Source organism: Mucilaginibacter sp. PAMB04168, from assembly GCF_039634365.2.
Classification (GTDB): domain Bacteria; phylum Bacteroidota; class Bacteroidia; order Sphingobacteriales; family Sphingobacteriaceae; genus Mucilaginibacter.
In genome coordinates this window covers 5,190,434-5,248,104 of sequence record NZ_CP155079.2, presented here as the reverse complement: position 1 = coordinate 5,248,104, position 57,671 = coordinate 5,190,434, and the positions used below count along the sequence as shown (strand labels likewise).

Genomic DNA, 57,671 nt, shown 5'->3' with positions numbered 1-57,671 from the left:
TTAGCTTTGTTGGCGCTATTAGCACCGATATTGCTGAAATAGGTGCTTACCTTGTTGCTATGTTCTACTTTTCGAAGTGATTCTGAAAGTGCAAAGCACCAAACGCCTTGCCGTGCGGCAAAGTCTTTTGCAACGGCCAAACCCTGTTCCGTTTTGGGCATAAATTGTTTAACCTGGCGCACCAGCGTCCTGCTGTCGTTCACAATAGCACCCCACACTACCCGGGCCTCCCACCAGCGTTCGTATGATTGTGAAGTTCGGAATGCCAGTAATAGCGATAAAACAGTACCACTGAACGCAGTAACCGCCAACGGTATAGAAACCTGGCTTAGGATGCCGTAGTGGTCAAACGTACCAGCCAGCATAGCATACGCCGCAATGGCCAGTACATCCCATTTGATGGTGCGGATAAAATAAAAAATCGAAATTCTTTTCTTGATAAGCATATTATTCATCCATAACACCAAAATGTTTTTAGTGTTCGGTTAAGAGCATAAATAACCCGTCCGAAAATAATGGACTTTGCATTAAGCAGTAGAAAATGTATATTACTTCTGCTTTCTTCGCCATTTTAACGACTGCTGATTATCGCTTAAAAGCAACTCAGGCTGTTTTAGCCATTGCTCCATCCGCTCAACCATTTTTTGCAAGTGCGTTTGGCTTAACTGACTAATAGCCGTTTTTGATTTATCCAGATGATTGTACCATACATCCTGAAACAGCCAGTCTAACACAATCCGGTTGAAGCAATGGTTATACTGTACCGGCTCAGTAAACGTTGCCGGCAGAGTTTCATTTAACAGTTGCTTATACCGGCCAATAGCCGAAACCCGATCTTTCATGGTTGGATAACAGGTAAGCTGAATTTTCGATTTAAAGATCGAATTTATTTGGCTAAGGTAAATATGTGAAGAATCTTCAGCGCATAAACATACGTGGGCTCGCATAAAGCAAGGAGTAGGCTAAAAGCGTCTGTAAGCAAAGTATAAGTATAGCCATAAGAAAAAGTGTACCTTCGCAAATTATTTTCTTGGAAAGACACCTCATCGTTTCAACGACAATAAAGTTATAATTAAGATATGAAAAAGATTGTCGATTACAGGAAGCTGTTGGGTGTTACTAAGGATGCCGATTTACAGGAATTAAAAACGGTTTACCGGGGCTTAATGAAAGCCTGGCACCCCGATAAGTTTCAGGATAGTAACGAAAGTAAGCTGGCTGCCGAAGATAAAAGCAAGAGCATTATTGAAGCTTATCACTTTTTAGTGAGCATAGCGCCCGAAACACGTGCCCAATCATTTGCCGATTATACGCTTACCACCACTACCGCTGCAATGGCCGATTTTGAGTACAAATCACAAATACTTACCGTAAGCTTTACCGATGGCAATACGTATGAGTACTTTGATGTACCCAAGGCGGTATATATTAAGCTCATCAATGCCGATTCGCCTGGGAGATTTGCCCGCAGGCATATTTTCGGCACTTATTTGTACAGAAGCACCAGCAAGCTGGTAGCCTCGGCCTAAGTTGCCATTGCGTATAGCTCTACAACTGTAAAGCATTAAGCCGTATAGTAGCTAACGCATGCGCCCAATAATTTAAATCCGTTCAGTACTGCTGAGTGATTTTTGCTGCCTGTAGCGGCCGCCGGAAAGTGCTTTTGATGATGAGTGTAATAAAAATGCTTTTGCCTTTCTTACAACGAAACTGTATTCATTAGCTTGTTTTACCGTTATATGCAAAGTTGCTCTGGTTGCATAGCTACTTTATAAAGTCTGTATGAAAATCCTGCGCTCTAAATACCTGTTCCATTCGCTTACAGTGCTTTTGCTGCTGCTGGTGGCAGCGGGTTGCGGCCTGGTAAAATCGTTAGGCAAAAATCCGCAGGGCGACGATTTGGCACGTATACAGGCGTTGCCTAACTATAAGAACGGGACGTTCCAAAATTTAGACAGTGTCGATAACGGTCAGCATAAGGTAAAGCCTGGCCGGGCTTTAAAAGCCATATTTAACCGGCCCCGAAGCGTTACGCCGCAAAGGCCGGTGCCCTGGGTTAAAACCGATTTAAAGAATCTGACGGCGGCTAAGCCCACTGTGGTTTGGTTTGGGCATTCGTCGGTACTCATTAAAACGCAAAGCGGTAATATTTTGATCGATCCGGTTTTTAACGATCATGCCGGTCCCATTCCGGGCATGGTTAAAGCTTTTGACGGTACTACCCATTACAGCGCCGATGATATGCCCGATATAGATGTGCTCATCATCTCGCACGACCATTACGATCACCTGGATTACCGCACAATTAAAAAGCTCAAAAGCCGCATAAAAAAAGCGGTAGTGCCTATGGGTGTAGGTTCGCATTTGGTATACTGGGGATTTGATCGTAAAAACATTGTGGAGTTGAATTGGAATCAGTCGTACACCCTGGCAAGCGGCCTGAAAATTACGGCTACACCCGCGCGCCACCGTAGTAACCGCACCTTTGCCGAAAAGAAAACCCTTTGGGCATCATATGTTATACAGGCCAATGGCTACCGCCTGTTTTACAGCGGCGATGGCGGTTACGGCACTCATTTTAAACAAATAGGACAACAGTATGGTCCTTTTAATTTGGCTCTGATGGAATGCGGGCAGTATAACCAGGCCTGGCTTCATCACCACATGCTGCCTGCACAAACCGCCCAGGCCGCTGCCGATTTGCAGGCCCGCATGATACAGCCTGTACATTGGGCCAAATTTGCCGAAAGCGCCCACCCCTGGAACGAACCTGCAAACTTGCTGCTGCCTGCTGCCGTAACCTTAAGTATTCCCGTATCTATTCCGCTTATAGGTGAGCCATTTGTTGTAGGCAATGCACCAAGGCGTACAGTTTGGTGGGCGTTTGAGTAAATAAGTACTTACCGTTATTTCGCAATTTTGTTAAAGTATGTGAAGTGACACTTAAAATGCAGCGTGGGTAATTCACACTTTGCTACACAAACCGCCAAGTGTCAAAACAAACAAAAAATTCCTTTTTATCTTAAGGGCATGAATACGCCCCTAAGCAAATCAGCCCAGCTCAAGCAGGCTTTAAATACTCTATTGATCAGATACCGACAGGCTCCAAAAGGATCTATGGAAAAAGCGATGCTGCTTCAGTCTATAAACTTATTAAAACAAGTTATTGCTGAAAGGAAATTACACATGCGCAGTCAGGCACAAACTGATGTTAATCCGCATGAGGCGCAGCTCATCCACTTTTTTCCAATTTCAAACCAGGTGGTTGCCTAAACATTCTATAACAACGAGTGCCGCTGGTTAAAGTGCCGCTGTTGGTTATTTACTGCCCTGTGTATAGCCTCAGCACGCCTGCCGGCGGCTACTCTTGCTTCAGATGCTCTGTTTCTCCTCCATGCTTATATTAACTTTTGTAGTCACAACTTAGGCGAAACCAAAAACTCGGCCGAATCCTGTTCCAACATTTTCCTCCTTCTTCATCCTTTCAGCTTAAAAGCCTATTTTTGAGCACCCATGTCTATACGCAATAAAATCTATTTTGCTTCTGATATTCATTTAGGTGCATCTGGCTACCAAAGCAGCCGCGAGCGGGAGGCCCGTTTTGTGCGCTGGCTGGACAGCATTATGCATGATGCCGATGAATTGTTTTTGGTAGGCGATGTGTTTGATTTTTGGTTTGAGTACAAAACAGTGGTTCCGCGCGGCTACATCCGTTTTTTGGGCAAACTGGCTGAGCTGGCAGATGCCGGCGTAAAACTTTATCTTTTTAAAGGCAACCACGATATGTGGATGTTCGATTACTTTGTGAAGGAACTAAATGCAACCATCGTTAGCAATGAGCTGATCTTGGAGCGGCAGGGTAAAAAGCTGTACCTGCACCACGGGGATGGCCTGGGGCCGGGCGATGGCAAGTATAAGCTGCTCAAAAAGGTTTTCCGGAGCCGATTGTGCCAGTGGCTTTTTGAGCGTTTGCACCCTAACCTGGGGGTGGGTTTGGCCAACTATTGGTCTGGGCATAGCCGTTTGGCCAATTCCGCCGGGCAGGAACGTAAGCTGTTTGAGAACGAATGGCTGGTAAGCTTTGCCCGCGAGGTGCTCAAAGTTACGCATTATGATTATTTTATTTTCGGCCATCGGCATATACCCATGGTGACAGAGCTAAGTGCCGCCAGCAAATACGTAAACCTGGGCGAGTGGATGCACCATAACTCTTATGCTGTGATGTACGATGGTGTAGTGGTCCTGGAATATTTTGAGAATATTGAAGCAGCTAGCCAAGGGGTTGGAGCGCAGGCTTGAGGTAAGTGAAGATAAAGTAGATGTGCGGTGGGCCAAATGCAGGCCGAGCATGCGATTGTGGTTATTGCAATGCACAACTGCGCCTGCACCTTCACCGCAGCGTTCTAATCTCCGTACCTGTACAACCCGCATCCTCTCTCGATTTTTACTTTTTACTTACCTGGTATACTGTACATCAGCTAACTAATGTGCCTGATTTTGCGTAGCTTTGTAAGCTTTTTTGCACTGCCCTGTGTATAATAAACCCGATTGCAGCGTAAAGCTTTTGCCGGGACCGGGACATAGCAGCGGCGCAAAACTTGCAGCGTAAAGCGGGACTACCGGAACCGACGAGGCACTGCAACTGATTTTCAAGAAAAATACCATGTTAGAGAAATTAGAGGCGATCAGAGACCGCTGGCAAACCGTTGAAAATGAATTGAGCAGCCCCGATGCCATGGCTGACATGAAACGCTTTGCTCAACTGAATAAGGAATACAAAGATTTAACAGCTGTGGTGGATCAGTACAAGATCTATAAAAACATCATGAGCAATATTGACACCAACAAGGAAATTTTGGCCACCGAGAAAGACGAGGAGTTTAGGGAGATGGCCAAAATGGAGCTTGATGAACTGATTGCGCAACGCGATGAGAAGGAAGAGGAGATCAGGCTCATGCTGATCCCGAAAGACCCTGAGGATGCGCGTCCGGCCATTGTAGAGATACGGGGCGGTACAGGTGGCGATGAGGCCGCTTTATTTGCAGGCGACCTTTACCGCATGTATATGCGCTATTGCGAACGCATGGGCTGGAAGACTGAGCTGGTAGATTTTACTGAAGGCACATCTGGTGGTTACAAGGAGATTGTCTTCAATGTAAACGCTGAGGATGCTTATGGTACGCTGAAGTACGAATCGGGCGTGCACCGGGTACAACGTGTACCTGATACCGAAACTCAAGGCCGTGTACATACATCGGCCGCTTCGGTGGTGGTGCTACCAGAGGCTGATGAGTTTGATATTGATTTAAAGGTAAGTGATATCCGTAAGGATTTGTTCTGTGCTTCAGGGCCGGGCGGTCAGTCGGTGAATACTACTTATTCGGCCGTACGTTTAACTCACGTGCCCACCGGTATTGTGGCTCAGTGCCAGGACCAGAAATCGCAATTGAAGAACTACGATAAGGCATTACAAGTATTACGCTCACGTATTTACGAGATGGAATTGCAGAAACATTTAGAGGTAACGTCTAAAAAACGTAAGACTATGGTGTCAACCGGCGACCGTTCGGCCAAAGTACGCACCTATAACTATCCGCAAGGCCGTGTTACCGAACATCGCATTGGTTTAACCATTTATAATTTACCAAACGTTATGAACGGTGATTTACAGGAGATTATGGAGTCATTGCAGTTTGCCGAAAACGCAGAAAAGCTGAAAGAAGGCACTGTGGCCTAATTTTTTTTCAAAAATATTTTGGGATTGTAAATTTGATATCTATATTTGCATTCCCAAACGGGAGGAGTGGTAGTTCAGCTGGTTAGAATACATGCCTGTCACGCATGGGGTCGCGGGTTCGAGTCCCGTCCATTCCGCAAAAAGGGTAATAAAACCCACCGGAAGCGCTTAAATCAATGATTTAGGCGCTTTTTTTATGCCATAAGCGCCCGTTTCATACCAAAGAAAATGGATTCCACGGTTACCTGTTCGGTTACCTGTTTCGAATCCTTATTTTAGGTAACCGAATAAGATTATAATCTATTGATTTTGAATGAGTTGCAAAGCAAATTAAAACAGTTCAAAACATATTAATTCGGTTACTTAAAAAGAATGAAATCATGAGAAATTCCAGCAGTTTTTCAGTCCTTTTCTGGACAAACAAATCAAAAGCAGATGCAAAAGGCCTTATACCATTATACGCCAGGGTTACTGTTGAGGGAAGAAGAGCAGAGATCTCGTTAAAGAAAAAGCTCAATGCCAAAAAGTGGGATGCTAAGAGTGGCTTCATGATCGGCAACGGGGAGGAAGTCCGTAGGATCAACAAGTACATAAATGATGTGAATAACGAGCTTTTCGATATTTATCAGCACTTTAAAAGTTTGGCCAAAGTATTTTCTGCAGAGGACATCAAAGATAAATATAATAGGAAAGAAGTGCTTGAACTAACCCACACGCTACTTGGCGTATTCGATCAACATAATAGTGAAGTGGAAAGTCTGATTGGCAAAGATTATGTGAAAGGTACCCTGACGAAATACAAGACCATCAGAGGCAAAGTTTCCGACTTTATATATACAAAATATAGCAAGAAAGATATCGCCTTAGATGAACTGGATTATTCATTTATAGCAGGCTTCGAAAAGTTCTTAAAAGTCAAGGAAGGCATCGACCATAATACAGCTATGAGCTATATTAAAAGGCTTAAAAGGATCGCGACAATTGCTGTTAACCATCGTTTAATCAACCATAGTCCTTTTGCAGGTTTCAAATGCACGACGAAAAAAGTCATACGTACTCACTTAACTGAGAATGAATTGAAAGCCCTTGCTTTAAAAGATTTTAAGTTCAAGCGCTTGGAAGAAGTACGTGATTGTTTTCTCTTTAGCTGCTACACCGGATATGCTTTTATTGATGCTCAAAAGTTATCGCTGGAAAACGTAGTTATCAGAGCTGATGGAGAAGCCTGGATAGAAACCAGAAGAACTAAAACATCTATCATTGCTAATGTGCCACTGCTTCCACAAGCCATAGCGATCATCAATAAATATAAAGGTCATGAGTTGTGCTTAATAAATAATAGGATATTACCTATAAAAAGCAACCAAAAAATGAATGCGTACCTCAAAGAGATAGCGGACCTTTGTGGAATAGACAAGAACCTGACAACTCACATTGCTAGGCACACATTTGCGACTACCGTAACGCTCGGAAATGATATACCTATCGAAACTGTCAGTAAAATGCTCGGGCACACGAAAATTACGACTACGCAGATCTATGCACGTGTTCAGGAAAAGAAGATAGGAAGAGATATGCTGAAACTGAGGGATAAATTTGATTGGCAGGAAGCATCCGCTTGATCCTTATAGTACAATGGATATCTACGAGCTAGATTGTGTTAGTCATAGGTATTCATTCTCTTACCAGAGACTCTAAAGCTTATTTGTGGGATATTAAAAATTATTAAACGAAGGAGTCGCGCCGGCAAAGAACATAATTAACTAGTGACAGCCGAATGCAACAGTTAACGAGATATAAAAATACTTAACATTTAATCATTGATTTACTACAACATAAACGGAATTCCGACAGAGCTACAGCCCGTAAATAAGTTTTGGATGGCTGAAGGACCGCTTGATTTTATAATGAGCGAAGGTGATCTAACGCATCACATTGAGGCCATGGCACATACTTTACGATTTGGCGTTCAAGCCAAATTATTCGGTAGCGTTCAAAAATATTACGATCAGTTAGCCTTTGTTCCGCCTTGGGTTACGCAAGTAGGTATTGATTCAGATCTTTCTGTTTCTAAGGCTGAGATTGAACCTTATATACGCCAGGCTGACGAGGCGACTTTAAAAGCGATGTATTATAATGATGTCAGCGCATTAATCGGGTCATTACAGAATGCCAATGTTGAGGTGAAATCATTGCTTGGTCAATTCTATAAGGAACTGAATAACAATTCCTTTATATTAGCGAAGGATCCGTTGGAACCCAATATGGAAATGCATGCTTCAGGGCTCATCGTGACCCGTATATTCAGTTATGTGAACTATTTATTCATATCACTTTACAGTCAGATGGACTATGTGGCAAAAATATGTTATGAATTGGAACACTTGAAGGTGGTTTACAAAAAATATGATAGGTTGCAGTCGTCGGGTATTTTGGTAGGTGATGCCAATCGTCTTTCATTCAAAAAAGCACAGGGTACTATATTCGAAGAATGTCCTAATATGAGGCTAATCCAAACACTTCGCAATGAAATCATACATGATGGTTCGTTTGAGAATACCCCTAAAGTGTTTCAATTATTTAAGGACAACAAGATGGTCGAAAAGTATATTTTCCTGCCAGACCATACCAATGGTTTTATCGATTCAATAAAAAGTCGCAAACGCTTTTTTAGCAAGGGTATTAAATTAAATGAGTGTCTTCCCGAATTAATCACAGATTTTTGGAAACGGATGCTGACTACATTTGTGCTGCTTCAAAAGTCGACAGGAATCTCTTCACATTAGTTAAGGCCCTTCGATATCCACAGTATAAATGGCGATTATTTCTTTCAACTGATTTAATCGCTTTTGATTGCTTAGACACGCAAAAATTATTATCTGATGAATCTCCTGATAGATGCACGTTGTCCATCTGGTACGGTAGAGATAGAATCCCGGAATATAATCTGTTCTGCATCTATTGATACAATGTGCTGGTCAAGAACTTCTATATCCTCAAAGGACATTCCATACCGGAGCATCCATATATCTCTGTCACTTTCCGTTCCGTATCTCACATATAAAGCTAATTTCCTCGCACGGTCATCCTGATATTTTTCCGAATATCTCCAAAAAGCAGCGTAGAAAATATCGCTCAATTTAAATCCGATCAGTTTATCTATATAATCATAGGTGTCGTACATGATAAGATCGTAAGAAACATCTATAGCTTTTGTCCCTAATGGAAACAGACTGAACATTCTCAATTCCTTATCAGGAATCTCTTTGTATCCAGTAATGAATGCTGCAGGCAACTGATCAAGTAACTGAGGGGAGGTTTCCAGCTGGGCCCTATCGTGGGCTCTACTTGCATGGGAATACCTGTACCAGCAGATATTTTTAAAGTTACGGCCATACACTCGCCATAGCATAATTTTAACTGCAGTATCTAAAACGCGGGCTTCGCCATCACTAAGGGATCTGCTGAGATAAAGCATGTATAAGTTCCTAAAATATGCATACAACAACAACTTCGCATCAAGGTCGTCGGTGATTTTCTTAAAGGAGATTAGTTGGCCATCTTCAAACACTGAATTTAAAATTTGTTCAATGATGCCATCAATACTGTCGGTACTGAGCTTTTCGAGGTCCTTCTCGGTAAGATTAAATTCATCCGAATAAGTCCCATTAAGAATAGCTTCCCTAAAGTCATTGTAATCATCATCCTGCAAATCTGTTTTTTCGAGTGATGACACGTTGTCGAGTATCTCATCACTGGTCATAATTTTTCTGAACGTAGGAATACGTTGCGGACTATTGACAATTACATATCCATAATCAAATTTCAATTCTCTCGTTGACCGGCCGGCCCTTCCAATAAGGTTTTTAACCGCTAATGGCTTACTACCTTCTAAACGATCAAGATAAACAACATCAAATGGCATATTTATGCCTTGCTCAAGTGTAGATGTTGCGAAACAGATGCGACAATGGCCAGCTTTGGTAAATTGTTCAATGATCAGCCTTGTATGCAGAGGGAGTGACCCATGATGGATGACAATACCTTTGCGAAGTAAGTCTAATAGCAATGAATAATGGGCAGCGTTGCGTTCGATGTCACCGCCTGTATATTCTTTGAGTTGGCTTAGGTATGGGGCAATCGTTTCAAAAGGTAAGTAATCGCATAGCGCCACGTATTTGGCAAATTTATCTAGAAATTTTCCGTCATAGATTTTTTGCTTAGATGTATAGATCAACACTGTGCCGCCTTTTTGAATAGTTGCTGATAGCGGGTCAAATCCGGAAGGTATTTTCTTATGGCCCATTATCCTTGGGTCAATGCCGAAGTGCGAAAATTGCCCGTCCGGGTTTTGACATAAAAAAAGCTGTCCAACATTTTTCTGAATGTACTGCTTTGCTTTAGCAGTCTGTTGTTCAAAATGATTCTTCTGTATCTGAGATTCGGGATTTTGTACAAAAGGGTGTGCAAAAATGAATTTGGCCTTTGGGTAGGCTTTCTGACATCGGCGGACAATACTGTCAAAATACAACCCCCTTTTAGAATCTTCATCGCTTAATTGAGCCTCGTCAAATAAAAACAAATCAACTTCAAACAGCTCACGTTGTTTAAATAATTCTCGGCAGCGTTCTGGCGTGACGATAAAAATGCTTCGCTTAGCATATCTGGTGTTTATTTTGTCGACAAATGTTAAGATGTTGACCGATTGATCTTTAATTTGGTCAGATAGCTCCAAGTAATATTCATTAATCAAGGCTCTTGAAGGCACAACAACTACAACGTCGTTTTGACTCTCCTGAATTTGCTTTCTGAATACAAAAGACTTGCCTGTGCTAGTAGGGGCGGAAAAGCTAAAACAAGTATTACCATTAATACCCTTGATAATATCGGCCTGCACAGGGGTTAGTGTATAACTATATGTTTCCCGGATGTATTGGCGATATTGGGTAAAAACGACTTCGGCGAGCGTATCTCGCGTTGTAGGTTTATAGAAAACCGCCATATAATTTAAGACCGGGATTTTGTGCTGCTCAAATTCTTCGGCTCGATAAAGTGCCAAGTAGGATAGTATTTCCAGATCTGTAGTTGAAGTTGGACCTTTCATGTACAGATTCGCCATGACATATTTGAATATATTTGCCGTGTTTTGGCCTTCGGTAATATTTTTGATAACGTTCTTCATAAGTTAACTGCTACACAAATCAATTCTTTGTACTTACTCGCATCAACAAAATGCTTGTTGCGCTGAATGCTCTTAATGAGTTGATTAGTTGGCGTCGCCTTTGCCGAAAATGCAGCAATATACCCTTTGTGCCCTTTTACACAGTTGTTCATGGAATTTTTGCAAAAGAAATCTTTAATGTCGTTTAAATCCGCGATATCCTGTTGTTGATTTGAGAACCGGATGATTTGTTCTAGCGACTTCCCAAAGGCGCTTTGTCTTGCAACATACTTCGCTTCGCCAAATAGTAAAATCTCATTTAGATTTCGGGTATAAAAATCGAACCCTGGATTTAAGAGAATATTCCTCTTAAATAATTCAGCAAGCGGAATATCTAAATAATTTAGCTTTTCAACAATAGTTTGCCTAGCCAATTCAGATACTACATATTCAGCCGAACTACTGGTAATCTTATCGGCGTTCGCTTTAATAATGAAATTAGCGATATGGTCCGCCGTTTTTTGTGCTCTAACTTGGTAAGAAGCCCGCTGGTATTCGTCATCAAATTGACTTATCCAAGAGAGGTCATTAAAAGAAACCAGAATATTTTTAAGAGTCAGGCTTATATCGATGGGGTCAATTCTGAAAAAGCTAATATGATTTTCAATTTGTATGTGGTCAACAATGGTGTAACCGCTCATAAATATAGATAAGGAATAGAGAATTAATTATAATTATCTAATGTAAGCAAAACCAGCTATCAATACAATGGCCTGAACAATAGTAGATGACAAATAGAACTAAATGCCATTTGGAAAGTTAGTTGACAGCTTATGAAAATAACGTTTATTATTGCCAAGGTCTCCACACTCTTTATACAAGATAGAATTGGAAATGCCTAAAATTTAAGTCAGAAATATTTGTCTCGAGTAATTAAATACCTGTTGGACTACCATTAAGATACGTCAGCGCTAAAAAATAAATTTGCAAATATTACATTAGTGGATTAACGTTGATCACAATGAAGGATGTCTTAAAAATAGTAGATCAGTTAGATTATACAAATATAACGGCAGGCTATTTCGCCGAAAAAATTCTTGATAAAGCAGTAGGAACAGTAAAATACCTGTTTTCAAAAACGCTGGAAAGAGTTGACGAGAAAGCAAAAAAGGAATTAAAAAAACAGGAATATGAAACCTTTCTGAGCAATATCGACCTGTCTATATCAGCAGACGTGATACTGAAACAGATCGCACTAAACTTAAAGATCAATGAAACTTGGAGCAAAGACATTAGTTTCAACCTCGCTACAAAGTCTAAAGAGCTTGCTAAACTTTTCGTCGATATCGATTTGTACCTCAGTCCACTGAAGACCCGATACTACAGTGATGAGAAGGTGGCAGTTATGAAAAGCTCCAAGTTACTCGAAGAACTTGAAGAAAATGTGCTGATCTACGGCGGTCCCGGAGCCGGTAAAACGACGCTAATGAAGAACATATGTCGGACCATGTTCTCAGAGAAACTAAAGCTTGCGTTTACCTGCCCGTTCGTAATCCGTTTTCGAGACCTTGATCTTTACACTGCCTTCGATAATAACTTTAGTCAATGCAATCTCTATGCGCTATTGTTGAACGCATTCGGAATTGTAGTAAGCTTCCCTGAAAAACATGTGCAAGGTAAATTCTACAATGAGTACAATCAATTGGTCAAACTAACGATTCTCGAGTTTTTACAACAGGCGAATATGCTGTTAATCTTCGACGGTTTTGACGAGATACCTTATCCAGAACTCAAACATACAATAGAACGTGACTTTGAGTCACTGGCATTATCACTTAATGGGTCAAAATTCATTCTTACCACAAGGAGCGGTGATTTCAAAATTAAATTAACGAACACCAAAACGCTCGAGATTTGTCCACTAAACGATTCACAGATTAAAAAATTAATTAGTAATTGGCTGAACAAAAGGAAAGAAGCAGAAGACCTTTTCACCAAAATTAAAACGTCCCCATATTATGATACGACATTACGCCCGTTGACTCTCTCGCACCTGTGCGCGATTTATGAGCGTCGTAAAAGTATCCCTGCAAAACCACGGTATGTATACGACCTAGTCATTCAGTTACTACTGGAACTTTGGGATGAAGAACGAGGAATCGTAAGGTATTCGAATTACGCCGAGTTTTACATTGAAAAAAAGAAAGAATTTTTGGCCCACCTAGCTTATTGCCTTACGGTTGAGTTCCGAGCAAACGATTTTTCAAGCGATGAGCTACGACGATGTTATAATAAGATTCACCGCCGTCACAGCCTTCCAGCGTCACAAGCAAAAAAGGTGGTTAACGAAATAGAAAGCCATAGCGGCATCATTGTACAAAGTGGTTACGATCTATTTCAATTCTCCCACAAATCACTTCAGGAGTATTTGACTGGAAAATACATCTTTTCTTTGCCAGTTATACCCGATCCAAATACAATTCACGGTGTTCCTAACGAACTGGCAATAGCAACATCTCTATGTAGCTCGCCTAATTCATATTTTGGTTATTTTCTCAGAAAAAAAGGTGAATTTAAAAGCGAGTTTTGGGATATATTTTTAGCAAGGCTAATTGAAGAAAGACCTGACTTTGACGAAGACCCAATTATATTGGTATTCTTTATACTCATGATGAACGAAAGCGGTTCTGCCGTATTTAAAGAAACATTTTTGATGCTAATGGAAACCACAAATGTCAGAATTGCCATTCCAGCATTTTTCAATTTTTATAAAAAGATCAGGGAATTCACGTCTCAGGTAACGTTCGAACATAAGCATCTGAGCACCCCTTTAGATGTTCGAAATAACCTTCCTGGAAGACTAATCATCGACCTTGATATCTACCAGCTGATTAAACCGCATGGTTAAGATTGTTTCATCAGGTCGATGGTAAATCAAAACAATCAAGGAGATCGAATCCTTAAATTTTACTATAGTTTAGGGTCACTTCCAAAAGGCGTTACAATTTCATATTGAAAAAAAGCAATAATTATCATAGTAACGTTATTCATCATTAAGTTATCTTAATTAGATTACAGCTGTGAATGAGTTAATTTTATTCTTCTGATATAATGCTGTTATCTCTTATTATTCTGCATTGTTAGTATCTTTAAACATTGCAGCGAATTGACTACGTTTTATTATAAAAGATCACGATTTATCTATGGCAAAGACCGTTACTCCCGTAGCATTCGAGTACGAAAAAGCAATCACGACAAATAAGAAAGTTTTCTACTTTAAAGACGATGAATTTAAAATCGATCGAATATCAAAGGAAATCTATTTGCAAGAGGATAAAGAGGTTCATTACCCGACGCCATTTCGTGGAGAAGATAAATACAAGACCATCAAGAAATTTGTATATATAGGCTTTAAAAAAAAGTTGCCTTCGGGTGTATACAAGGTTTCCACTTTTGGGTATGGGTTTACAAAGGTATTAGCCCCAGTAATCAGCTATCTAAACGCTAATTGTAATTTTTCAGAAGTTATAATAGCGAAGGGTGGTTCAGATAATATGGATATAAAAGACAAAAAGCTCTTTATTTCCGATACAACTCTTCAAAAGTTATTTAATGCATTTTCAGCAATCAACGGACGCCACAAAGAGGAGAAGGAACGTGCTGCACTACACGAGTTAAATCAGTTGTTTCCTGCTATCGTTCCTGCACCCAAAAAAAGATATGTACCAGGAACACTGACTGCTGCCTTGTCTGAGTGGCAAAATGCGCTTACAGAATTTAACGATTCCGACAAAAGTGCTATTAAAGATCTTTTTGATAAATTAACTCTGCTTCCAAATTTCTTTTTGGAAACCAATCTGATTAAAACGAAGGAGATAATTGATAATAAGTTTATTCAGGCATCACTAATAGAGTTTGATGCATTGATGAAAGCGAGTAGTGATACACCAACTCTAGAGAAGAAATGGCAGGCGTTTCTCAAGAAGAATAGCTGGGTTTTTTCGACCCTTTTTGCACAACCGGTAATCCTACATCAGGACGAAGCTTATGTCGGCGGTAAAGATTATAAGAACAAAAACGGAAAATACAGTGATTTTCTAATTAAAAACGGGCTAAGTGATAACGTATCGTTTGTAGAAATCAAGACCCACTTAACTGAGCTAGTTGAGAAGAAACCATACCGGGGCGATGATGTGTTTGCACTTTCAAAAGAATTAACGGGATGTATTTCCCAAGTTCTTAATCAGCGAGACCATTTTCAAAAAGAATTTTATAGCCATGCCTATAAAACAAAGGATGTACAGACACTTAACTCAAAAGCATTAATCATCATTGGAAAACATTCTACGCTTTCTGAAAAGCAGTTGCATGCATTTGAAATGTTTCGAAACAACTGCAAAGATGTTGAGATCATTACTTTCGATGAGCTTCATCGTAAAATTGAAAGCCTTCTTAAAATCATGACAGGTAAGATATAAGGTATATTCAGTTGCCTGAATCGCGTTTAAGCGGTGATCTCCCGCAATGGGTAGAAACTTCGATCAAAGCTTTTTACAGCATAAGTATGGCCCGGAAAAGTCGCAGGAACTGAATACTGGTAAACCACAGCTAAACCCAAGCCAAGAAACCGGCCTAAGCTCTAATCTTGCTTTACTCGTCAGCATCCAAACTACCGTTCAAATCTTCTCTTTCTCTCAGATCCGCTTGGCCGAACTCGGCACAAATTCCTTCAATAAAGCTCCACTTAAATAAGGAGCTGTTTAACGCCAAATGATTCCGGCGGATCTCGTCCATATTTGCCCGGATGATTGTTTGCTGCGCTACATTCTTGAAAAAGCTTTCCCACAGCTCTGGTGTAGGGAGATAATCATACAGGTACCGACATTGATCAAAGATAAAGACGTTTGAAAACATGGTTGTCTCCTTAGCCTTATACTTTAAAGACAGTGACCGGCCTGCATGTGCAATGTATGGGTAACCATAGATGCCAAACAGAATTTCCACCAGCAAGTTCTTCATGGGTATATCACAAGTCAAATGTAGATCCCGGTCAAAGAAGTCGATGTTTTGCAAGACCCGACTTAACCGTTCGTTGCAAATCTCCAGGATAAAAGTCTTAAAGCCGCCGTTCGTTTCCTCAAAGCGCTTGAGCAAAGAGCCGACATATAAAGCATCTTCTATACTGACCTTCCTGTTTTGTTCGTTCAAAAATCGGTTCAGCAGATGATCACTGGGAAACTTTTCCCGTATCAGACTTGCCCAGTTGAGCAAAGGATAAGCATCAACAGCCAAAGCGAAGTGCGGCACATCAAATATCCAGTCGTCATTCTCTATATCAACTTTGACCTCGTGGTTCCGGATAGCATTCAGCTTTTTAAACAGTTCCTGCTCATTAAGTAAATACCGATTAGATAGCGATCCCAGAGAAAGCGTTTGCCACATCGGAATCAGCTCTGCCGCGAAAGCCGGAATGAAGTGGTTTAAGAAAGCGTCATAGTATTCATGCAGATGTTCACCAATATACTTGCTGTAATAATCAAAGTGCTCGATCTTTCTGAAAACCTCCATGCCTAACTCATTGTCCGTTTCCGGCACCTCATAGGTATCTTTGGTAGCAAACCAGCAGCCCAGCACATCGCCCCAGTTGTATTGGTCTCCAGGTTCGGCAAAGTTGGTGATCAGGGCTGACAGTCCAGTCATTCGCTTTTTGGCAAAGATCTGTTTTAATACTTCCAGCGGTGATCCGTTAGACGAAATGACTGGCGAACACGCATCATAATAGATAATGTCGAACTCATGATTAACCAGTTCAAAGAACTCATCCAATTTACCCCGGTGCAACTTGATGTGAACGCCTGCTTGAATTAGGGAAGCCAGAGCTTGGTCATACGTTTTGTTATCTGCCTCGATCGCCCAAATATTCTCCAGGCGGATGCCATATTTCACCAATACTTCAATATCGTTCAAGGGCTCCGGCCCGGATAAGTAAAGGACCTTCAATTCTGCCGCATTCTTTGGCTTGCACGTGGCGTCATAGAAGTTTAGCCAATCCGCCTTTTCATTATGAAATAACCAATGATATTGCTGCAAGGTCGCATAGTGTTTTGCACCAAGCGCCTGGCTGAACATCGTATTGAAATGATCAGTTATCTTTTCAAAGTGATGTTTAGATACTAAAAAGCTTTTCTCCCGTCCAGTAGTCAGAGACAAGATAGCATGCCCAATCAGCTTTTCACGAGATTGGTTTTTGAGTCTTGTTTGTAAGAAATATTCATTAAGCTGTAATTCAGGTTTGAGGTTAAGTAAATTTTACTTCCTAATATAATTATAAACAACTGCATCCTCATCAAAAAATAGCGGGGTTCGTTTCTTTGTTCCAGCGCTCTTATTTTTGATAAGCAGAGGCGTTAACCGTAGCGGTTACCTGCCCTGCAAGTAAGTATTAGCAGTTACCAATCAATGGAAGGAGAACGGAAAAGTGAACGTGGAATTGATTACCAGACAAGACCTGGAACAGTTTAAAAAAGAGCTGTTCGAAGAACTCAAACAAGGCAGCAGAATGCCAGCCCCAGACCAGCCCAAATGGCTCAAAAGCTACCAGGTCAGAAACTTACTGAAGATCTCACCGGGCACCCTACAAAACCTGCGGGTAAACGGCACGTTAAGGTTTACCAAGATCGGCGGTATCCTGTACTACAAGCAGGAAGACATCTTAAAAGTGTTGGAGGGCCAGCCGTTGGAAGAGCGCACTACTAAGCGTAAAAGCAGTAAGTAAGCAAGTCATCTTTAGAATGCAGCAGCTTTGAAGATACCGGCTCTTTATGCTTTCCGCGTTAAGGAGCAAGCAATGTTTTCGCTACGCTTAAACGTGCTTGCTCCTGCGGAGCGCCTTTGATGAGCTTGGCTTATTTAAGCTTTTGCACTTCGTTTAAAACCTATCCGATCATGGCAAGACCCGCATTACAGGAAGAGCAGCGCAGACAGGTACAGGTCAACATCCGTTTGACCTTAGAGGAGAACCTGAAGGTAATTACTTACGCCGAAGCGTCAGGGCTAACACCCGCCAACTGGATTCGGCAGAAGGTATTTACCGGCAGGTTCCCGCCCCTCAAACAGTCACCCATTGAAGCTGCTTTGTACCGCGAGCTGCACCGTATCGGCGTGAACCTGAACCAGGCGGTCAGACAAGTTAACAGTCATCAGTTGGCAGCTATTCCGGAGCCGGTTTTAACGGAGCTTTTAACGATTCAACGGGAGATCATTAAACGCTTACTATCATGACTGCAGACCTGGTGAAAGGCAAAGGTTTTAAGGGTGCCTTGCGCTACAATTTGCAGAAGGTAGAAAAACAACAGGCGACCGTTTTGGACAGCACGTTTGTGAGCTTAAAGGAGCAGCAGATCATGCAAGAAGTGGCGATGGTAAAAGCGTTGCGGCCAAACCTGCAGAAATACTTTTACCATACCTCGCTGAACTTTCCGCCAGAGGAAAACCTGGCGGATGAAAAGCTTAAAGCGATTGCCATGGAATATCTCGAAGCCATGGGTTTTGACCAGCATCAATACCTCCTGTTCCGCCACTTTGATGCCGGTCATCCGCACGTGCATCTGCTGGTGAACCGCATCGGTTATGATGGTAGTGTAGTATCTGACAGCAGGGACTATCAGCGCACCGAGCAGGTGCTGAGAAAGCTGGAAAAGAAGCACGGTTTGATCCAGGTGCAGAGCAGCAAGCAGGCGCAGGAACGGGCCATGACCAAGGACGAACTGGAGATGATGAAAAGAAAAAATGAACCGTCTGCCAAGCTCAAATTGCAGGTCATCATCAAAGACGTTTTAAATAAGAAGCCGACGACGGAGCATTTCATTCAACTATTGGAAAGCAAAGGCATCGACGTGCTGTTCAACCAGGCATCTACCGGCTTTGTCAGTGGTATCTCTTACGGGTACGAGGGGCTGCAATTTAAAGGTGCACATCTGGGCCAGGCCTACAAGTGGCAGGCCGTTAGACAAGCAATCAGTTATGAACCAGAACGAGATCGCCAAACAATTCGCCAGAGCAACGACCGGGTTAGAGCACCCGCTGAGCGAAGAGCAGAAGAACAGTCCGCAGGTACCACAACCGGAGCACCAGGAACCGCCTCAGCCCTCAGCGGAGGACGAGATCAAAAAGCTGTTCCGACAGCTGCAGACGATGCAGTACAAGGCGCAGGAAACTTACGGGAACGAATTGCGCTTGCACGTACGGGGACTGAGCCTGGCCATGGACGAGCTGGAGATGAAAACGGCAAGGCTAAGCAGGGAACTGGCGGAGCTGGAACAGCGGGCGAAGGCGATCAGCGAGCAGAACAAGGCAGGCAGCAGGTGGCTCATCCGGCTTTACCTCATTTCGATCCTGGTCGGGTGCTGCTCGGCGCTGATCACGATGCTGGTGCTGTGGATCAGGGCGCATTGAAAGCGTTTGAAAAGAAACCTAAAAAGAAAAAGCGGCTGCGACCATCACCGTCCTGATGCGAACGGGAACTACAGGCGCTTACGGGGACGCTTTGGCCGCTCTGTTGTGGACGAGTCGCGTGGCTGTGCAGGCGTGTATCGGCGCTCAAGCAAGCGTGCGCGGCTAACAGGTACCGGGTCTTTCTTCTCATCGGCAAAGTTAATGGTCAGGGTACGCTCGCCCAGGGGCTCGCCGTGCAGTGCGGCAACGGCATTGCGCGCGTCTTCTTCAGTCGCCATCTCAACGAAGGCGTAGCCTTTGCAGATACGTGTTTTGCGGTCGCGGACTATCTTAATAGTGCTGATGGTGCCATGCGGGCCGATCAGTTGCGCCAGCTCCATTTCCGTCATCTCTAGTGGAAAGCCGCCAACAAAAAGTTTAACCATAGGTGATCAAGTAAAGTCAAAGGTAAAAAGAGGAAAGCAGAACAGCCAGCTGCGCCTATGGATACTTTATCCTACCTTCGTAAACAATCAACCCGAATATAAAATGAACCAGGCAGCGCAAAACCAGCGATTAGTCGAGCTAACACAAAGATGGATGATGGGAATGATGTCGAAAGAGGAATATCAGGAGCTGAACCTATGGTTTCGCTCGCTGGAAGACCGGGAACTCGGCGGTCCTGATTTCGTCACTGTAGAGCTTGTCGAGCTGCGGTTACATCAGCGGTTAATGAAAGAATACAAGCCGAACCCTGATGCGGAAAATATTCGTCCGCCATGGGACAGCCTGAACAGATAATTACTTGCCTTTAAGCAGTTCGTTCTTTTCTTTTTCCGCCTGCAAAAGGCGCTCAAGCATCTCTAACTTTTCAATATAGAGCTTTTTGTTTTCTTCAAACAACTCAACTATTTTGTCGATAGGGTTAAAATTACAGCTAAAGTTATTTGAACCAACCGCGCCTTGGTTAATACTATTGTCGTTAAATGTATTAAAATAATTTACAGCGGCCTGCTCATCAAAGTTTTGGATAGCTGCTTCTGGTACTTTCAAGGCTTTGGCTACCTGACTAAGTAAGTCTGCTTCTATTTCTTCTTTAGCTTCGAGCATAGACACCCTTTTCTGGTTCCAGTCCTCACCCAACTCAGCTGCTAACGCTTCCTGCTTTAAGCCCAGCATTTCCCGGAAACGTTTTACGTTACGGCCCTGGTGTACTTTAGTTGGTCTGTCGGTTGTCATACTACAAATATAACAAATTGCCGGGATGAAATATCCTGCCAGTATTCTAAGTTATCCCTCTTGCAGGATTTTATATCCCGATGTGCTTTTGCTCCTTTGGGTCTAGGAGAGCAAGCTAGATGAACAAAATTCTATATATCGCCCGAAAGTCTAAAGGGTTTACTGAAGCACAGCTGGCCCAGGTGCTCGGTATGTCTGAAACAGAATATAACGAACTCGAATGCGAGCTTCGGCAGATGCCGCTCGACATAGCGCTAAAAGCTGCCAAGCTTTTCAATCTCACGCCCGATTACTTTCTCGTTAGCGAAAAACAGAGTGCAAAGTTAAGGGCATATGCAGCGAAAGAGGCGTTAGAATTATTGTCAAGCCCTGATCTGGAAAATGTCCCGGCGCAGTTGGGTGCCCGGTTCATCGCCCTGGGTACAAGGGCACTGGTGTTACAGGAGGAACTGAACGCAGCCCTTCACGAAAACCATGTGTTGCGCAGAGAGAACGAAGTGTTGCGGCAGCTTAACGCAGACCTCCGCCCGCAGCAAGAAGATAACTCTAACTCTTGATGACTTAAAAACGAAACTTATGGAAACACCTGCAGAACATCTACACCCTATTTTCCTGAACTATCAGGAGCTGGACAAGATTACCGCTGTGTTAGTGAAACGCTACCAGCCGGAAAAGATCATCTGCTTTGGCAGCTTGCAGCAAAGCGCCTCGTCGGCAGGTTGCTTTATGGATAGCAAGTCCCAGCACACCAACCATTACTTCTTACTCATGGTTACCGCGAACCCTACACGCATCGAACATGAAGTGCAGGCCATGATGACCTCCTGCTTCAAGGACATCGCGATCACCATTGTGGTGCATGGCAGAGAGATCGTTAGCGATGCCATTACTAAAGGCAACCGTTTCTTTATCACAGTATACCGCACAGGCACGTTACTACATAACGCCGAGGGATTGCTTTTATCCTTGGCAGGTCTGCACTTGCCGCAGATCGATACAATGCAAACCTACATAAAGGCGGAACATCATTACAAGCACCGGTATGAAATGGCTTTAGGTTTTATGGAAGGCGTCAACGCCTGCATGATGAAAGGCTATTATAACAACGCCGTCTTTATGATGCACCAGGCCATTGAGCAGGCCTGCATCGGCCTGATCAGGATATTCATTGGCTACCGTTCCGACATGCATAATCTGGACCGCTTGTTTAAGCTGACGCTATGCTTTTCACCAGAGCCGTCAGCCATCTTTCCCAGAGAGACAGAGGAAGACTGGCGATTGTTCAATCTGTTCCACAAGTGCTATTCCGAGGCCCGCTACAAAACAGAATTGCAGGTGACGAAAGAAGATGCAGAGCTACTGCATAAGCGGTGCATAGATATCGTGCTGCTGGTGGAAGCGCTATGCCTGCAACGAATCACGTTGTATAAAGTCAAAGCAGAAGAAGCAGCGCCAAATATTATTAACTACAATCCTGCCTTGCCGGCCAGTTTGTCCGCTTAAGCTGCAAAGCAATTGCTAAACATTATGCCCATGACAGCGAATCAAACAACAAACACGTCGCAACCCGATAAACAGGCCGACCTTATAGCGGACGGCTTCTACCGGTTGCCGCTCGATAGCGGCAGGCTGCAAATGACCATGCAGTTGCTGCAGGAACACTGCACGCTGAGCGATCAGGAACTGGTGCTGAGCAAGCAGCTCAAGGTTAAGTATTACAGCTACGAGCAAGGCATCGTAACAGTGCTGGTAAAAATGCCCGACCGGAGTAAGTACAGGGTTCAGCTTAAGGTAAGCTTAGACAACCTGAAGTTGGCCTGCCGTTGCGGCGAGACACATTACCGGCTATGCGTGCATGCTTACACCGTCCTGTACCGAACCGTATGGCTGCATGGGCATTTGGATCTGGGCATGTACTACTGGCCGCAGCTGGATGAAGACGAGAAGTTGCAGGCAAAGTTCCTTGAAGTAACGACCCGTAACGACCGGATATACGTAGAGCCACGGCTCCGCTTTGGCAATTTATACCGGCCGGGACTGGGTTTCAAGGACGCGGATCGGATAATGCTGGATGAGCCGGTTGATGGAAAGCCGAAGCTATATTCGGGCGGAGAAACGGTTATAGGCTATTGCCTGGCCTATAGCTACCGTGGCTATTCCACTTCTCACCAGCCCGTGCTGATACCGTTTATGGGATTAACAGGTAAGTCCGGTGAAGAGATTACTCGCTTTAACCGGTTTGTAAAGGCAGACAGCGATACGAGAGAAATAGAGCTCACCGAGGCACAGCAAACGCTTGGCCATATCAGCCGGGAGCAAAATGCCTTAGTCAGCGATTTAAGAATACTCACAATAGACCAGCAAAGGGCAAAGCTGCCAAAGATCAGGAAGGAACTATTTTCCCTATGGCAGGAGGCGGTGCCGCTGTTAGTTAAAGAGCAATTCGTCTACAGCTACAATACGCACCAGAACGATCAATTGGGGCACTTACCACAAAAGACGGGTATGAAGTGGTGCGGCTTTTCGCCTGTGGCACCGGTACTCAGCTTTGTACTTAAAACTTATCCTGATCATTATGCGCTCACCCAACGGGTAACGGCTAACGGCAGGACATTAAGCCTGCAGCACAACCCGGATTTCTTCATGTATGACGAAGAGCAGAAGCTTTATTATCTTTTAGCCTCGTTGCAGGATGATGAGGTGCTTGCCTGGATGAGTGAAGCGGGAAATAAGCTAACAATATTTTCGGAGCACTTTGATGACTTCAAAGACTCTTTCCTGGGTCAGCTCAAAAGATGCTACCCGGTAGTGTCCTACTCTGCTGATTGACAGGATGGTACCACTTTGATGAACGAATTAAAACACCTAATAACAACTTGTGAATCCTAGCGAATTATTAACGAAAAAAGACCTGCAAGACTTTAAAACTGAATTGTTCGAAATGTTGAAGCCCTTACTGGAGAACAGGAACTTGTACCAGAAGAAGTGGCTCAAAACCAAGGATGTCCGGGAAATCTTGGATATCTCCCATAACACGCTTCAAAACCTGCGCGTCGAAGGCAAATTAAGATTTACCAAGATTGGCGGCATCCTATACTATAAGCCCGAGGATATCGATAAAATGCTTGCTTCGGCTGAAAAAAAAAGCCCGAAGAGATCATAGAGCCGTTTAAAACGCACTCGTTTGCTGTTCTGTTCTATCTTAAGAAACGCGCACGGGACCAGAATCCGCAGATCCCTATATACATCCGCATTACGGTGGATGGAAAGCGCACGGAATGGTCAACCGGCAGGCATTGCCTCGAAAGTGAATGGGACAGTTACACCAGACGCTCGAAGGGCAACAAAGAACATGCACGCTCGGTCAACAGTTGGTTGGATCTCTTGTACTCCAAAGCGCATGCCTGCCGGCAGGAGCTATACGCTGCCGGTAAAGCCTTTTCCCCATTACACATTCGGAAGATGATGCAGGGCGAAGAACTGGAACCACCCAAAATGCTATCCGATGTATGGGACTACCACACCGGGCAAATTGCGGGCCTGTTGGGTAAAGGCTATACTCCGGCTACCTTGCAGAAATACAAATCGGTATACCGGGTGCTGAAAAAGTTCTTGCTGCTCAAGACGAAGAACGATGACATTAAACTGGATGATATCGACTACCAGCTGGTCAGGGACTTTGATTATTACCTGAAAGTAGATTATGGTGTCAAGATTAATACCGCTATTCAAATGGTCAAAAAGCTGCGTACGATGATGAAAATAGCTAATGAGATCGGTTGGGCCAAACGAAACCCTTTTGTGGCTTACCGGGCCAAAAAAGAGGAGATTTTCCGCGAATATCTGACCAGCGATGAGCTCCATGAACTGGCTGTCAAAAAGCTTCCTAAAAAGAGATTACTTCTGACCAGGGATTTGTTCCTGTTCAGCTGTTACACCGGGCTTTCTTATGCGGATGTGGTTAAGCTTACAAGAGCTGACATCGTTAAAGGTGAGGATGGCGGTATATGGCTTCAAACGCACCGGGTAAAGAACAATAACCGCGTACGTGTGCCGCTGCTATCCCCTGCGCTCAAGCTGATTGAGCACTACAAAGATTTTCCACGCTATCTGGATGAAGACTTTCTTTTGCCCAAGATCAGTAATCAGCGGACCAATTATTACCTAAAGGAGATTATGAAAGCAATGGGCTGGACAAAGTGGCTGACCTTTCATTGCGCCAGGCACACGTTCGCCACCACGGTGACGCTGACCAACGGCGTTCCGATAGAAACGGTAGGACAAATGCTCGGCCATAAGAATATCCGCTCTACGCAGATCTACGCCCGTGTAACGGATACCAAGGTGAGCCGGGATATGAAAAAGCTTAAGAAGCTCTATCAGGGTCAGCCGCTTGTTTTGGTTAACGAACCCCATTGAAAATTTAAAACTAAATGAAATAACTGTTATATGAAGCATCTTATTATTGGAGACCTGCATGGGAAAGACGTCTGGCAGGAGATCAACATCAATCTATATGACAAAATTGTATTTGTAGGAGACTACGTTGATCACTGGACCTTACCGGACAGCACCATACGTTTAAACTTGGAAAATATCATCAAACTAAAGCGTAAGTACATGGACAAGGTGGAATTGCTGCTGGGTAACCATGATGTGCAATACCTGCATTATCCGCTGTACTTGTGTTCAGGTTTTCGTCCAACTATGCAGCGGTCATTAAGCTTTTTGTTCAGAAAAAATAGTGAACTGTTTAAGGTGGCTTATCAGCAGGGAAATACAATTATCTCTCATGCAGGCATTACTAACAAATGGTTCAGCGAGTTTAAGAGTTTTCGGTTAGTCCAGCAATTGCAGGATGAGCAGAATCCGGTGGCTGATCTACTAAATAAAATTGAAAGAACGGCGCACCGGTGGATATTGCATCAGGCGGGAAGCAGCCGTGGCGGTGAAGGGCCGGGTGGTGTTACCTGGGCGGACCGGAAAGAACTGATGGCTGACATGCTGGATGGTTATCATCAGATCGTTGGTCATACCTTGGTTCCCGAACCCGAGATTGTAAATGAGGTGGGAAAGTCGGCCACCTTTATTGATGTATTGGATAAGATAACCTATTTTCATGAGGTCGATCTCTAAAGAGCTTACGCTGCGGCAGGTCGCTTCATGACCATGCACTAGCGTGCTGGGTCTTTTCGCCACCAGCCTCGCTTTGCCTGCAAAACTGAAACTCGCCATCGCTCGTATCAGATTTGCATAAATTAAGTTTGTCGAAAGTTTTAAGCACTTCCGCAATCAGATATTTATCAAGCGTAAGCTTTTATTACATTGTGTAATTCATGATTCGCGAATCATGATTTGCATGATTTCACGTTAATATAACAATTCTTTCAAAACGATAAATATTACTGGTATCATCTCAAACGTGTTGTATTAGTCGAAAATCTCACAATGCGTTTGTGTTCATACTTCGCATTCTTAGCTGCTGATGCATTATGACATAGGCAATGCACCTAAAATCACACCTTTAATCAACCACTTAGTTGTCTATTTTTAATAATTGAAAACTCAATAACTAAGCATTTGATCATGTTAAAGTTAAATCACCATGAATGCCCCAGACATTTTCTCCTGTTCAGCTCTGGATAAACCAATTTCTTTCGCATGTTCTTTCCAAGTACTTACAACTGTCATAACTTCCTCTATAATCTCATTCATATCTTCCTTTTTCAATTGAAAGTATTCGCCGACTGATCTGGCGAGGTCCAAATCTAATGCGTTATTGTGTGTATCTATGTTAAGTTCCAAGCCATCCTTATCTATGGACGGATTAAGGTCATAGGCAGGTGCTAAACGCCAGCCATTCTTCACTAAAATATATCCATGGTTCCGTAGATGGTCATCAGTATTGGATATGGCAATATTAAATATTAAACGACGCCAGAGCTGTGCCAGATCAGCTGTAATAGACGCTCCATAGTATTGAAGAAATTCAGCGAGGTCCAGATAGCTGGGTGTGTCTTCCCTATTGATTTCTTCATTTCTTCCTGTCATGGTCATGGCGGAAGCAAAATGGATGCGTTCGCCATTTATGCGGTCGAATCGCTTAGTAAAAAACGTGTGGTGAGGGCCGTATACCTTTTCGATCCGGCACTCTGACATCTGAATGCCCGCTTTAGTAGCCAGCAAATAAGCTAAGTATTCCCAGGCGGCTTTATCAAACTGATCAGCGCCAGATGGAAACTTAGCGATCCAGGGATGACCATCATCGTCCAAAATATTAGCTTTCGGACGGGCTCCACCGAGTGATGAGCCCGGTGCCAGCAGCAATGCCAGAGATTGATTTATAGCTTTATCATCCTGATCGGCTTCCAAAATTTCGGCACTGTGCTGTAATTCCCGAATGCTGGCCCAAGGCGGTGTAGGATTTTTAGGGTTATCGTCTAAGAACGGACCGTCCTGCTCGACCTTGAATCGTAGTGCACCCATACGGCTTTGGTCATGTACGCCTAAAAGATAATCGATTTCGTAAAGTGTTGGCGTAGGCATCTTTGATTCCCGAGCCAATTGCCCAACTCTTCGTTGCATGAGTTTACGACCCCAGGTATCTGGCATCGAATCCATAAAAACCCCAAAATTATCTTTACCTTTTGGATACTGTGCGCCAGGATACCAGGCGATATCCGGGTCTAATAGAACCTGTTCGGCCGAGTTAATCCAAGATTTATCATAGGAAAATGTAAAGACTTTCCTTCCTTTTGCTTGTTGGGCGGACAGAATGCCGATGCACTTAGGCTGTTCCATTCCCATCCAGTGTGCATACACCCATATATCTGTTTTCGTTCCAGCCATGATTAACCAAGTAAATCCAAATCCTGCAGCTTCCTTCCAAATTCATCGTCAGCTGCTAATTTTAATATATCATCTTGAAGGTTAAGTGTCCGTAATACATTAAAGTAAGCACCGAATGAGACACTTGGGCTGCCTTTTTCAATTTCTATCAATGTCCCGCGGTCAATGCCGGCACGTTCAGCCACCTGCACTGCCGTCAGTTTGCGGCGCTTACGGGCCAGCTTCAAATTTTCACCAAAAATTGACAGTATTCGCTGATATTTAGGAAAAACCACATGCCGTTTAGATCTCATAATGTTGGATACTTTCTACAATATTAAGCAAAATGTAGATAATATACAACACTTAATTAGTTGCTATACGATATGTGAGCCTAATCACACCTAATAAGAAGAGATTTTTCAGCTAAGAGATTTATAACAACTACAAATGAAACAAAGTCGATTAACTATCATCAGAAATTTAGACATTCATTAATTGAAGAATCTATATCCTAACTCGTTCTGGCTAATTCGGGACTATTACTCAGACTTTTTACTATACTTTAGAAGAATAGAACGAGTAACTCGCCTCAATTTCCTATCCGGATATTCAGGGTGAAACCCATCTGCTGTAAAAAATTCCATATTCCCATTAATATAGCTATACCAGGTTTTCCCTAGGGAATTTTCTGTGAGGGTATCGGGCTCCGTAATACGCATCAAGTGATTTAGTCTTTCCTGATCCAGCGCGATGACCAAGGTATCCCCGCGCCTCTGCTTACAGGAGGTCTGCTGATATCGGTCTCCTGTCCAATACATGCAGCTTTCTTGTCCCGACAGTAGCAATGGCCTAATCTGCCCTGGTGATTTTCTGTGCAGTGCCAGATAAATTCCTACACTGATAAGCCCGGTTACCAATGCCAGCAGGACGCGATTGCGTATTCGGGAATTTGATGGTATTCTACTGGCATCTGCGTGATCGAAGGGCCGGTTTGCCGGCGCTAGCAGATGATGAGGTGCAGTAACTTTTTCATCTGCCTGTTCGGCCGGACCGGACTTTAAATCACCATCCCCTGCACCCTGAAGGGTTGCAGTTTGCTCCTCCTCTTTATTCTCCGATGAAAGAGGAACCCGAGTATCGGTCTGCATCGGTTCAGGCTTATCTATCGTAAACCGGTAGGGCCTGGGTTCAAAGCCAATGAGCCAGGCCAAAAGTTCAATATTCTTATGATCCGTGTCACTGGTGATCCCTTTAAGAAAATTATCCAGCGGCTTAAACTTGTCAGCTTCAAAATGCCTTATCGTTTGCATATAGGCATTGGGGTCTTCCTTTTGACCAAAAAACAACCTTAACGTAGGTTCGTCTTTTCTTTCATACCTGGCGTTCAATACTGCCATACATTCTGCCCGAAGTCTGGCAGGTGTGGACCCCATCAGATTGAGGGAAAGCTGATTTCCCTTTTTCATTTCCTGATAGGCCTGTACGACCTGTAACTTATAATCAGCAAACATTTTCAATTTTTTTAAAAGGTAAAGCTAAAGGATTTTCCGGAATCTGACCGGTATTTCCGGAATCCCTTCGGAATGACCGGAATGACCGGAATCCGCTGCTGCAAAGGCGTTTATGCCGCTCTACATTTGTTTCAGAAATCAGGCAGGACCTTTACCGCTAGCAAAGTTCCTGCATACAACTGATCTCTATCAGAGCAAAGAAAGCGGCAGTTGATGACCGGCTTGGGAAGCAGTTAGCAGCTTCCGCGATCAATGCTCACACTTCCCAAACAGTGTAAGAAGCGCTTCTTACCAGGTTCGCAGTAGGGTACTCCCGGCAAGGTCCGGGGGCACTTCTGCGGTAGTTAATCACCTTTTAAAAATTTAAAAAAATGTTATCAATCATAGTTGCCATTTTATTGGCTTTAGGATGCCCCGTGCCTCCAAATTTAATAGATCATACTAATTCCACTATCATTACCACCATGGGAGATGATGGCGATTCCGGTGGCGATGTTGGACATATACCTCCGCCACCTCCGCCACCAATAGGTCATTTAGGATAATTCATAACAAGGCAAGCTTCGGTTTGCCTTGTTGCTTTTTATAGCATATCGTTTGAGGTCGTCGCACATTTTGTATACTTTTAAAAGAAAAAACCTTGACAAAAGTATCGATGGCTTTGACCTTAGCTATGGTCGTTTTGGCTGCATGCAGGAAAAAGCCCCAGCAGAAAAAGGCAGACAATTGGGTGGACTACCGCCATGCTTATGATTTGTTAAGTACAAATAAAGATTCGGCTTTCTTTTACTTCAATAAGGTAACGACAGGTCAATCAAAGGATAGCCAACAAGTATCCATGGCCTTTACTAATATGTCACTCATCCAATCAGAAGCAGGAGACTACTTTGGGAGCCAAGAAAGCTTGATTCAGTCACTAAGGTATTCAAAAAGCGATGACCATAAAACCATGGCTGAAATCTACAACGAATTAGGGACCGCAGCCTTCAATTTGAAAGACTGGAATGGTGTCATAGAATATGCGGGAAAGGCTTTAACATTAACATCTGACAGCAACTTGCGGACAACGCTTCTCAATAACACCGCCGTTGCTTACCAAAGGAAGAAAGAATATTCAAAAGCACTTAAACTATACAACCAGGCAATCCACTTAGCTAAAAATAAAGGAGGCTCTTATGCCCGGATCCTAACGAATATGGCGAAGACTAAGTGGATGGAAAATCCTAAGTACTTTGCTGCACCCGAATTGGTAAAAGCGTTAAAAATTCGCCGGAAAGAAAACGACCTTTGGGGGTTGAGCTCAAGCTATTCACATTTGGCAGAATATTACCGTTATTCCCACCCTGATTCCGCTTTCTTTTATGCTAATGAGATGTATAGACTTTCCAGACAATTGCACAATCCGGATGACCAATTAGAGGCATTGCAGCACTTAATCAGATCTGCGCCAGCACCATCCACAAAACAATATTTCCTTCGCTATGAGCAGCTCAGCGACAGTTTGCAAACTGTCCGCAACGCGGCTAAAAACCAATTCGCACTCATTCGTTATGAAGCAGAAAAGCGTAAAGCGGATAATCTTAAACTTCAAAAAGATAATACAGAAAAGCAGTACGAGATTTTCAAGCAAAGCATCCGGTTTTATTTCACACTTTTTGTCATAATAGTCGGCTGTATACTGGCAATTATATGGTACAGGAAACGAAAGCTGCGATTACACTTGGAGGCACAAGCGACAATTCGTGACAACCAGCTCAAGACTTCTAAAAAAGTCCATGATGTTGTTGCAAACGGGCTCTACCGGATGATGACAGAGATAGAGAATCAGGATAAATTAGAAAAAGAACAACTCCTGGATCAAATTGAGCTCATGTACGAACGATCCCGGGACATTTCTTATGAATACCCTCAGGAAGCCTCTCTACTATTCAATCAGCAATTGACTCAAATGATTTCGGCATTCGCTACTGGGGAACTCAAAGTAGTACTCGTTGGAAACAATCCTGAATTATGGGCAAATGTTAGTGATGGAAACAAATTTGAGATCGAGCATATACTGCAGGAGGTAATGATCAACATGAGAAAGCATAGCCAGGCAAATTTGGTAACATTAAAATTTGCCGCAGGAGCTGATCAGATCAAAATTATTTATCAGGATAATGGCATTGGTCTTCCACAGGGCTACCAATTTAAAAACGGGCTCATCAGTACGGGAAACCGTATAAAAACCATTGGCGGCACAATTAATTTTGACAGCGGAGCGGGTAAGGGACTTCAGATTCAGATCTCGTTTCCTTTTGCATAAATATCCTATGTTTACAAACGTTTTAATCGCGGAGGACCACGAAAGTGCCAGCATCTCCGTTCGCAAAAGCCTGGAAGATCTGGGCGTTAAACATTTTAAGTATGTGTACTACTGTGACGAGGCCTTAGCCATGATCCAGAAAGCAAATCATGAAAAGAATGACTATGACCTTCTGATTACTGATCTCTTTTTTGAAGAAGACACTCATCCCCAAAAATTATCGGGAGGTGCAGCACTGATAGCAGCAGCCCGTAAAATTCAACCGGGTCTAAAAACTTTGGTTTTCTCTGCCGAACACCGTGCAGCAATGATAGAACCACTCTTCGAGGAGTTGGGGATTGATGGTTTCGTGCGTAAAGCAAGACATGATGCTCAGGAACTTAAAATGGCTATAGAGCGCATCTTCCAGGGACGTCGGCATTTCCCTGTTCACCTAAGGCAAATGATACAGCAAAAGAATGCGCATGACTTTAACGATTTCGATACGGCTATCATCACCTTGCTTGCACAAGGTATACTGCAAAAGGATATTCCACCATATCTAAAGAAAATGCAAATCAGTCCATCTGGCCTGAGCAGTATCGAAAAAAGACTTAATCTGATCAAAGACCGCTTCAACTTCACCAAAAACGAGCAACTTGTTGCCTTCTGCAAAGATGCCGGCCTTATATGAGCATAAGCCATTCTTCAATTCTATTTTAATACCTCAATACTCACCAAGTTTACCTGCTCTATTGATTTAAGCGCAAGAACCTAACAGCGTTCCTGTGACTCCATTCACCAACTTCGGCAAATCGTTAATCTCATTCAGCCAAGCTTATATTTTGGCCTTGCAATAGTTAATGTACTGATTTATAATTTTCACAGAAATTTCATTGGTTACGGTTTCCCGTAAAATAGCAGTACTCAGGGTATCTACTTTTGGGTATTAATAGTAGCCAAAACAATGAAAAAATATTACGTAAATACACAGGCGCAAGCCAACGGCGACCATGAAGTGCATGACGAGAACTGCCGGTTCTTACCATTATCAGCTAATAGAATTTATTTGGGAGAATACCATACCTGTGCAAGCGCGGTATCTGCAGCAAAAAATCACTACGTCAAAGTAGATGGTTGCTATTTCTGTTCACCTACCTGTCATAAAAGCTAAGCCTGCCAGTATGCAATATAAAGTAGTCCCTTTTACGGCGACATTAAATCAGCAAAAAGAGTCCGGCAACACTGTAGCAGAACAGCTGGAAACGCTTATTACCAAGTACACCACCGATGGATGGGAGTACATCCGGCTGGAAAGTGTGTCGACGTTCATCCAACCTGATGACGGATGTTTTGGCATTGGAGCCAAGCCAGGATATATGTCATCTTATCAGATGGTTATCTTCAGCAGAGTAGGTACATGAAACATCTATTGATGCTTTTTATCCGGTTTTACTGGCTGGCCATTCCTAAAGATCAAAGAAGAAAATGCCTTTTTAGGACGAGTTGTTCCCGGCATGTATACAGCGTTACCCAGGAACGAGGGTTATGGCAAGGTCTCACCGCCTTCAGATACCGCTTTTTAAATTGCCGTGGTGGCTATCAGATCATCGATTGCGCAATCAATGGTAAAGCTATGATCTTACCGGGCGGAGACGTCATCGGTGCAGGAGATATAGCGGAGCGCTTTTTAATTAGTTGGCCGGATAGGAAGTCTTTGCCTGATAGTGATGAAGTTCCGGCGATGCACTAGAAGCATGAAAACATTGATTATCTATTTGTACCTGGGCTTTGCAAACGGCGCGTGTACTGATTCAGCATCGGTCTATATATGCGATAGTCCAAATGCCAAAAGATACCACAACAGTCAGACCTGCCGGGGACTGAGCAATTGTTCGTACCGCATTCGGAAAACGACTGTAGAAAAAGCAAAAAAGACAGGGAAAACACCTTGCAAATTGGAGTATTAAGTGTAAACAGTTAACAGATGATTATGCCTACTGACTATTCCGGACATATGAAACAATCACGAATAAAATACCCTAAACCTAATCACAATTCAGCATTGCCATGTTTAAGCTAAATTCATTTCTTCTCAGCCTTATATTCGGTTGTTTACTTCTGCTGTATTCGTGTACCACAAAAAAAGTGGTCGATTCAGACAAGGACGGCAAGGCCGACGCTATCGATAGCTGCCGATATGTTTATGCAAAAACACCTGATGGATGCCCGGTTAAGCGCGTTATAACCGGCGTTAATATTTACCTAGAAACATCGGCTAGTATGGGCGGCTATTATTTAAAAAATGCTGAGTTCAAAAATATCATTTCGGATCTGGCCATAAAGGTGGACAAAAACATAAAACCAGTACAAATCTATTTTTTGGCAGATTCACCGGTACGGTATAAAAACAGTGTCGAAAAGTTCAGTACAGACATCGCCATCACCAGGCCGGCCGTTTCTAGGAGTTCGCAGCTACATAAATTCCTTAGTTCAATTGCTGCTAATACTGACTCCAGTCATGTATCATTTTTAGTTTCTGACTGCATCCTGTCCTTTCCCGATGCCGCAATCAAAGCCAACCCTGAAATCAACCGGGATGCAGCTCCCGGAGCACTCAAGAATAATATCTTTTCCACCTTTGCGGAGCTCAAAAAAAGGGGGCAGGCAGTCAGTATTTTTGCCTTCACGTCTAAATTTTACGGTACCTATTACGATTATCGTAACGTCAAAACGAAACTGAATGGTACTCCCCGCCCGTTCTATATTTGGGTGATTGGTCACAGAGATGTACTGAAGGATTTTGAGAAACAGCTAACCGATATTTCCAGCTTTCAGCCGCTTCAGGCACTTCATTTCGGACTGCTGGATAGTACGGTCAACCGGTTTGACCTATTCTATAGTGCCGGAAAACATGGTTCGTGGAAGAAAGATGGTGTGGATTCAATCCTAAAGGATGTAGAGATTCCTTCAAAAGATTCGCTGCGTTTTGCGGTCGCAGTGGATCTAAGTACACTACCGGGTTATGTACAGCAAACCAGCTATTTTAACAAAAATGTACAGCTGACTTTAAAAGGTTGTTCAGCCGCAGTCAAAATTGTTAAAAAAGAGGATTTCGACCGTTCAAAGATAGCAGGTGATCAGCAGATGAGTGTGATCGAACGAGCAAGCCATGTCCTGCTTTTCTCGGTGGGTTCCCAGACCCTGTCCAATGCCAGAATCACTTTGAGTCTACCCTTACAATATGATAGCTGGTATCAGTCCTGGTCGATAGATGATGACCGCTTCCTGGACCCCCACAATCCTCAAACCTTTGCTTTTAAATATCTGATCGAAGGGGTGAAGGAGGCTTATGAAACTAGAAATAAAAACTATCTCGAATTCTCGATTCAGTTAAATAAATAAGTATGTTATCTTCTCTCTTTTCTACGATCTATGAGATCGTTTGTGGTTCAAATCCGGATTTTCCGGCCTACGAAGAACAGATATTCAGTTCGGTAGGATTGCTGACTTTTCTGGCTGCAGTAATATTTTGTCTGTTGTTCTATGTAGCGCTGGGCCGGTGGCGAATGATCTGGTTTAATAATGTTCATTGGGGGGGAACCATCGTTTTCTGCGCAGTGACCGGCTTTGTACTTGCTTTCCTATCTGCAAAAGGAACACTGGGTCTTGTGGATGGCTATCTAATCCGGTTTGCCTTATTCAACGCATTGTATGCGGCGGTTTTCTTTATTGCTCTTTCCTTTTTATTCAAGAACTTCTCTATATACTCCAAAAGAACCCCTTTTTAAGCTATGCGTGTATTTATATTTGGAATAGGCGGTACCGGATCCAGGGTACTGCGGTCATTAGCTATGTTAATGGCCAGTGGTGTCAAGTTTGATAACCCATCACTGGAAGTGGTTCCTGTGATCATTGACATGGACGCGCACAATGGAGATACAGCAAGAACCCGAGAGGTATTCCGCAATTACTATGCTATCCGGAAAACCTTCATTGATCCCGGTGCCACTTCAAGAACGGATACCTTCTTTAACACCAAGATCAAATCGTTCAGCAGATTGGAGGCAGGATCAACAGATGCTGCGGATATTGACTTGCAGTTCGATTTTCAGAATAACAATGACACGTTCGCCAAATTTGTAAATTATAACGGCTTAAGCCAGGTAAATAAGGATGTGCTGGAATTGATGTATAACGATTCGGCGAATGATCAGGATTTTCCGGAGTTATACTTAAATCTCACCGTAGGCTTCAAAGGGAATCCTAATATCGGCAGTGTAGTCTTTAATGATCTGAAAAACTCTCAGCAGTTTAAGAACCTAGAAAGCAGCTTTACAGATCAGGATCGGGTCTTCATCATCAGTTCCATTTTCGGTGGAACAGGGTCTTCCGGATTTCCGACGCTCGTCAATCTGATCCGTCAATCTAAAAACCCAAACCTTGCCAGGGCCAAGTTAGGCGCAATCACCGTCATGCCTTACTTTAACGTCGATTCTAATGAAGGTAGTGCGATCAATTCCTCGCTTTTCAATACGAAGACTAAGGCTGCGTTGTCCTACTATGCAAATGATGATGCAATCAGCTCAATCAACGCGCTGTATTACATAGCCGACCATAATCAGTCAGGTACCTTGCCAAATGTAGAAGGTGGCCGGGAACAGATCAATAATGGTCACGTGGTTGAATTGCTGGCAGCCAGTGCGGCAATCGACTTTATCGGAAAAGCTGACATTGAGTTGGAAGAAAACCGATGCTACGAATTTGGCGTGGAAGGGGATATCAATCCGATGAACATCAGTCATTTTAGCTTGCCGACTAAGGAACAGTTGATTGGTCCAATGATCCGCTTCGCATATGCGGCTCAAATCGCCACAAAAATGATTCCGCAACTTACCGATAATACATTTTACAAAGCCAAAGAGCTCAATATTGCCGCGGCCATGGGGATACCCAATGAATACCATAAGCTTTTGACCTTTTTTGAAGAGTTCAAGCAGTGGAGCGCTGAAGAAATGAGCAGTGCTGACAATGGCCGAGCTTTTCAGTCTTTCAATTTCCGTGACCCTGAACACCTGAATAACCTGGTGATTGGTAAAGAAATTAAGACCAGCTGGCTCAGTAAGGGGTTAAGCCTGAAAAAAGTTGCAGAGCACCTAAACTCCATCGAAACAAGTGAACCGAAGGATCTGGCTGTGCCGCTGAAATACATGAACATGTTGTATAAAACAGCCAATGAATGTTTAACCGCACTTGGACAATTACCTTAATCATTACCATGCCACATATCTTCAGATTTCATAAAGGATCCAGCAGTAATATACTGCATTGGAAACCATCATCAAAAATAACTTCAACGGATATCATTGCCGTCAAAGATAAAACTGACGTGTTGTCATCATCAGCGGGGTCATCTATCCCAACGCCCGTTGCTAGAATGTTTCTGTTCAAGACAGCATATCAGCTGATGGCAACAACAGACAGCTCGACAAGCAAGGGGATCTATGCCGGCCTGGTGTCTGAATCTTTGGATTTGCTGGAACTTTTGTATAAAAGCGGGTCCAATAGCAATTTGTTCCGGTTTGAGAAATGGTCTTTCGATCCTTCAAATCCTCAATTTTTCGGCAGAGATCATGGGCATCAGTTGCTACATGAGTCATTCAGGCAAGCCGCCTCACAAAAACAATTCAGCCAAAAGCTGGAAATCACGCTTATTTATTATAAAGAAGGACATAAAGAGATCCTGATTGGCGGGACTTCACCTTTCACTTTCGTGTTTACATCTCCCAATTTTAGACGAAAAAAGGCTGAAAAAGCTTTCCGCAATATCTATGGACTAACCAGCAATGAGCCATTGTTTGCTGGCCATTATAAACAGCTGCATGAACGCGATGCTTCGTTCATTTGGTTCGTCGAGGAATTGATGAGACAGTCGGGGGCGATTCATTCTTTTGAAGCTTTCCATGAGTATGTGATCAATACCCGTAAGCAGCACGAGCGGGCCGATCCTGGGAGGTTCGACACACCTGCCGTAGAACTCCAGGATATCTATTTCGGGACTGACATTCCTTTAACCGCTGGCGGGGTACGCATCCAGCAGATCAGTGCGGCGGACTATCAGACCAAGATTGACCGTGCCAGTGATTTCAAACTCGACCTGCCAGCAGGTTCACCATATTTAGGAAAAGGGCTTACGCCGCTGTTCTTGTACAGCAATATGGATATGGACGGCCAATATACATCACCCTCCAACCTTTGGTCAAACAAGATCATGGTGAGCGGGCTGGCCTATCCGGAAACAACGATCGAAGAGATCAGAACCCGGGAGCTTCCAGGTATCGACAGTATCCAGTACCCGTTCCTGTCTAAATTTGATATCTTTGAGAAAAGCCTGGTAACCTTACCTGGATATGAACTGGACGGCGAACGCTTTGAGACCCTGATCGAGGGGCAGAATTTTCTCCTGCCACTCAAGCCCCTCTTTTTCCAGTTCTTTCCAGTGGAAATGTTGAGCCGGTATGTCAAAGTCAGCCGCCGTCTGCCTTACGTCGGTGCGGAGCCTGAGCTCACTGTACAACTGGAGATACCAATCACAGGCCCAACGATGCAGAAGCGGACCATTACACTTAAGCAGACTTATAAAAAAGACCCAGTAGCTGGTAGTGAAGAAGATCGGGAAAAATATCCTTTTGTAGCCTATCAGGGAATTCTGGGCATTTTTCCGTTTATCCGGGCGGAGGAAACTCATTTAAAATATATTAACAGTTATACCGTAGCCTCTTATGAAAAAACGAATGACGGTGATCCACTTTCCGGCCTGCGTTTTCTGAAGAAAACGGGCATCGATACCGTTCCCTCACAACCTTTGAACCGGTCAAATTACGGTGATCTGAATATGAAAACCACATATTACCAGGTCAGGGAGTCATTTGAACTAATACAGTTATTATTCAATAAAAACAGTGGCAGTCAAAGCGGCCTGATCATCCCCAAATTCAAACCAGCATCTAATGGCACGGAGGAATATGTTTATGCAATAGACTTCGGCACTTCTAATACGCATATCGAGTATGCTTACGTGAGGGATCACAAGGCTGTTGAGATCAAGCCATTCGAGATTAATGATGGCAATATGTTCATGACAATGCTGAACAAGCCGCAGACCATTAGTGAACAGGATGGCGCTGTGGATTATAAGGATTATACAGCCTTTGGTGCAGATGTGGATGCGGCGAAGGTAATTTCGCTTAGGGAGTTCGCGCCATTCCAAGTGGGCCGGCATAAAGGTGCGACTACTGTATTTCCTTTCCGGACAGCGACATTTGAAAGCAGATCTTTCAAGGAAAACGCCCGGCCAAACCTGTTCAGTGAAATCAATATCGGGTTCAGTATCGATAGAGACATTTTAGTCTTCAATGAAGGATATCAAACAGACCTAAAATGGCAGTTGGAGTCCAACCTGAATGATGTTGAGAAGCAGAACAGGGTCAAAGCTTTTTTCAGGCAATTATTACTGATGATCAGAAGCCATGCACTGCTGAATAATAAGCCAACCTGCAATCTGGACCTGTTAAAAATTGCGATGTCCTATCCTACCAGCATGGACAGCACTCTAAAAAAGGATTTGATGGGGTACTTTTCAGAGGAGATGAATGCTATCTTCAATATTTCTGGCGGTAGTGACGATCCTAATGAACGTCTGGTCGAGGTGACGGAATCTATTGCACCCTATTACAAATTGCAGAAGACGGACAGCAGTATTAAACATGATATTTACTGCAATATCGATGTCGGCGGCGGTACCTCAGACATTGTGCTGGTGAACAACATTAATGAAAGGGAGGAAAAAGTACTTCTTTGTTATTGTAACTCCATTAAGTTTGCAGGTAAGCAACTATGGGGAAGCGTGTCTGATGATTTCGATCCGCAGGATAATGGTTTTGTACTGTTTTTCCTTCATCTACTGGAATCAAAAAACAAAAACAACCATGAGAAACTAAAAAACATACTGAAGGAAAAGAACAATCGCACAGAAGATGTTGTAAGTTATCTTTTTGGTGAAAAAGACTATAATTTTAAACAGATCTTTTCCGAATGTAAAGAGCTAAAAATTCCTTTGCTGCTTCATTACACGTCCTTACTGTACTATGTTGCGCAGAGCTGCAAGCAAAAACCTCTGGCCTTGCCGAAAACACTGAGCTTTTCCGGTAAAGGCAGCGAGTATATTTCTTTGATCTTTGATTCCAAGGAGCATTTAAAAATGTTCACGGTGAAGGCACTAAAACTTTTTTCGTCCCTGCCGGCAAATGAGGCGTTCCAGATACAACAGGATCCTAAGCCCAAGGAGATCACAGCCCAAGGAGCGGTTATATACGCTGCCAAACCGTTAAAAAAGGATGTAACCAATATTTTTGAGGATGACCACTCTTTCCAAAGTAAGGATGAAATGACCATCCGGACTGAGACGGAAATCTATTTGGGTTTACTCGACCCATCTCTTTTGAAAAGTGGTCAAAGTATCTATAATGATTTTTTAGAGCCGGGGGAGGAATACAAAAGTGTTCTGGCAAACGCGGTACATTTTCTGGATCTTTTCTTTGGAAATGCAGATATTATTAAAGGTTGTGAAAGGTCCTTAAATATTAATAATCTGGCCAAATACCGCTCATTCTTCATCGACCCTAAGCAGCCTGAAAGCTATCTCCTCACAGGTACACTGAGAAATAGCTATAAATCAGCACTGGAGGAGAAAGACATGCAAAGCCCGGTAAATGATTCACCGTTCTTTTTTGCTTTTAACACCTCGCTGATCGAAATGTCCAAATTTATTGCTCATGAAGCGATTAAAGAAAAAAGTGTTTAACATGAAGAAAGCGCTTTTATTACTATTGTTATGGCCGATAGCACTACTGGGACAAGACCTGGAACATACCAAGTTTGAAATGATTAAGACATCCGCTAAATTTCTGGTAACAGACATTAGGATTTCGGCTGATGTAAATTACAAAATCAATTGTAGCAGTGACAATTACGTTTGTCTCGAGTCCCAGTTAGCCAATAAAAAATTTCAAGGGATTGTTGAGAAAGTACGGAAGTGGAGACAAAAGACCGTTAAGGATAAGGAAGACCTCCAGCAGCTCAAAGCGCTCATCTGGAAAGATATCATTTCGCCTCAAGCCAAGGCCTACCGTCTAAAGTTACCTGGATTCCCTGCATATGAACATGCCATGGTTACGCTCGTTAATGTGCCGGTTCAGGGTAAGCAACAATCAACACCCGTACTTCACAAATCGCAGCCATCGGCAGTTATGGTTGACAGTAGCCAGTTACCCCAAGCCGACACAGTTCCCGAGTCATCAGCTATGGCTCCGGAGACTACAAGTTTCCAATCCTCTTTATCACCTATTCAAAAGACCAGTTTTATGGAAAATATACCACCTTATTTCAGCATTGCCCTGAGTGCTATCGCAATCATCATTAGCTTCTTTGCCGTGACAAAAAAGCCTGCCCGATCCAAACAGAAAGAAGTACGGACGTTTAATTATGAACCAGATATCAGTAGTATCCAAAGGAGGATCGTTGAATTAAAGGAAGCTACGGAAACTTTCAGGTTAAAGATGCTGAAGGATCATGAGCAATTCATGAAGTCGGTGGAAGACAGATTGCAGGAAGCTGCCTCTACAGGGAGCAAAGTAGTTGAATGGCCAATCGAGCGGAAGAGCGACCTCCCTCCTTTAACACTGGATGGCGGGCAGCATTCAGCGGAGGTAGAAGCTCCGGCTACGGTAATCAGATATGCCAAATACAGTGATACCCGAAATGGTGGTTTCAGTTTAGCGATCATGCGGGACCAGCAGAATGGAGAACAAACCTATCAGTTAGAATTTTTGGGTGAACAGGCGACTTATGCTATAACAGAAGATCTAAAGGCTCAGAAATATGCTTTACAAAATTATGAATATTTGGCTAACGCCTGCGAAATCCGTAACCAGGTGCAACCGAATAGCCGAATTGTTACTGTTCAAAAGGGCACGCTCAGTAAAGATTCCGATCAAAGCTGGGTGATTGTCAACCGTGCAATTATTGAATTCCGGTAACTATGACGCAGGAGGAAAGCAAGATCTTTTCCAGCCAGGTGCTGGAGGTGATCAACCGGCAGCAGGGTGCTGAGGATTACCCTTATTTTGGTTTGTTCGTACAGGATTGTGAAAGGTTAGGCCTGTCAGAAGACCAGTTCAGAAAGCAAATTCTGGTACAGGCATTTAAAAGCTATTCTGGATATGTCGAACCAACCTCTGGTGCTTTTACGATCGTTTTTGGTTTTAAATGTTATTCCCTCAGAAAATTTGGTGAGGTCCTTTTTGACCATCCCGTCAAAAGTGAAGCGTATCTGGAAGATGCTATCCTGTTCAAGGAGGATGTCCGAAAGCTGGTAGATACCGATCAAACCATGGAACTGATCGATATTTTGAATAAGGAGACGGTCATCAGCAGAAGGTATCTTCGCCTAAGCTATCACCTTAACCCGACCTTGCCGTATAGGATCGGACAGGCCAAGGCAGAGAACGTGAAGGCTCTACTTAATATTGCCTATAATGACTATGCTTTTTACGAACGCGTTGCCGCTCAATTTACAGCCGGCTACTTACAAATATGGATTGAAGAGACTGCCCCAGACCTGGCTGGTGCGCTTGACGAAGGTCAGGAGTATAATGATTTTCTCAGGTTTGCGTTCAAGGTCGATCCAAAATATCCGATCTATTTTGGCGAACGCTTAGTGAAGGATCCGTCAGCGTTGGTGACATTACTACAGACGGATTTCGAGTTTAGGGAGCACTTTTATCTTTTCATTAAGAATAAGCAATTACAAGTCTGGTTTGAGTCAATTAGAAGAAGTGCTTGGACAGTGGAATTGAACGATGCGTTAAAAATAATTTCGAATTACGAAGGTCTGAACAGCCGGGACAAGAAACAAGCGGCCGTACAGCGCCTCATTCGAATTATTGACCCCTCGGTAGATCAGGTACAATTGCTGTCAGAGACCAAGGAAATAGATTTAACCAAGCTGGAGGCATCAAAGCCTCTTCAGCATGCGGTTGTAATCCAGCTTCGACATACCGGTGTTCTTAAATGCCAGATAAGTTTGAAAGACACAATTGAAGGTGTAGGCATCAATCAAAGCGAAATTCAGTTTAATAGTTTTAAGCAGGAAGTATCGTTACCCATTTTTCTTGAAATTGATTCCATAAAACTGGTCAAAGGACAAGTATATCAAACAGAACTGGTCGTTACTTCAATTGATGCAGAATTATTCATACCGGTCCGTTTAATGGCAGTTTACCCCCGCAGAGCTGTTGCTACTACGCTGATGAAGTATGCAGGCATCGGTGCGGTCTACTTTATGATCATTAGGTTCATTCTCGCAGCCCTGATACAATCTCCCGGATGGCTGAGCATCCACCTCGGATTTAATACGCTTTCTTATGGGCTACCTCACAATTATCTGGCCTTTGTATTTGCTGCCTTTTTGTTATTCGGAGGAGTATTCTTAGCCATGCGGATTATTAAAAGAACCGAGAAAATTTGATCGTTAGCATTCTTTATCTAGATCATATGAAGTATACACCCCCGGCGTCAGCCTACAGTAAGACCATCAGACCTGCCAAACCGCAATTTAAAACTGGTAATGCACTTCCACAGCCACAAAAAAACAACAAGGCTGCAGGTTGGATCGTGTTTGTAATTATTGTTTTGATCATCATTAACAGACCGCTCGGGTACGTCGCGGTATCCGTTTTTCTTTTCCTAGAAAATGCCTTAATGTTTAGCAAAGCGACTCCGCCTGCACTGATGTGGGCAATCTTAGGCGTCTTCGCCGGTTTGGTTTGCGGGAGTTGGGTAGCCAGGAAAAAATTCCACCTTAATATGAAGATCACCTGGGTGACCCTGGCAATCCTGGCTATATTTATACAAGTGGCGGTATCGGTAAACAAACCGGTCAAGGCGGAAGCAGAAGTTCAAACACGGGAATCTAGATTGGCCACGCCGTGGGTTTCCGTTACCTCCAGCGAGCCACTGCCAGCTTATCTAACCTATAGTTACACGGCAGACAATCTATTGGATAGTTTGGATGATACCGCATGGATGTTCCGCTCGTCTGCAGATACCAATTATGTATCTTTTGTTTTCAATAAAGAGGGCGCTGATGAATTGCCCCGATTGATGCTTACAGGTTTTAAGATCAAAAATGGGTATAACAAAACCCTGTTTAAGTGGAACAGCTTTAACCGGATAAAGAATATTGTAGTCCTTCATAATAGCAATACGGTAGGTGAATTAATTGCAAGTGACCTTTATGGCCAGGAAGAAGACCTATCCATAGATCCAGTTGAACTTCAGAAGGGTGACACCATTCAGTTAATTATTAAATCAGTTTACACCGGTAAAAAAAATATAATAAACTCCACCGCTGTAACGAGGCTTGTCCCGGTAATTTCTTATACGAAGCTTTAGTACATAACAGTTGCTCCTTACCAATCAGTTGCGGTTTAAAGAAATCATCAAAAACCGATATCTGCTATTTTGCCGTGTCTAGAGGGCAATACGGTTTCCCGTAGTTTTATTACAATAAAGCAATATAAATTTGATTCGTTTACAAGCACAAAGCAATTCATGAAAAAATTTATTACCGCCTTACTGTTTTTGGCATGCTTAAATTTCAATTGTTCAAAATCAGACGGAAGTAAGCCTTCAACGTCAACCGGAGATTCAAGATGCGGTACCTACAAGAGCGGACAACAACTTTATCTAGGTACCCAAGGAGGCTGCTATTACATCAGCTCCGGAGGTAATAAGGAATATGTTGAACGATTAGCATGTAAGTGTAATTAAGCAGAATGAGCGATTATCAGTGAATGAAAACTTTTCAAAGCATGTAGTACCTGTCATCAAAAAACTTTCTGTATCATACACATTGATTGGCTACTAGCAGTATATATAAATTATACTTATTAGACGATTGGAAGGTGATTTTCATGATCTTACTAAATTGGATGAGTGTTGTTACATTGCCGGGTTGCAACTTTTCCGCTAATAAGTTTACGCATTCCAAAACGCATTTTGTTAAGTTTCATAATTCAATTTCAAAAAATAACCTAAGCTAAATCTATCTAATGACCTTACAAATTCCTTCACTGGTAAAGACTCTTTATAAAGCGAGCGGTAGTAAAAACGAAATCATTCAATTAATAACTCCGTCTCAAGACCTTGAATTGAGCGTTAAAATAACGGGTACGCACCACACAGTTATTGAATTTGGGTCACAAGAACTTTATCTAACCAGTAAACCAGAGGCACTTCCTGACGACTGCACTTATGCTATCCGGACGAACATTATTCCGAAAAAATCAAAATTAGAGAACGCTACTGTTCAATTAAAAAATTGGATTAGGCATCCTAAGTTAAAAGAACATACTCGAGTTGATGTCATTGGATCCTGGAAAAACAGTTTTGCATATAAGGAAGAAGATCCTGCACTTGCAGAGCCGGGATTGCGGGCTCCCCAGCTATCCGCCTTGCATTCGTTGATGGGGCATCTCAGGATGCCGATGGAGGGCGGCACCGTGGTCATGCCAACCGGTACTGGTAAAACAGAAACTATGCTTTCGGCTCTGGTGGCTTTTAAATGCGAGCGATTACTGGTCACTGTCCCATCTGATTCGTTACGGGAGCAGATCGCTGCTAAATTTATATCGCTCGGCTTATTGAAACAATTTGGAGTTGTCAGTGAAGATTGCCTGTATCCCTTGGTTGGGGTTATCAAGAACCGTTTCAGAACTAGCGCAGAAATGACTGAATTCTTGAATCGCTGCAATGTGGTGGTAACCACGATGGCTTGGTTAACAGCTCAATCCATCGATGATCAAAAGCAGATTGCTGAACTATTTAGCCACATATTTATTGACGAGGCGCATCACGTGAAGGCACATACCTGGGATACGTTTCGAAAGCATTTTCCGGACGTAAAAGCTGTTCAGTTTACGGCAACACCGTTCCGAAATGATGGCCAGCGGCTCGATGGTAAGATCATATCAAATTTTCCTTTGAAATTGGCCCAGCAACAAGGGTATTATAAAAAAATCAAATTTATAGCGGTTCGCGAATATGACGGTGATAAAGCGGATCAGCAAATAGCTCACCTGGCGGTTAAACGACTTCGTGAGGATCATCAGAATGGCTTTAATCATATACTGATGGCCCGCTGTGCCACCAAGGCCAGAGCAGAGAAAATATTTAAACTCTATGAAGGTGAAGCAGATCTGAAGCCTGTGTTTATTTATTCCGGTTCCCCCAATTTTGCCGCGGTCTATGAACAAATTCTTAAGAAGGAAGCTAAAATAATTGTCTGCGTAGATATGTTGGGTGAAGGATTTGACCTGCCGGAACTCAAAGTCGCTGCTTTCCATGACATTCGCCGTAGCTTGCCTATCACGTTACAGTTTGCTGGCCGGTTTACGCGTACGAAATATGATGAAGAACTGGGGGAAGCGTCATTCATCGCCAACATAGCAGACTTGAATGTGAGGGCAGAGCTGGAAGAACTCTACGCAGAAGATGCGGACTGGAATGAAATACTTTCCGACACCAGTTATGAACGCATCAACGAGCAAGTTGAATTCAAGGATTTCATGGAGGGTTTTCAAAATCTGAGCGAGCTCAACATTCCCTTTCAAAACATTGTGGCCAAACTAAGTACAGTAGCTTATAAAAATAAAACCGAAGGGTGGTTCCCATCAAACTTCCATACGGGTATTAAAGGGTATGAAGAATTTGATTTTAAATTCCACAAACTGAATGAAAAAGAGAAAGTACTGGTCATTATTACCGGACGACAGCAGTCGGTAGAGTGGATCAAACACAAAGATTTCTATGATGTGCAGTGGGACATGATCGTCATCTTTTGGGATACCCAAACAAACCTGTTATTTATTAACAGCTCAGATAACGGCAGCCTTTACGACGGATTAGCCAAGGCAATCATTGGAGATAATGCTGAAATGGTCAGAGGCATCAATGTATTCCGATCCTTTTACAATATCAAGCGGGTTAAATTGCAGAATGTTGGCTTACGGCAGTTCCTCGGCAAGAATATCCGCTTCCGCATGATGGTCGGCAGTGATGTTGGCGAAGCACTATCTTTAGCCGAGAAAGAACGCGGTGAGAAGGCTTTTGTGATGGGTAATGGTTATGAAGCCGGAGAGGCGGTGAATGTTGGTGCATCTTATAAAGGCCGCATTTGGACAAAATTGAAAGGTGACCTCAAGTCGTACCGGGATTGGTGCAAAGCAATGGGAAAAAAACTGATCGACGAAACAATCGATCCTAATCAAATTCTAAAAGAGACTCTAATCCCAGAACTAGTAACGGAGGTGCCTAACCGGTTTCCGGTTTGGATCGACTGGGACGTGGATATGTACCTGGAAACAGAAACTAAGTATCGGTTTTATATCAACGGTTTCCGCTATGATATGTCATCCATTGAGTTATGCCTGACTGAACCTAAAGCAGGCGGACCGCTGAAGTTCTCCCTATCAGCTGAAGATCGAAAGGCGACATTCGAGATGCAGCTGTTCAAAACCAAATCAGGAGATGATGAGTATGCGGATTTTAAAATAATAAAGCTGACCCCAGATGATGTTACCGTGGAATTTGGGAGCCAGAATATTCCTGCAGATGCTTTCTTCTCCAAATACATCCCAACGATCTGGTTTGCGGACGGGTCTGCACTTACCGGTAACGAATTTGTTGAACTAAAGCAGCAGATCGGGCTGTTCGCCAAAGCAGATATTCTTACGTGGGATTGGACAGGCGTAAACCTGGCCAACGAGTCTCAGCATGTGCATCCGCTAAAAACCGATTCCATCCAATATAAAGTTATCCAGGAACTGAAGGCTCAGCATTTTGAATTTGTATATGATGATGATTATTCAGGAGAGATAGCTGATGTGATTGCCATCAAACAGGAGCATGATAAGATTCAGATCAAGCTCTATCACCTGAAGTATGCCGCCGGAGGTAATACCAGCAACCAGATCACTAACTTCTATGAAGTTTGCGGACAGGCACAAAAGTCTGTTCACTGGAAGCATAAGGGAGGTAAAGATTTCATCGGTCACTTACTCAGACGGGAAACGAAGACCAGGAATGGGTCAACCCGGAGCCGCTTAGAAAAGGGGAGTAAGGCGGACTTGGCTAAGCTGGAAAGCGTTATGAAAAATGAAATTCCGGTTGAGTTTGAGATCTATATTGTACAACCGGCGCTTTCCAAAGCCACTGTATCCGATGAGATACTCACTTTACTGGGGGTAACGCAAACATTTATCAAGGAATTCGCTGATATTAGTTTAAAAGTAATTGGAAGTGCCTGATTAGCATAACAGCTTAAAAACCTTGTCTGTAAAACATAGCAGCGTTACTGATTTATAATAAGCATCAAAGTGAATATATTTTCTCGATTACTTCGTCTGTATCGTACGAATATGATTCGTACCCCATTGGAAGATTTCACGACGGAGATCCTGGCAGGTATTTTATCTGCTGATATTGCGCTCGGTGATGCTTTTGTAAATACTGTTCTTAAGATTCCCGGCAACGGGTTTACCTTCAGCACACAAGAGTGCTATGATTTGTTAGATGATAAATTTCCGGATTGCCGGGTAGACCTAGTCGTTAGAGGTCAAGGCTTGATCTGCTTTGTAGAACACAAGGTAGAGTCACGTGAAGGGTACGTTCAACTGGAGCGTTATTCGAGGGTTTTGAGCCACCTGGCTGAAGCAGATGCTGACCTGAACACTTATTTACGCTATTGCACTAAATATTACGATCTCAAATCGGCTACAGCGCATAGCTTTCAGCAATTCCGCTGGGCGGATGTATACCGATTTTTGGTATCGCATCAGACAGATTCAGATCTGATCCGTGATTACTTAGGGTTCTTAAAAAAACATGATATGAGTGATGAAATGAATTTTACAATAACGGACTTAATGACCTTACAAGGCTTGCCCACAGTTGCTAAGAAAATGGACCGATATCTGGCTAAACTGCGGCCCTTGTTTCACCAATTTTTTCCGTTAGCTAAGATCAAGGATTCTAACAACCTCCATCAATTGACTAATAACTCGCGTTTTGTTTTCCATGCAGATAGCATCTTTGGAGAAGGCTATGCAGAACTGGGTGTTGGATTCGACTTTGATGAAACAGTGCAACTGAAAGTTTGGATCTGGGTAAACGACAAAAATTCCAGCCTCAAGCTGTTTCAGCAGGCGCTTAGGAGTACCGAGTTCGCTAACAATGGGAAAAATTGGTTAGGCATTTATAAGCCGCTTTCAGATTTTGTGAGTGCAGAGCTAATGGAAGAACAGATTGAGGCATGGTTTGCTGCATCTTTCGCTGCAGTCAAGCGATTTAGCGATGAGCATCCTGAACTCGTTTGGAACTTGCTTTGAAAGGTACTTTGTGCAGCTGTTTAATGGATTTGTAGTCTGTTTAAAATTAATTAGCTTTGGTTAAATTGCAAACAAAACATGCCTAAAATTATTATCCGCACTAGCGAAGGCTCCGATCTTAGAGACGACATTATTAGAGCTGTCGGTGATGGGGAATTACCGACTTGGCAAATCCGAACAGGCACAAATAAAATTGATTATTTGACACATACAGGTCAATGGGCAGATCGTGCGCTATTAAGCTTTGACGTTTATGATGATAAATTAGAAATTGTTGCAGTAAAATGGAAAGAACAGAATGAAGATGCGGCTGCCAAAAAATATTATGTCGGTCGCTTTACCGAAATGTTACTCATTCACTTCAGCGACTATTTTACAAATTTTGCTGTCCATAAATAGAGGTTCGTAATTTCCGAATTAATGATTGTAAAAGCCGATTAATTAGTCAACATCAAAAATTTGTGTTATAAATGCATAGAGCCGTAAGCAGACAACTTATTAAATACTATATCTCAAGATCTTTAATTATTTAAATTATTGCACTTAATAATTGTTCCTATATAATAAGAAGCAAGTAATGCAAAGGGTGATAATAATAAGCTTCCCTAGGTCATTCGCCTAACCAATCTCACAAAGTAGTGATATACATATAATCTTTCTAAGTCGACAGCCGACGAGAAAAAGTATATTAGGAACAGTAAATCATGATAATAATAAATAGTTGAACTTCGTAGGCTACATACTTTGTTATTTGATTTTGCAAAAATGATGTCTTTTATATAACTTTATATCAGTTCTTTCAAACTCAATCAAAGTAAACTAAAATGTTCGGTTACCTATTCGGTTACCTATTTAGCATTTAGGAACAAATATCATTGATAAGGCTTAAAATAACGGCATGGTTCGAGTCCCGTCCATTCCGCCAAAAAGGTGACAAAACCTATCTAAAGCGCTTAAATCAATGATTTAGGCGCTTTTTTTATGCCATAAGCGCCCGTTTCATACCAAGAAAAATGACATGCTCGGTTACCTATTGCATTTCACTAATTTTGAGGTAGTAATTGGTATCGCTTGTGTCGAATTCGCTAATCAAAGGAATTGAAGTTATCTTGATAAACATCTTTGTTGTTGTAAATCAGGCTATTAATTACTAAATAATCGTGAATCCTCGATTTGCGATTTGCGAATTAATGGTTACATTTGTTTATGAAAGCTCACAATGGAATGAGACCTCACGACATCGTTGTATTGTTAAAGATCATCTCAATAGGTGATAGGTGGCTCAATAAAGACTTGGCTGAAAGCTTGTTTATCAGTTCATCTGAGATTAGTGAATCTTTGAACCGTTCAATGATCGCCCGCCTGATCAGTCCTGACAAAAAGAAAGTGTTCAAAAGCGCATTAATGCGCTTTATAGAGAATGGATTGGCTTTCGTTTTCCCTGTGGAACCAGGGGCCATAGTACGTGGCATTCCAACTGCACATAGTGCACCTGTACTGAAAGAACATTTTTTATCGGAAGAGAATTATGTGTGGGCATCTCCAAACGGAAAGGTCAGAGGGCAGTCGGTCAGTCCCTTATACCCTAATCAGACCAAAGCGGTCCTGAATGACGAAAAACTATATACTATGCTGGCCTTATTAGATAGCGTTCGGCTTGGAAAGGTAAGGGAATGTGAAAAAGCCCTGGAATTATTGAGACAGCTTTTTAGACTGGAATATGCATGAGAATTTAGTCAGAATCAAAGCAGTCCATCAGGCACTTAAGGGACTTGAACAGGACTACGTATTTGTAGGAGGGGCTACAGTTTCTTTGTATGCGACAAGCCCCGATTTGGCCACCGAAATCAGGCCGACAGACGATGTAGACATTGTGGTGGAACTGGCATCTTACAAAGGGTATGCAGCACTTGATGAGCGGCTGAGAAAATTAGGATTCAGTAATGATATAGTATCTGGTGTCATCTGCCGGTATACCATACAAGGGGTTATCGTGGACATCATGCCGACAGATCCGTCAATTATTGGTTTTAGTAACCGTTGGTATGCGGAAGGATTTGAAAGCGCTGTTCGCTATGTTTTAGATGAACAAACTACTGTGCGGATTTTTTCACTGCCCTATTTCGTTGCTTCAAAGTGGGAAGCATTTAAAGGGCGCGGTAAAAAGGATTATCGCACCAGCAAGGATTTCGAAGATCTGGTCTACGTCTTTGAAAATGCGGACGACTTTGAAGAGCAAATACAGGTATCCCCTGAACATGTTATCAGCTATTTGAGAAATGAATTTGTCGATTTGATTGATCAGGATGATTTCGAAGAAGGGTTGTACGCTCATTTATCCGGTGGATATGGCGGAGTAAACGCTGATTATATCCGCATACGCTTGCAAACTGCTTTTGATATAATTTAAGGTTTGCTACGATGGCAGCAGTTACGATTAAGTCTTAACTGTTGCCATACGAACTCAGATGATTATTAATGAGAGACAAGGTATGTCGGGCGTCATGGAGCTTTATGCCCTAATTTTTCAAGCTACCTTGATAAAATGTCTGTCTTATTTCCACTAAGATGTCTTCTGCAATATTCGGTATTGGCAGAGCAGGCAGGGATGATTGCAGATATAACAGTTTAATATGTTGCATCTTTTCTTCAACCATTTGCATCAAAGTATCAAACTCAAAATCACCATTCCGGATTTTGAGCAAAAATTCGCGATCGTCCCGATGTACTCTTACCTGGTGATAAACCGCAATCTCTTCAGCCATACTTAATAGCCTGAAGGTGTGCATCATATTCTTGGCATCATAACTTTTACCATGCGAAAGAGTGCTCTGGTAACGAAGCTGATTGCGCTTTTCTTCCCACTGCTTATACTCGTGGTATTCTTTGCAATAAACCGAATAGCCGTCTTTATTAAAATTCATTACAGCCAAAGGTTCCAACCCCTTATCAACCGGACTTAATTGCACATTATCGGCATCAGCTCCGGATACGATACCCCGAAACCAGTTACCATTAGTTAACTGCGACTTGTGATAGAGCAGGTACACGTCACGAAAGTGTGGCAGGTCAGTCAAACCGCATTCTTGCTGCGAATAGCCCATTTCATTAAGCCATTCTTTGAGCGGCACACTGCCGTTTCTATACACTACAAAGCAGAAATCCAATACCGATTTACGTTCGGAATCTAATGGCTTATTGATTTTCTTATTTAGCCCTCGTGCCTTTTTGATCTGCGTTTGTGCATAACCGGCAAAAGTATCCAGGCAGAGTTTAGACAGGAAATCTTCAGGTTTGATCAGGTCAATTAACGGATGACGAAATAGGACATGTTCTTGAGGCATACTCAGCAGTTCAAGGATGTTAGGATTGTTCTTAATCAGCAGTTCCAGAAAGCGGCCGATCTCAAAGTAAACCTCATCGTTGGTTGCATTAGCAATCTGATCTTGTCGCTCAAATCCATATAACTGTTCTTGCCGCATGATGAAGATCCCTTTCTTGTCCACATCCGAGCCGGCAATATTCAAGTTATAAGCGGTGCTGCCGCTTATACAATCTAATAGGATTAACTCTTTTTGCTGCTTTAGCTGATCATAGGTCATGGCCGGATATATTTTCTAAAGATAGTATTCAATTCGTCCGGGTACTTTTTTTCTGATGGCAGCGCAGGTATGTGCTCTTTACACGAGTCAAGTGTATCACTTAGCCATCGATTAAGTAATGGAACAGGTGCGATCATTCCTTTTTCTACGGCAATTTTCTTCCTTTCAAGCAGTTCGTCTATTGCGTTTTGAACATCATTATCCGTTATCATAACCCTTAAATGCTCAAATTCCATGGGTGGTACCGACTGTTTCTCAACTATCCACAAGCAAGCCAATGCCGGGCGTAATGCATAAAAATAGCGCTTGAGCTTCACCTCTTCGGTTTGCAAATCATCGCGAAGCGTATTGTGCGCCATTGATAAATAATGGTTAGCGCCGGAGCGTAACGAAAAGTACTCCGGCATCAGCTTACGCAGATCATCAGCAAAAGCAGAATCTCCCTGATATACAATTGGTGATTGCAGCCATTCGTACAATGTGCTGTTTGATTTCAGGAATAGCTTTAAAGCTTTTTTGATATCCCAGCCGCCTATGTCCAACACCTCGTTAACGGGTAGCCCAACGTTATCTGGTAATTCTGTTATGCCTAAGTATTCATTAACCGGCCTGGCATATATGAAGCGCACATCGAAATCGCTATCGGGCGAGGCAAAACCCCAGGCCCGGCTGCCTGACTCGCAGGCGTACAGTATTTTTATGTTTTCAGTCTGCTCTAGTTCAAGCAGTTTTTTAAGGATGGTCTCGTTCATGATTTTATGATATAAGGTTACAAAATATAAATGAAAGAGCAACAATCGGCAAGTGCCTTATGGGAGTCGAACCCTACCGCCTGCGCGGTTTCACCAGCGAAGTATCACCCGCCTACGACATCTTTCATTATGTTTATAAAAAGGGCAAAAAGCAACAGGTGAGGATTTTTATTGTTAGACTACTGCAATTGCTTGCAGGCAGAATTTGAATCTGCACCTTTTCCAGGAAGGAAACGTCATACCGAAGTATCACCAGTTTACGGCACCTTTTAAGTTTTAAAAAGAAGAGCAAAACCAACCAGCGCTTTATTTGGCGTGACAGGCGAAGTAACGCTGGTTTACGGCATCTTCTTTATTTCTTAAGGGCGATGGTCAATATGCGCTTGCACTGCTCTACCAACTGAGCTACTGCAGGATTTACCCACAGGCCGGGATTGAACCGGCGACACGAAGTAGCGCATATTTACGGCACCTTAATATTTTTAATATCTTTAAAAGGGTAACAGGCAATAAGTGAAATACACCTTGCGGTGTTCCTGCTCTAACCAAACTGAGCTACACTGGCCTAAACCAATGGCCGGATTTGAACCGGCGACCTGGACGTTAAATGCGAAGTAACACTTATTTACGACACCTTTTTTGTAATAAGGAGCAACAGGCGAACGCGGGACCGGGGCATGCCTTGGGACTCGAACCCACAGTTTAGTTTACGCTATACTGACCAGCCCCTGAAATGGTGGCGAAGTAACCCGTTTCTACGGCATCCTTATATTCTAATTTCTTTTACAAGTATGGGGCGTTAGCTTCCCCATACTTGGTTTATAGTTCTATGTTATTGATCGCATCTAATGCCGAGCCTCCGTTTTCTAAAGCAGCTAACACTTCAAAAACTTTATCGCTCCAGCCGGCTACCAGGTAAACATCGTTGCGTAGTATTTGCAATGGCGCCTGTCCGTAACCTTTCAAGTCGAACAGATAGAGTTTCGCGTTTGGCGATACCTCAGCCTTGTAGCGCAACCATAAAGGATGTATGTGATCGCCTGTAGTTGATGAACTATTCCATAACTGGGCATCAGTGAATAGAAACACCTTGTCCATCTGTACCTTGCGTTGTAATATATCCTTGATAACCAAGTAGCCATTGGTGCTGTAACCCACCTCGCCCTCGCGGCGATAAAACTCCTGTACGTTACCCAATATATTGTTACGCGGTACCATAATGGTTTTCCAGCTATCGCCAAACATACCCACCTCTACGTTTTTACAACGGCTTTGCAACAGCATAGCCAGCATTAAGCCCACATCGTACAACAGTATCTTAGATTTAGCTGATACTGGTGTTTGCATCGATCCGGAAACGTCGCAGGCTAACAGTACACGGGTTTCATGATCGAAACCTTTAATATTGGCGGCACTGGCCTGTACGGCTTTTTCCAAAGCGTCCAGCAGTTCTCCGGTGTAGCCCTTGTTGCCTAATAGCATTGCGCTTAGCTTTTTAGTAAGACCTTTAACCGGCAACATAGTTTCTGTAGCGATCAGCTCACGGTAAGCCGCCAGGTAACGGAACGGAAACTGTTTGGCCTTAGTCACCTCATCAGCATTAACTAAACGGGCGCATGCTTTCTGGAAGTGCGCGTAGCTTACACCGGCTTCCTGTATGTTACGCAGGTTACGCAGCAGGGCCATGTAGCCCAGCTTACCACTGTCTATCAACTCTTCCCACTTAGCGCGAAAGGCTTCGGCTTTGGCCTCATCGCTGTCAAAATTGAGCTGACCTAATGCCGATAGCTCCGTTTCCCAGGTGTAAGGCGTTTGCAGGGTGTTGCCTGCTATTTTGTTGAACAGTAACTGTTGCAATTCGTCTTTTGCCTTGGGGTGAACCAAAAACAACGCGTCGCGCAGTTTGATAGCGCCATCGCGATTGTACTTACCAAACTGGTATTCGTCGAAACGGTTGAACGCCGTACTTAAACCTTTTTGTAATTGCTTGCTCAGGCGATTCAGCTTTTTAGTACCGGTACGCTCGTTCAGTAGTTCGTAGCAGGCTAGCAGCTCAGTAATTTCGTCGGCACGGTTAATTACGCCATCGGTAACCCGGGCAACCAAATTATCGCCCGAGTGCAGCTTGGCCAGTTCGGTAACCAGCACCAGCGGTACCGAGCGCATGTGCATTTTAGTGCGGGCGTATACAGCCAGCTTACCCACAAACACCGGGTCGCATTCGCCTATTAATTTGCGCAGGCGTGCTAAACGTGCCTCGTCTTTTTCGTAAAAGGAATCGTTTAAGCTCCAGGTAACCACAGCGGTGTACAGTTCCATTTCGGGCGAAAGCGTAAACGCTTTGGCACCCGAGTGGTTAACGGTCTGGTTTTTGAATTTGCTTAACAGGTTAAATTTCATTGTGAACCTCCTTTTTCTTATTGTTGATACAAAGAAATAGAGGCACTGCGCAGTGTATTTGCGCAGGTGGAAATTTTTGAAAAAATTATTCAAGCTATATTTAACGATGCTTGTACACTTTATTCAGCATATAGGAAAGGAGGATGGTTAATAGCTATGCCTTTAATAATTGGCTTTGTGCTATTTGTAATTACGGATGCATTATCAGTTAATGACAAATACAACGGCGCAGTCACCCTTTTGCTTTCAGGTATTTATTGTTTATGATAGACAATAAACGTATCAAAGGTTATGAGGGAGATATTGTTCAATAGGTTATCTCCTTATCAAGAATAAAACGACAAAATACTTTTATGTAGATAGAGCTTAGATACTGTGCGGTCGTAATGGCTTTGATTGGATTGTTATGGTTATGAATTTAGTATAAGGAAACTAAAAATGAACGGAATTACAATTGAACAAGCCGATTATATCATTAGTTACTACAGTAACCTACTCACCCAGCAAGAGCAAAAGGCTTTAAGGTATCATCGATCTACCTTAAAATTTGATGATTCTAAAGACGTACGGCTAACGCAAATGTATTTGAAAACGGGCTGGCTCAGCGATGTTGCTTTAATATTGAATTACCTCAATAAAGGATACATTCAATTTATCATGGATTGTGCCAAACGAATTTTAACGATAACTCGGATCAAGTGTATTTTAATTTATGCCCCGTTTGTAATAAACTCGCACGAACACCGGAAGCATGGCAATGCAGATTTTGCAGGAATGATTGGCATTAAAATTAATTATCGCCAGTGACAACACTGACAATGAGCTGAGCGCCTAAAGCAGAAGTGTCCAAATAATAAGCACCTTACCGCCACATTGACTAAGAGCAATCTGAGCGAGAAAAACTTACTTGGATTTTCATACAAAGTAGAAGGCGTTACCTTGGGAATGATAGACAACAACCTGCGCGTAACCAAAAGTTTTGAAACCCGCGCCGTAATTGACCGTATTAACGAGAAACTAAAGCCGCAGAACTTTAAGGTGGATGAAACCACCCTGCACGTTAAATATACCGACGACCAGCTACATATAGAAGGGTTTGCTATAGAAATTAAAGAGCCTAGGATCGTCGGTTTCCTATCAGGCAGGTAAAACTAAAGAAGACGAACAAATCGGGCGAGAGATGTAATCTTTATTCGGCTTCCTCATTCAAGTCGTTACCGTACCACTTCCTGGAAAAATCTTTAAATTGATCCATGTCTTCAGCAAATGCCGCGAAAACACCACCATCAGCTTTTGCATAAGGGCTGCTGCCGTCCATGTTGAAGACATGTTCAGGAAAACTTCTTACGGTGTACAGCGGGTTTTCTAAATCATAGGTTTCGCCTAACTCTTTGAAATAGGTGCCGCTAATTTTGAATTTGCTGGCGTTTTTAAATGCAAAAACCACTTCAGTAAAAGTTTTGCCTTTGAGGGCTTGGCTGGCCTGTAACACCGTACGAAACACATCAAGTTGAGTATGATCGCCTTTTGTATCCGTTAAATTTATAACTAAGGTGTTGGGTAAAATAAAATACCTGTAATGCGCACTGAGCTCAATGCCTTCATTGCGTGGATCGGCTTGCAGTTTTTTCTGAACAGGGCGACCAGCAAATAAATAGTTAGCTAACCAAACCGTGCTGCCAGTTATAACAATGGCTACAATTATATAAATTACTTTTTTCATGATAAAGAATAGAGTTTCTACGGCTAATTTATAAATTTTTAATTGTTGAAACTAACTATAAGCTATCAATGCAGTAAGCCTGTTTGCTGACTGGCCATTAAGTTACCGTTCAAACCATATTAAGTAAAGTTGGTTCGTAGATATTCCAATATCAATAGATACGAATATTATTTTTTAAAGAAAATTCTTGATATTAAAAATAAAGTGTATAATTGCAGCATGAAAACACAATCAATACAAATACAATTGCCGCAACCGATCTATCGGAGGTGAATGGGTATGTATTGAGTAAAATATAACAAAATCCACAATCCTCTTAGATCAGCTTCTAAGGGGATTTTTTGTTTTATAGCGATTTTTTAGGGTAGTATATCAATGGGTTAGATTACCTGCTTTGGGAGCAGGAGGTTCCCGGTTCGAGTCCGGGTTACCCTACATGTTTAAACGGAACGTTAGCTCAATTGGTGAGAGCAACACCCTTATACGGTGTG

53 protein-coding genes and 3 tRNA genes (2 of these 56 running past the window's edge) are annotated in these 57,671 nt (G+C 42.8%); 42 read left to right on the top strand and 14 right to left on the bottom strand.

Going from position 1 to position 57,671, the window contains the following annotated elements; translation table 11 throughout:
• Both ABDD94_RS22065 and ABDD94_RS22060 read right to left on the bottom strand, forming a co-directional pair.
• Positions 1-446 carry the 5' portion of a bestrophin family ion channel gene (locus ABDD94_RS22065; protein ID WP_345954055.1) on the bottom strand. 442 nt of this gene lie to the left of the window's left edge, so 446 of the gene's 888 nt are visible here — the first part of the coding sequence; it begins with the start codon at positions 444-446; its stop codon lies off the left edge, out of view.
• Positions 447-548: 102 nt separating this feature from the next.
• Entirely contained in the window at positions 549-842 is a 294-nt protein-coding gene (locus ABDD94_RS22060; RefSeq protein ID WP_345954054.1) for a hypothetical protein, read from the bottom strand.
• 237 nt (positions 843-1,079) lie between these two features.
• Between ABDD94_RS22060 and ABDD94_RS22055 the strand changes: the two genes are divergently transcribed.
• From ABDD94_RS22055 to ABDD94_RS22020, 8 genes are all read left to right on the top strand, one after another.
• Complete coding sequence (locus ABDD94_RS22055) at positions 1,080-1,529, top strand: KTSC domain-containing protein (RefSeq protein WP_345954053.1); 450 nt, start codon at positions 1,080-1,082, stop codon at positions 1,527-1,529.
• A 253-nt stretch (positions 1,530-1,782) separates the two neighbouring features.
• Positions 1,783-2,892 carry an MBL fold metallo-hydrolase gene (locus tag ABDD94_RS22050; RefSeq protein ID WP_345954052.1) on the top strand — a complete coding sequence of 370 codons (1,110 nt, stop codon included), beginning with the start codon at positions 1,783-1,785 and terminating at the stop codon, positions 2,890-2,892.
• A gap of 138 nt (positions 2,893-3,030) precedes the next feature.
• Entirely contained in the window at positions 3,031-3,273 is a 243-nt protein-coding gene (locus ABDD94_RS22045) for a hypothetical protein (protein WP_345949975.1), read from the top strand.
• A gap of 240 nt (positions 3,274-3,513) precedes the next feature.
• The gene (locus tag ABDD94_RS22040) at positions 3,514-4,299 is read left to right on the top strand and encodes a UDP-2,3-diacylglucosamine diphosphatase (RefSeq protein ID WP_345954051.1); all 786 of its coding nucleotides are present in this window, start codon (positions 3,514-3,516) and stop codon (positions 4,297-4,299) included.
• A gap of 364 nt (positions 4,300-4,663) precedes the next feature.
• Positions 4,664-5,737: a peptide chain release factor 1 gene (gene prfA / locus ABDD94_RS22035; protein ID WP_345949977.1), complete on the top strand. Its 1,074-nt coding sequence runs from the start codon at positions 4,664-4,666 to the stop codon at positions 5,735-5,737.
• A gap of 63 nt (positions 5,738-5,800) precedes the next feature.
• A tRNA-Asp gene (locus ABDD94_RS22030) sits at positions 5,801-5,874 on the top strand.
• A 243-nt stretch (positions 5,875-6,117) separates the two neighbouring features.
• Positions 6,118-7,359, top strand: coding sequence for a site-specific integrase (locus ABDD94_RS22025; RefSeq protein ID WP_345954050.1), 1,242 nt, complete (start codon positions 6,118-6,120; stop codon positions 7,357-7,359).
• Between the two features lie 258 nt (positions 7,360-7,617).
• Entirely contained in the window at positions 7,618-8,523 is a 906-nt protein-coding gene (locus ABDD94_RS22020; protein ID WP_345954049.1) for a hypothetical protein, read from the top strand.
• Positions 8,524-8,612: 89 nt separating this feature from the next.
• Here the strand turns inward: ABDD94_RS22020 and ABDD94_RS22015 are convergent, their stop codons facing one another.
• Both ABDD94_RS22015 and ABDD94_RS22010 read right to left on the bottom strand, forming a co-directional pair.
• Positions 8,613-10,919, bottom strand: a complete 2,307-nt coding sequence (locus tag ABDD94_RS22015) for a DEAD/DEAH box helicase (RefSeq protein WP_345954048.1) — start codon at positions 10,917-10,919, stop codon at positions 8,613-8,615.
• Positions 10,916-11,599, bottom strand: coding sequence for a hypothetical protein (locus ABDD94_RS22010; protein ID WP_345954047.1), 684 nt, complete (start codon positions 11,597-11,599; stop codon positions 10,916-10,918). The genes ABDD94_RS22015 and ABDD94_RS22010 overlap by 4 nt, the downstream gene beginning before the upstream one ends.
• A gap of 320 nt (positions 11,600-11,919) precedes the next feature.
• On the opposite strand from ABDD94_RS22010, the gene ABDD94_RS22005 reads away from it, so the two are divergent.
• Together ABDD94_RS22005 and ABDD94_RS22000 are read left to right on the top strand one after the other, a co-directional pair.
• Positions 11,920-13,806, top strand: coding sequence for an NACHT domain-containing protein (locus ABDD94_RS22005; RefSeq protein ID WP_345954046.1), 1,887 nt, complete (start codon positions 11,920-11,922; stop codon positions 13,804-13,806).
• Between the two features lie 295 nt (positions 13,807-14,101).
• Positions 14,102-15,376: a Shedu immune nuclease family protein gene (locus tag ABDD94_RS22000; RefSeq protein WP_345954045.1), complete on the top strand. Its 1,275-nt coding sequence runs from the start codon at positions 14,102-14,104 to the stop codon at positions 15,374-15,376.
• A gap of 172 nt (positions 15,377-15,548) precedes the next feature.
• Here the strand turns inward: ABDD94_RS22000 and ABDD94_RS21995 are convergent, their stop codons facing one another.
• Positions 15,549-17,027: a hypothetical protein gene (locus tag ABDD94_RS21995; protein ID WP_345954044.1), complete on the bottom strand. Its 1,479-nt coding sequence runs from the start codon at positions 17,025-17,027 to the stop codon at positions 15,549-15,551.
• A gap of 349 nt (positions 17,028-17,376) precedes the next feature.
• Here ABDD94_RS21995 and ABDD94_RS21990 point away from each other — a divergent pair, with 349 nt between their 5' ends.
• From ABDD94_RS21990 to ABDD94_RS21980, 3 genes are all read left to right on the top strand, one after another.
• The gene (locus ABDD94_RS21990; protein ID WP_345954043.1) at positions 17,377-17,673 is read left to right on the top strand and encodes a helix-turn-helix domain-containing protein; all 297 of its coding nucleotides are present in this window, start codon (positions 17,377-17,379) and stop codon (positions 17,671-17,673) included.
• Positions 17,674-17,843: 170 nt separating this feature from the next.
• A complete protein-coding gene (mobC, locus tag ABDD94_RS21985) occupies positions 17,844-18,179 on the top strand; it encodes a plasmid mobilization relaxosome protein MobC (protein WP_345954042.1) in 336 nt (111 codons plus the stop codon).
• Complete coding sequence (locus ABDD94_RS21980; RefSeq protein WP_345954041.1) at positions 18,176-19,408, top strand: relaxase/mobilization nuclease domain-containing protein; 1,233 nt, start codon at positions 18,176-18,178, stop codon at positions 19,406-19,408. The genes mobC and ABDD94_RS21980 overlap by 4 nt, the downstream gene beginning before the upstream one ends.
• Positions 19,409-19,420: 12 nt before the next feature.
• On the opposite strand, the gene ABDD94_RS21975 is transcribed toward ABDD94_RS21980, so the two are convergent.
• Positions 19,421-19,777 carry an RNA-binding protein gene (locus ABDD94_RS21975; RefSeq protein ID WP_345954040.1) on the bottom strand — a complete coding sequence of 119 codons (357 nt, stop codon included), beginning with the start codon at positions 19,775-19,777 and terminating at the stop codon, positions 19,421-19,423.
• A gap of 103 nt (positions 19,778-19,880) precedes the next feature.
• Here ABDD94_RS21975 and ABDD94_RS21970 point away from each other — a divergent pair, with 103 nt between their 5' ends.
• A complete protein-coding gene (locus tag ABDD94_RS21970) occupies positions 19,881-20,132 on the top strand; it encodes a hypothetical protein (protein ID WP_345954039.1) in 252 nt (83 codons plus the stop codon).
• On the opposite strand, the gene ABDD94_RS21965 is transcribed toward ABDD94_RS21970, so the two are convergent.
• Positions 20,133-20,570: a helix-turn-helix transcriptional regulator gene (locus ABDD94_RS21965; protein WP_345954038.1), complete on the bottom strand. Its 438-nt coding sequence runs from the start codon at positions 20,568-20,570 to the stop codon at positions 20,133-20,135. It abuts the gene before it with no gap.
• Positions 20,571-20,689: 119 nt separating this feature from the next.
• On the opposite strand from ABDD94_RS21965, the gene ABDD94_RS21960 reads away from it, so the two are divergent.
• Genes ABDD94_RS21960 through ABDD94_RS21935 form a run of 6 tightly spaced genes read left to right on the top strand, consistent with a single transcriptional unit; the run spans position 20,690 to position 25,706 of the window.
• Positions 20,690-21,127 (top strand): helix-turn-helix transcriptional regulator, encoded by a 438-nt coding sequence (locus tag ABDD94_RS21960; protein WP_345954037.1) that lies wholly within the window; start codon positions 20,690-20,692, stop codon positions 21,125-21,127.
• A 19-nt stretch (positions 21,128-21,146) separates the two neighbouring features.
• Positions 21,147-22,073 carry a HEPN domain-containing protein gene (locus ABDD94_RS21955; RefSeq protein WP_345954036.1) on the top strand — a complete coding sequence of 309 codons (927 nt, stop codon included), beginning with the start codon at positions 21,147-21,149 and terminating at the stop codon, positions 22,071-22,073.
• A 30-nt stretch (positions 22,074-22,103) separates the two neighbouring features.
• Positions 22,104-23,399, top strand: a complete 1,296-nt coding sequence (locus ABDD94_RS21950; RefSeq protein WP_345954035.1) for a hypothetical protein — start codon at positions 22,104-22,106, stop codon at positions 23,397-23,399.
• A 49-nt stretch (positions 23,400-23,448) separates the two neighbouring features.
• Positions 23,449-23,733 (top strand): helix-turn-helix domain-containing protein, encoded by a 285-nt coding sequence (locus ABDD94_RS21945; RefSeq protein ID WP_345954034.1) that lies wholly within the window; start codon positions 23,449-23,451, stop codon positions 23,731-23,733.
• Entirely contained in the window at positions 23,727-24,989 is a 1,263-nt protein-coding gene (locus ABDD94_RS21940) for a site-specific integrase (protein WP_345956002.1), read from the top strand. Before ABDD94_RS21945 ends, ABDD94_RS21940 begins: the two co-directional genes overlap by 7 nt.
• 30 nt (positions 24,990-25,019) lie before the next feature.
• The gene (locus ABDD94_RS21935; protein ID WP_345954033.1) at positions 25,020-25,706 is read left to right on the top strand and encodes a metallophosphoesterase; all 687 of its coding nucleotides are present in this window, start codon (positions 25,020-25,022) and stop codon (positions 25,704-25,706) included.
• 459 nt (positions 25,707-26,165) lie between these two features.
• Here ABDD94_RS21935 and ABDD94_RS21930 read toward each other — a convergent pair whose 3' ends face one another.
• The 3 genes from ABDD94_RS21930 to ABDD94_RS21920 form a co-directional block, all read right to left on the bottom strand.
• Positions 26,166-27,419 (bottom strand): HipA domain-containing protein, encoded by a 1,254-nt coding sequence (locus ABDD94_RS21930; protein ID WP_345954032.1) that lies wholly within the window; start codon positions 27,417-27,419, stop codon positions 26,166-26,168.
• A 2-nt stretch (positions 27,420-27,421) separates the two neighbouring features.
• Positions 27,422-27,712, bottom strand: coding sequence for a helix-turn-helix transcriptional regulator (locus tag ABDD94_RS21925; protein ID WP_345954031.1), 291 nt, complete (start codon positions 27,710-27,712; stop codon positions 27,422-27,424).
• Positions 27,713-27,940: 228 nt separating this feature from the next.
• Entirely contained in the window at positions 27,941-28,912 is a 972-nt protein-coding gene (locus ABDD94_RS21920; RefSeq protein ID WP_345954030.1) for a hypothetical protein, read from the bottom strand.
• 640 nt (positions 28,913-29,552) lie between these two features.
• On the opposite strand from ABDD94_RS21920, the gene ABDD94_RS21915 reads away from it, so the two are divergent.
• From ABDD94_RS21915 to ABDD94_RS21835, 17 genes are all read left to right on the top strand, one after another.
• The gene (locus tag ABDD94_RS21915; protein WP_345954029.1) at positions 29,553-31,217 is read left to right on the top strand and encodes an ATP-binding protein; all 1,665 of its coding nucleotides are present in this window, start codon (positions 29,553-29,555) and stop codon (positions 31,215-31,217) included.
• A 7-nt stretch (positions 31,218-31,224) separates the two neighbouring features.
• Complete coding sequence (locus ABDD94_RS21910) at positions 31,225-31,890, top strand: response regulator (protein ID WP_345954028.1); 666 nt, start codon at positions 31,225-31,227, stop codon at positions 31,888-31,890.
• A gap of 273 nt (positions 31,891-32,163) precedes the next feature.
• On the top strand, positions 32,164-32,370 hold the full coding sequence (locus tag ABDD94_RS21905) for a hypothetical protein (protein WP_345954027.1): 207 nt from the start codon (positions 32,164-32,166) through the stop codon (positions 32,368-32,370).
• 10 nt (positions 32,371-32,380) lie between these two features.
• Entirely contained in the window at positions 32,381-32,620 is a 240-nt protein-coding gene (locus ABDD94_RS21900; RefSeq protein WP_345954026.1) for a hypothetical protein, read from the top strand.
• Complete coding sequence (gene yidD, locus ABDD94_RS21895) at positions 32,617-32,949, top strand: membrane protein insertion efficiency factor YidD (protein ID WP_345954025.1); 333 nt, start codon at positions 32,617-32,619, stop codon at positions 32,947-32,949. The genes ABDD94_RS21900 and yidD overlap by 4 nt, the downstream gene beginning before the upstream one ends.
• A 395-nt stretch (positions 32,950-33,344) precedes the next feature.
• Positions 33,345-34,601, top strand: a complete 1,257-nt coding sequence (locus tag ABDD94_RS21890) for a hypothetical protein (protein ID WP_345954024.1) — start codon at positions 33,345-33,347, stop codon at positions 34,599-34,601.
• A gap of 2 nt (positions 34,602-34,603) precedes the next feature.
• Positions 34,604-34,987 carry a hypothetical protein gene (locus ABDD94_RS21885; protein ID WP_345954023.1) on the top strand — a complete coding sequence of 128 codons (384 nt, stop codon included), beginning with the start codon at positions 34,604-34,606 and terminating at the stop codon, positions 34,985-34,987.
• 3 nt (positions 34,988-34,990) lie between these two features.
• On the top strand, positions 34,991-36,466 hold the full coding sequence (locus ABDD94_RS21880) for a hypothetical protein (RefSeq protein ID WP_345954022.1): 1,476 nt from the start codon (positions 34,991-34,993) through the stop codon (positions 36,464-36,466).
• Positions 36,467-36,474: 8 nt separating this feature from the next.
• Complete coding sequence (locus ABDD94_RS21875; RefSeq protein ID WP_345954021.1) at positions 36,475-40,059, top strand: hypothetical protein; 3,585 nt, start codon at positions 36,475-36,477, stop codon at positions 40,057-40,059.
• Positions 40,031-41,293, top strand: coding sequence for a hypothetical protein (locus tag ABDD94_RS21870; protein ID WP_345954020.1), 1,263 nt, complete (start codon positions 40,031-40,033; stop codon positions 41,291-41,293). Before ABDD94_RS21875 ends, ABDD94_RS21870 begins: the two co-directional genes overlap by 29 nt.
• A 2-nt stretch (positions 41,294-41,295) precedes the next feature.
• Positions 41,296-42,783 carry a hypothetical protein gene (locus tag ABDD94_RS21865; protein ID WP_345954019.1) on the top strand — a complete coding sequence of 496 codons (1,488 nt, stop codon included), beginning with the start codon at positions 41,296-41,298 and terminating at the stop codon, positions 42,781-42,783.
• A 26-nt stretch (positions 42,784-42,809) separates the two neighbouring features.
• Positions 42,810-43,709 carry a hypothetical protein gene (locus tag ABDD94_RS21860; protein ID WP_345954018.1) on the top strand — a complete coding sequence of 300 codons (900 nt, stop codon included), beginning with the start codon at positions 42,810-42,812 and terminating at the stop codon, positions 43,707-43,709.
• A gap of 659 nt (positions 43,710-44,368) precedes the next feature.
• A complete protein-coding gene (locus ABDD94_RS21855) occupies positions 44,369-47,623 on the top strand; it encodes a DEAD/DEAH box helicase family protein (protein ID WP_345954017.1) in 3,255 nt (1,084 codons plus the stop codon).
• Between the two features lie 111 nt (positions 47,624-47,734).
• Positions 47,735-48,703, top strand: a complete 969-nt coding sequence (locus ABDD94_RS21850) for a PD-(D/E)XK nuclease family protein (RefSeq protein ID WP_345954016.1) — start codon at positions 47,735-47,737, stop codon at positions 48,701-48,703.
• A 78-nt stretch (positions 48,704-48,781) separates the two neighbouring features.
• Positions 48,782-49,102, top strand: coding sequence for a hypothetical protein (locus ABDD94_RS21845; protein ID WP_345954015.1), 321 nt, complete (start codon positions 48,782-48,784; stop codon positions 49,100-49,102).
• Positions 49,103-49,927: 825 nt separating this feature from the next.
• Positions 49,928-50,431, top strand: coding sequence for a hypothetical protein (locus tag ABDD94_RS21840; protein ID WP_345954014.1), 504 nt, complete (start codon positions 49,928-49,930; stop codon positions 50,429-50,431).
• Positions 50,424-51,113 carry a hypothetical protein gene (locus ABDD94_RS21835; RefSeq protein ID WP_345954013.1) on the top strand — a complete coding sequence of 230 codons (690 nt, stop codon included), beginning with the start codon at positions 50,424-50,426 and terminating at the stop codon, positions 51,111-51,113. Before ABDD94_RS21840 ends, ABDD94_RS21835 begins: the two co-directional genes overlap by 8 nt.
• Positions 51,114-51,222: 109 nt before the next feature.
• Here ABDD94_RS21835 and ABDD94_RS21830 read toward each other — a convergent pair whose 3' ends face one another.
• The 3 genes from ABDD94_RS21830 to ABDD94_RS21820 form a co-directional block, all read right to left on the bottom strand.
• Complete coding sequence (locus ABDD94_RS21830; protein WP_345954012.1) at positions 51,223-52,305, bottom strand: nucleotidyltransferase domain-containing protein; 1,083 nt, start codon at positions 52,303-52,305, stop codon at positions 51,223-51,225.
• The gene (locus ABDD94_RS21825; RefSeq protein ID WP_345954011.1) at positions 52,302-53,057 is read right to left on the bottom strand and encodes a nucleotidyltransferase domain-containing protein; all 756 of its coding nucleotides are present in this window, start codon (positions 53,055-53,057) and stop codon (positions 52,302-52,304) included. The genes ABDD94_RS21830 and ABDD94_RS21825 overlap by 4 nt, the downstream gene beginning before the upstream one ends.
• A gap of 819 nt (positions 53,058-53,876) precedes the next feature.
• Entirely contained in the window at positions 53,877-55,457 is a 1,581-nt protein-coding gene (locus tag ABDD94_RS21820; RefSeq protein WP_345954010.1) for a TROVE domain-containing protein, read from the bottom strand.
• Between the two features lie 66 nt (positions 55,458-55,523).
• On the opposite strand from ABDD94_RS21820, the gene ABDD94_RS21815 reads away from it, so the two are divergent.
• The 3 genes from ABDD94_RS21815 (at position 55,524) to ABDD94_RS21805 (ending at position 56,606) form a co-directional block, all read left to right on the top strand.
• Complete coding sequence (locus tag ABDD94_RS21815) at positions 55,524-55,724, top strand: hypothetical protein (protein ID WP_345954009.1); 201 nt, start codon at positions 55,524-55,526, stop codon at positions 55,722-55,724.
• A gap of 171 nt (positions 55,725-55,895) precedes the next feature.
• Complete coding sequence (locus tag ABDD94_RS21810) at positions 55,896-56,264, top strand: hypothetical protein (protein ID WP_345954008.1); 369 nt, start codon at positions 55,896-55,898, stop codon at positions 56,262-56,264.
• 66 nt (positions 56,265-56,330) lie between these two features.
• On the top strand, positions 56,331-56,606 hold the full coding sequence (locus ABDD94_RS21805; RefSeq protein WP_345954007.1) for a hypothetical protein: 276 nt from the start codon (positions 56,331-56,333) through the stop codon (positions 56,604-56,606).
• Between the two features lie 40 nt (positions 56,607-56,646).
• Here ABDD94_RS21805 and ABDD94_RS21800 read toward each other — a convergent pair whose 3' ends face one another.
• Entirely contained in the window at positions 56,647-57,180 is a 534-nt protein-coding gene (locus tag ABDD94_RS21800; RefSeq protein ID WP_345954006.1) for a hypothetical protein, read from the bottom strand.
• Positions 57,181-57,541: 361 nt separating this feature from the next.
• Here ABDD94_RS21800 and ABDD94_RS21795 point away from each other — a divergent pair.
• Both ABDD94_RS21795 and ABDD94_RS21790 read left to right on the top strand, forming a co-directional pair.
• Positions 57,542-57,615, top strand: a tRNA-Pro gene (locus tag ABDD94_RS21795).
• An 11-nt stretch (positions 57,616-57,626) separates the two neighbouring features.
• Positions 57,627-57,671: transfer RNA gene (locus ABDD94_RS21790), tRNA-Ile, on the top strand (it continues 29 nt past the right edge of the window).

Bases quoted from the DNA above. Each gene is read 5' to 3' on its own strand.
- ABDD94_RS22060 (WP_345954054.1), bottom strand. From the start codon at position 842: ATGAAAGATCGGGTTTCGGCTATTGGCCGGTATAAGCAACTGTTAAAT.
- ABDD94_RS22055 (WP_345954053.1), top strand. From the start codon at position 1,080: ATGAAAAAGATTGTCGATTACAGGAAGCTGTTGGGTGTTACTAAGGAT.
- ABDD94_RS22050 (WP_345954052.1), top strand. From the start codon at position 1,783: ATGAAAATCCTGCGCTCTAAATACCTGTTCCATTCGCTTACAGTGCTT.
- ABDD94_RS22045 (WP_345949975.1), top strand. From the start codon at position 3,031: ATGAATACGCCCCTAAGCAAATCAGCCCAGCTCAAGCAGGCTTTAAAT.
- ABDD94_RS22040 (WP_345954051.1), top strand. From the start codon at position 3,514: ATGTCTATACGCAATAAAATCTATTTTGCTTCTGATATTCATTTAGGT.
- prfA (WP_345949977.1), top strand. From the start codon at position 4,664: ATGTTAGAGAAATTAGAGGCGATCAGAGACCGCTGGCAAACCGTTGAA.
- ABDD94_RS22025 (WP_345954050.1), top strand. From the start codon at position 6,118: ATGAGAAATTCCAGCAGTTTTTCAGTCCTTTTCTGGACAAACAAATCA.
- ABDD94_RS22020 (WP_345954049.1), top strand. From the start codon at position 7,618: ATGGCTGAAGGACCGCTTGATTTTATAATGAGCGAAGGTGATCTAACG.
- ABDD94_RS22015 (WP_345954048.1), bottom strand. From the start codon at position 10,919: ATGAAGAACGTTATCAAAAATATTACCGAAGGCCAAAACACGGCAAAT.
- ABDD94_RS22010 (WP_345954047.1), bottom strand. From the start codon at position 11,599: ATGAGCGGTTACACCATTGTTGACCACATACAAATTGAAAATCATATT.
- ABDD94_RS22005 (WP_345954046.1), top strand. From the start codon at position 11,920: ATGAAGGATGTCTTAAAAATAGTAGATCAGTTAGATTATACAAATATA.
- ABDD94_RS22000 (WP_345954045.1), top strand. From the start codon at position 14,102: ATGGCAAAGACCGTTACTCCCGTAGCATTCGAGTACGAAAAAGCAATC.
- ABDD94_RS21995 (WP_345954044.1), bottom strand. From the start codon at position 17,027: ATGTTCAGCCAGGCGCTTGGTGCAAAACACTATGCGACCTTGCAGCAA.
- mobC (WP_345954042.1), top strand. From the start codon at position 17,844: ATGGCAAGACCCGCATTACAGGAAGAGCAGCGCAGACAGGTACAGGTC.
- ABDD94_RS21980 (WP_345954041.1), top strand. From the start codon at position 18,176: ATGACTGCAGACCTGGTGAAAGGCAAAGGTTTTAAGGGTGCCTTGCGC.
- ABDD94_RS21975 (WP_345954040.1), bottom strand. From the start codon at position 19,777: ATGGTTAAACTTTTTGTTGGCGGCTTTCCACTAGAGATGACGGAAATG.
- ABDD94_RS21970 (WP_345954039.1), top strand. From the start codon at position 19,881: ATGAACCAGGCAGCGCAAAACCAGCGATTAGTCGAGCTAACACAAAGA.
- ABDD94_RS21965 (WP_345954038.1), bottom strand. From the start codon at position 20,570: ATGACAACCGACAGACCAACTAAAGTACACCAGGGCCGTAACGTAAAA.
- ABDD94_RS21960 (WP_345954037.1), top strand. From the start codon at position 20,690: ATGAACAAAATTCTATATATCGCCCGAAAGTCTAAAGGGTTTACTGAA.
- ABDD94_RS21955 (WP_345954036.1), top strand. From the start codon at position 21,147: ATGGAAACACCTGCAGAACATCTACACCCTATTTTCCTGAACTATCAG.
- ABDD94_RS21950 (WP_345954035.1), top strand. From the start codon at position 22,104: ATGACAGCGAATCAAACAACAAACACGTCGCAACCCGATAAACAGGCC.
- ABDD94_RS21935 (WP_345954033.1), top strand. From the start codon at position 25,020: ATGAAGCATCTTATTATTGGAGACCTGCATGGGAAAGACGTCTGGCAG.
- ABDD94_RS21930 (WP_345954032.1), bottom strand. From the start codon at position 27,419: ATGGCTGGAACGAAAACAGATATATGGGTGTATGCACACTGGATGGGA.
- ABDD94_RS21925 (WP_345954031.1), bottom strand. From the start codon at position 27,712: ATGAGATCTAAACGGCATGTGGTTTTTCCTAAATATCAGCGAATACTG.
- ABDD94_RS21920 (WP_345954030.1), bottom strand. From the start codon at position 28,912: ATGTTTGCTGATTATAAGTTACAGGTCGTACAGGCCTATCAGGAAATG.
- ABDD94_RS21910 (WP_345954028.1), top strand. From the start codon at position 31,225: ATGTTTACAAACGTTTTAATCGCGGAGGACCACGAAAGTGCCAGCATC.
- ABDD94_RS21905 (WP_345954027.1), top strand. From the start codon at position 32,164: ATGAAAAAATATTACGTAAATACACAGGCGCAAGCCAACGGCGACCAT.
- ABDD94_RS21900 (WP_345954026.1), top strand. From the start codon at position 32,381: ATGCAATATAAAGTAGTCCCTTTTACGGCGACATTAAATCAGCAAAAA.
- yidD (WP_345954025.1), top strand. From the start codon at position 32,617: ATGAAACATCTATTGATGCTTTTTATCCGGTTTTACTGGCTGGCCATT.
- ABDD94_RS21885 (WP_345954023.1), top strand. From the start codon at position 34,604: ATGTTATCTTCTCTCTTTTCTACGATCTATGAGATCGTTTGTGGTTCA.
- ABDD94_RS21880 (WP_345954022.1), top strand. From the start codon at position 34,991: ATGCGTGTATTTATATTTGGAATAGGCGGTACCGGATCCAGGGTACTG.
- ABDD94_RS21875 (WP_345954021.1), top strand. From the start codon at position 36,475: ATGCCACATATCTTCAGATTTCATAAAGGATCCAGCAGTAATATACTG.
- ABDD94_RS21870 (WP_345954020.1), top strand. From the start codon at position 40,031: ATGAAGCGATTAAAGAAAAAAGTGTTTAACATGAAGAAAGCGCTTTTA.
- ABDD94_RS21865 (WP_345954019.1), top strand. From the start codon at position 41,296: ATGACGCAGGAGGAAAGCAAGATCTTTTCCAGCCAGGTGCTGGAGGTG.
- ABDD94_RS21860 (WP_345954018.1), top strand. From the start codon at position 42,810: ATGAAGTATACACCCCCGGCGTCAGCCTACAGTAAGACCATCAGACCT.
- ABDD94_RS21855 (WP_345954017.1), top strand. From the start codon at position 44,369: ATGACCTTACAAATTCCTTCACTGGTAAAGACTCTTTATAAAGCGAGC.
- ABDD94_RS21850 (WP_345954016.1), top strand. From the start codon at position 47,735: ATGATTCGTACCCCATTGGAAGATTTCACGACGGAGATCCTGGCAGGT.
- ABDD94_RS21845 (WP_345954015.1), top strand. From the start codon at position 48,782: ATGCCTAAAATTATTATCCGCACTAGCGAAGGCTCCGATCTTAGAGAC.
- ABDD94_RS21840 (WP_345954014.1), top strand. From the start codon at position 49,928: ATGAGACCTCACGACATCGTTGTATTGTTAAAGATCATCTCAATAGGT.
- ABDD94_RS21835 (WP_345954013.1), top strand. From the start codon at position 50,424: ATGCATGAGAATTTAGTCAGAATCAAAGCAGTCCATCAGGCACTTAAG.
- ABDD94_RS21830 (WP_345954012.1), bottom strand. From the start codon at position 52,305: ATGACCTATGATCAGCTAAAGCAGCAAAAAGAGTTAATCCTATTAGAT.
- ABDD94_RS21825 (WP_345954011.1), bottom strand. From the start codon at position 53,057: ATGAACGAGACCATCCTTAAAAAACTGCTTGAACTAGAGCAGACTGAA.
- ABDD94_RS21820 (WP_345954010.1), bottom strand. From the start codon at position 55,457: ATGAAATTTAACCTGTTAAGCAAATTCAAAAACCAGACCGTTAACCAC.
- ABDD94_RS21810 (WP_345954008.1), top strand. From the start codon at position 55,896: ATGAACGGAATTACAATTGAACAAGCCGATTATATCATTAGTTACTAC.
- ABDD94_RS21800 (WP_345954006.1), bottom strand. From the start codon at position 57,180: ATGAAAAAAGTAATTTATATAATTGTAGCCATTGTTATAACTGGCAGC.